Origin of the sequence: Aquabacterium sp., from assembly GCF_036279655.1 — a bacterium.
Taxonomy (GTDB): Bacteria; Pseudomonadota; Gammaproteobacteria; order Burkholderiales; family Burkholderiaceae_C; genus Aquabacterium.
The window spans coordinates 1-56,624 of sequence record NZ_DASUIT010000028.1; the positions used below are offsets into that span (position 1 = coordinate 1).

Below are 56,624 nucleotides of genomic sequence, written 5' to 3' on the forward strand. Positions count from 1 at the left end.
GGTACTTGCCTTTGATGCGGATGCGCAGGGTGTGCTTGTCCAGCGCCTGGGCGCCCGCCAGCGGCCAGCGGCGGAAGTCCAGGAAGGGCTTGTCGCGACTGGTGGGGCTCAGGCCCGCGCGCAGCTTCTTGTCTTCTTCACGGATGAGCTTGCCGTAATCGGCCAGGCCCACCACGTACTCGCCAAACACACCGAACACGGGTGCGGCCGTGCGGGTGGTGGCATGGCGCTTGAGGGCGTAGACGTAATCATCGGCCGTGAGCTCACGCGTGCCGGTGTGTTCGAACTCCCAGGGGGAGCGTTTATCGCCCACCTGCTCGCGCGTGAGGCCGTGATACAGATAGCGCCCCTGGGCGTCCTTGGCAAAGGCCGGGTGCGGCGCAAACAGGATGCCGGGCTTGATGCGGATGTCGTAGATGCTCTCGGCGATCTGGTCGGCCGGGGCCGATTCGCTCAGGGTCTGGCCATCCTTGCCCACATAGCGCGGCGCGACCACGGACACCGCCGCCTTGGGCACCAGGGTGTAGGGCCGCTTGAGGTAGTGGTAGCCGAACAGCGGCTCGTAGATCTGGTAGGTGTAGGGCGTCTCGTTGCTGCTGTAGGACGAGGTCGGGTCCAGGTAACGAGGCGAGCGCTCGTTGAAGGCCGTGTACAGGGTGTTGGACTCGGCGGCACCGTCCGGGTAGGGACTGTTGTTGCAGCCGGCCAGCAGGAACAGCGCCAGCGTGGCCAGCAGGAGGGAGACAAACTCGATCGGGTGGCGATGCATGGCGCTTATTGTGCGGTCACCACATCAGGAAAACGTCGCGTCCTTGCACCACCACGGTCACTTTGCGGCCCACCGGCAGGCACAGCTTGGTGGGCACGTGGCCATAGGGCAGGCCGGTCAGGATGGGGGTGGCGGTCAGACTGCGCAGGTGGGCAATGGCGGTCTTGAGGGTGTAGCCCCGGTCCAGTGGCGATTTGCGGTAGCCCGTGAAGGCCCCCAGCACGATGGCCTTTTGCTGATCGAGGATGCCGGCCTGATGCAACTGGATCAGGGTGCGCTCGATGCGGTAGGGGTGCTCGTTGACGTCTTCCAGAAAGAGCACGCCGTTCTTGATCTTGGGGAAATGCGGCGTGCCCAACAAGGCCTGCAGCACCGACAGATTACCGCCCCACAGGCGCCCGGAGGTCTCCAGCCCGTCAAAGCCCGCCTCGGTGCGAAATCCGATGGCTTCGAGCTCGCCAGTCATGGCCTCGACAAAGCCCTCCTGGGTGACGTCGTCGCCACCATCAGGGATGTCGTCACGGCCAAAATCATCACAGGCCATGGGGCCGGCCCAGAAACCCGCCGTTGTGCCCTCTTCCACCTTCTGGGGCCCGGCAGCGTTGTGCGCCAAGGCCGCCAGTTGCAGCGCCGTGACATCGCTGTAGCCCACCCAGGCGGTGCCCCGCTCGACGCTGCGCGCGATCAGGGACCAATCGATGCGATCCAGCAGGCGGCTCAGGCCATAACCGCCGCGCGTGGCCAGGGCCACATCGGGCGCTGCCTCGGCCACGCGGTGGATGGCGGCCAGGCGGGTGTCGTCGTCACCGGCAAAACGCTGGTGCTTGAGCAGGGCCGACGCATCGACCTGGGCCTCAAAGCCCAGCGCCTTGAGGCGCTTGACCGCGCGGCGCACAGGCGCGGCGGTCGTCACGATCCCGGCGGGACCAAACACGATCAGGGAACCAGACACATCAACCTCACTCGCTGCTGCACAACAGTGGCAGTGCCGCAAGTCTACGGGTTCTGTGGCGGCCCTTAGATCAGAACGTTCCTCGTCAACGTGTCTGGGGGGATTTGACGACACATGAGGTGAGGCGACCGCACTGGCTTCTCACAATAGTCACCATGATCTCTCACACATTCCAGGCGTCTCGCCGACTCTGCGCCGCACTGCTTCTGGCCTTGCCGCTGGTTTGGATGGCACCTGCCCACGCCGCCACGGCCGAGTCCGATGCCGAGGCCTGGGTGGCCCGGATCAAATCAGGGGGCCTGCTGAGCTTGTCGGATGAGGCGCTGATCGCTGCCTTCAGCCAGCTCCACCCCCAGGCCATCCCTGCCTATCTGCAACTGGGCGTTCAACCCTTCAACGAGTACGAGATGTGGATGCGCCGCGAAGAGCGCCTGGCCGACGGCTGGACCCGCAAGCCTTTTCTCAACCACATCAAGTACCGCCACCAGCCGCGTCAGATCTACGTCAAGTGGCTCAAGGACAGCCCCAAGGCCGGTCAGGAGATCATCTACGACGAAACCCGCCGCAAAGACGCCATGCTGGGTCACGCGGGCGGCCTGTTCAACATCACTTCGGTCTGGACCGCGCTGGATGGCGCCCTGGCGCGCGGCAACTCCAACCATTCGATCCGTGATCTGGGCGTGCAGTTCATCGTGGACACCATCGTCCGCGAGAACAGCCAGCGCGCGGCGGCAGGCCTGCCCACGGCACCGGCACGCATCGAGGTCGCCAATTTCCAGGGCGAGCGTTGCGTGGCACTGACCTGGATGGCGGCACCAGGCCTGGGCAAAGGCTACGCCCACCGCGTGAAGGTGCTGGTGGACCTGCGCCAACCCCTGGTCCGCCAGATCGAGGCCTGGGATGCGGCCGGCGAGATGCTCGAGCGCATCGCGCTGGAGCGGATCGTGCCGGCGCGTTTCGATGAAGACACCTTCAACCCCAAGAACCCAGCCTACGACTTCTAGGCGCAGTGCTACAGGCTGCTGCGCTGCACCTTGGCCAGGGTCTTGACCTGGAAGCTGCCATCCTTGTCGAACAGCCAGGTCTCGTAGATGCCGTTGCGCTGGAGCTCGTCGCGCAGCTCGGCGGGCACGGTGTTCAGGCGCGCGCGCTCCACGGTTTCCAGGGCCCGGCGCAGCATTTCGGGCTGCTGATCGTTCGTGCGGGCCACGTCGATCTGCCAGCGGCTGTCCTCGCCCAGCTTGATGTTGAGCACCACCACAGCACGCAGCAGAGGCTGGGGTTGACGGTCATGAATGAGGTGGGGTGAGCCTGCGTAGACCGCCTGGGCGAACTCGCGTCGGAACTCGTCCAGGCTGGCCGAACGGGCGGCCGACGTCAGGGTTAGCAGAACACCTGCCACGCAGGTGAAACAAACTGTGCGAGCGTTCATGAGAGCCTCCAGACAGGGTGGACCGTCCTGTCCAGCTATCCACAAAAACGGGTGGCGTGGCACAGGCCGATCCACACGCCGCGTGTCAAAGCGCACGCTGGGAGCGGATATATCGAGGGCCTCACGGAGGTGCTGCGCTGCACAAGAGCGGAATCGCTCCGCCGCACAGGCTGGTGCCCAGACCCTGGATCTCGGCGGCTTGTCACAGTTGCTTGCAAAGGACAACCCGCCGTCGACAATCCCGGATCCACCCGACAATCACGCCCGCGGCGCTGGCCGCCTGATCTTGTTTCCGGAGTTGTACATGAGCGAGTTCACCCCCGTCACCGCACTGGTGGGCGGGACCTTGATTGGCCTGGCTGCCGTCGTGCTGCTGGGTGGCATCGGCCGCCTGGCTGGCATCAGCAACATCACCCATGCCCTGCTGGACCGCCAGCGCACCCGCCAGGCTGACGAATGGGTCTGGCGCGTGGTCTTCCTGATCGGCATGATCGGCTCGACCACGGCCTACTTCGCCCTCACCGGGCAGACGGCCAACCCGCGCCAGCTCGATTCACCCCTGTGGATGATCATCGGTGGCCTGCTGGTGGGCTATGGCACCTCCATGGGCAATGGCTGTACCAGCGGGCACGGCGTGTGCGGCCTGGGTCGCCTGTCCTGGCGTTCGCTGGCCGCCACGTTGGTCTTCATGGCCACGGGTGCCGCCACCGTCTTCGTGGTGCGCCACGTCGTGCAACTCTGAAGGCGCCGCCATGACACGTTTGCTGATCAGTCTGATCGCCGGTGCCCTGTTCGGCCTGGGCCTGGCCGTGGCCCAGATGACCAACCCGCTCAAGGTGCTGAGCTTCCTGGATGTGGCGGGCGACTGGGATCCCAGCCTGGCCTTCGTGATGGGCGCCGCAGTGAGCATCACCCTGGTGGCCTTTCGGTGGCTGCTCCGACGCCCCGCCCCTTGGTGCGGCGACCGCTTCCACCTGCCCACCCTGGTCCACCTGGATCGCCGCCTGCTGATGGGCGCCACCCTGTTCGGCATCGGCTGGGGCCTGACGGGCTACTGCCCGGGACCGGCCTTGGCCACCGTGCTGTCGGGCAACCAGGAGGCCTGGCTCTTTGTGCCGGCCATGCTGGTCGGCGGTGTCCTGCACCGCTGGACCGACAAACGCTGAGCCTGTGGCTCAGGCCTTGGGCTTCGGCTTGGCCTTGGGCTTCTTGCGCGCCGGGGTGCGAGACAGGCTCCCGGCCCGCTTGTGCATCAGGCGATGGCGGATCTCGTCGGAGTCCATCCACACATCCGCACCCTTGAGGATCTTGTCAATCTCGGCCTCGGACAGGAAGGGCGTGCACAGCCGGCTCATGACCTTTTCAAACCAGGCGCTCACGGCCACCACTTGGGCCTGATGCTCGTTGCCCTTGCCCGAGAAGATGCCCGAGTAGACGTGGAACATGAGTTGGCAGTTGTCGTGCACGATCAGCTCGTCGCCCGCCAGAAAGATCAGCGCCGCCATCGAATAGGCCCGCGCCTCCAGGATGGTCACCACCCGGGCGCTGGACGCCATGATGTTGTTGACAATCTGCAAGCCGGTGTTGAAGTCACCACCCGGCGAGTTCAGATGCAGGTAGACCAGGTCGGTTTCAGACGCCGTGCGCAGCGTGTAGAACAGCTCGGTGTAGTACTGCGGCTCCTGGATCTCGCCGCACAGGTAGTAGGCCACCTGGCGCACCGGCAACTGCTGCTCGTAGCGGACCAGCCCCCGGAAAGGGACGATCTCCGTGATCTGCTCTTCGTCGGGCTCGCGACCCGCAACGGAACGCTGCATAAGCTCTCCTGGTCAGTCTGACTCCGATGATGCCACGGCGCCTGCCATGCGCTCGCACAGACGCAAGAGCGCAACAAGGCCTCCCGAGTACGGACAGATCCCCCAGAATCAAGGTCATGCCCTCCGCACCCGCCCCACTGCGCGACCTCGCTGCCCCTCCCGGTCTGTGGACACGTCGCGCCTGGCTGGGTGGGGCGCTGGCAGTGGCGTCGGGGGGTGCGCTGGCGCAGCCTGTAAAGCCCGCATCGGTGTCCGCGTCCACTGCCACCCGGGTCCCCGTGCTGGCCTACCACCGCTTCGGCCCCACGGTGGCCGACAGCATGACCGTGCGCACCCGCACCTTGGCCGAGCACCTGCACGTCATCCAGGATCTGGGCTGTACCGTCATCCCGCTGGCGGACCTGGTGGCCTGGCGCCTGGGGCAGTTGCCCAGCCTGCCGCCCCGGCCCGTGGTGGTGACCGTGGACGACGGACATCGTTCTGTGATCGAGGCCATGGCCCCCATGCTGCGCGACCCGCGCTGGCCCGTCACCCTGTTCATCTACCCTTCGGCCATCTCCAACGCGCGCTATGCCATGCGCTGGGAGGATCTGCGCGAGTTGCAGGACACCGGCCACTGCACCATCGAATCCCACACCTACTGGCACCCCCACCTGGTGCGGGAGCGGCGCCAGCGCACGCCGGAGGACTTTGACCGCTTCGCTCGCCACCAGCTCTCCCGCGCCAAGACCGTGCTGCAAGAGCGCATGGGCCGGCCTGTGACCCACCTGGCCTGGCCCTTCGGCATGAGCGATGCCGGGCTGCAGGCCCTGGCCGCGCAAACCGGCCACGCCGCTGCCTTCGGCCTGGGCAACCGACCGGCATCACTCACTGACCCTGTGTTCGATCTGCCCCGATACCTGATGGTCGATGCCCTGGGCGGACGACAGATGGCTCGCTTGCTCCAGCAAGCCCATTCCGAGGAGACCCGATCATGACCCCCGCCTGGATGCGCCGCTTGGCCGCGCTCTGGCTGCTGTGCACCGCCTGCCTGTGCTGGGCCGAAGACATTGTCATCACCGGCACGGTACTGGATGACCGCACTCAGCAAGGCATCGCACTGGCCCATGTGACGCACGCCGACACGGTGCGCCGTGCCGATGACGAAGGCCGCTTCAGCGTGACCATCCCTGATGGCACGCCGCTGCCCTATGTGGTCTCGCTGCGCGCACCAGGCTACCAGCGCCAGCGCATCAGCCTGAGCACCCGACCCGTGCACCCATTGAGCATCCCCCTCAAGGCCATCCAGCCCAAGGCCCTGTACTTGTCGGCCTATGGCATCGGCAGCGGCCAGTTGCGCGGTGATGCCCTGCGCCTGATCGAGCAGACCGAGCTCAATGCCCTGGTCATTGACGTCAAGGGCGATGCCGGCGTCACGCCCTACCGCAGCGCCGTGCTGCAGGCCGCCGGCATCCCGCAGACCATGGTGACCGTGGCCGACATGCCCGCCATGATCCGCGAGTTGCGCGCACGCGGCCTGTACCTGATCGCCCGTGTCGTCGTCTTCAAGGACCAGCGTCTGGCCACACTCAATCCGGACTGGGCCGTGCGCAAGACCAACGGGGCCGCCTGGGTGGACGGCGAAGGACTGTCCTGGATCGACCCCTCCAACCCTCAGACCTGGACGCTGGCCCTGGCCATGGCCCAGGAGGCGGCCGAGCTGGGTTTTGACGAGATCCAGTTCGACTACGTGCGCTTTCCCGATGCCACGGGGCTGCGCTTCTCGCAACCCAACACGGCCAGCATGCGCACCCACGCCATCGCCGGCTTCCTGGATGCGGCGCGTCAGCGTCTGGCGCCCTACAACGTCTTCGTGTCGGCCGACATCTTTGGCTATGTCTGCTGGAACACCAACGACACCAGCATCGGCCAGCAACTGGAAATGCTGAGCGACCGCATCGACTACCTGTCGCCCATGCTCTACCCCTCGGGCTTCACCTGGGGCATCCCGGGCTACCCGCGCGCCACCGAATCGGCCTTCGAGATCGTGGATCTGTCGCTGCGCCACGCCCTGCAGCGCTCGGGGATGGATGGGGTGCGCTTTCGGCCCTGGTTGCAGGCGTTTCGGGACTATGCCTTTGACCACCGCGTGTTCGGCGCTGACGAGATCCGCACCCAGATCAACGCCGCCGAGAAGAACAGCAGCAACGGCTGGATGCTGTGGAACGCCCGCAACCGCTACGGCCCCGAAGGCTTGAAACCCCGCCACGCGGCACCACCTGCCAAGCCATGATGCCAAGGTGCGCGCACGGGTGGGTCTGGACACTGCTGATGCTGGTGAGCCTGGCCTTGCGGGCGCAGCCGGTGGCACCTGATCCTGCCACGCTGGATTGGTCGCCCCTGGATGCGGCCGTGCGTGCGCAGATCGAGGCCGAGGCCCTGCCAGGCGCGGTGATCGTGATGGGTGATGCACAGCACATCTGGCTGCGCCGCGCCTATGGGCAGCGCGCCCGCACCCCCGTGCCCGAGGCCATGACGCCGGACACCCTCTTCGACCTGGCCTCGCTGACCAAGGTGGTGGCCACCACCACCGCCGTGATGCAATTGGTGGAGCGTGGGCGCCTGGAACTGGACGCCCCGGTGGCCCGCTACTGGCCTGCCTTTGGCGCCCAGGGCAAGGGCCAGATCACGGTGGCCCATCTGCTGGCGCACACCTCGGGCCTGCGTGCCTCGCTGGAATCGAGCCGTCCCTGGTCGGGTACGCGGGCCGGCCTGGCCCTGGTGGCCAGCGAGCGCCCGCGCACGCCGCCGGGCAGCCGAATGGTCTACAGCGACATCAACTTCATCGTGCTGGGCGAGCTGGTACAGCGCGTCTCCGGGCAGGCCCTGCCGGCCTATGCGGCCCGGCACATCTTTGGCCCGCTGGGCATGCGCGATACCCGCTTCCTGCCCCCGGCATCATGGCGGCCACGCATCGCGCCCACCGAGCCCTTCGGCGGCACCCAACCGCTGCGCGGCGAGGTGCACGACCCCAGCGCACGCCGGCTGGGCGGCTGGGCGGGCCATGCCGGCCTGTTTGGCACCGCCGATGACCTGGCGCGTTATGCCCAATCGCTGCTGGGCGGCCAGGGCGTGAAGCCGGTGCTGCGGCCCAGCACGGTGCGCGAGCTGATGCAGCCCCACTCCCCCCTGGATCAGGCGCCCTGGCGCGGCCTGGGCTGGCAACTGGAGGCCCCCCTCACGCCGGATCGCGATGCCCTGCCCGGCGTGGGCCTCATCGGCCACACGGGCTACACCGGCACCGGCCTGTGGATCGATCTGGTTCAAAAGCGCTTTGTGGTGATCCTGAGCCACCGCGTGCACCCGGACGGTCGGGGCAACGCCCAGCCCTTGCGGCGCCAGGTGCTGGCCCTGCTGTCCAGCATCGCCCCGCCACTGAGCCGGGCCCGGCTCGATGCCGTCGATCCGCGCTGGGCCAGCCTGCAGCGCCCGCCCGTGCGGCCCGAGGATGCGCCCCTGGTCAGCACCGGCATCGATGTCTTGCGCGATCAGAACTACGCCGCACTGCAGGGCCAGCGTGTGGGCCTGATCACCAACCTCACGGCCGTGGATGGACGCGGCTGGCGCACGCTCGACCGCCTGCGCCACGCCCCGGGCGTGCACTTGATCAAGGTGTTTTCACCCGAGCATGGCCTGTTTCGGGAGCTCGAAGGCCGCATCCCCTCGGGCACAGAGCCATTGTCGGGCCTGCCCCTGCTGAGCCTGTATGGCCAGGTGCGTCAGCCCACACCGGAGATGCTGCGGGGGCTGGATGTGCTCGTCTTCGACATCCAGGATGCGGGGGCGCGCTATTTCACCTACATCTCGACCCTGGGGCTGGCCATGGAAGCCGCGGCCAAGGCAGGCCTAAGCTTTGTGGTACTGGACCGCCCCAACCCCGTGGGCGCCGATCAGGTCAAGGGGCCGGTGCTGGACGCCGACCGGCTGTCCTTCACGGGCTACACGCGCCTGCCCGTGCAGCACGGCATGACGGTGGGCGAACTGGCGGGCTTGTTCAAGGACGAACTGCGCACCCGCCAGCCACTGGACGTGCAACTCACCGTGGTGCCCATGCGAGGCTACCAGCGCGCGATGCGCTTTGACCAGACCCGGCTGGACTGGATCCCGCCATCACCCAATCTGCGTACTTTGAGCGCCGCCCTGCTCTACCCCGGCACGGCCTGGGTGGAGGGCAGCAATGTGAGCGTGGGCCGGGGCACGCCGCGCCCCTTTGCCTGGATCGGTGCGCCCTGGATCGATGGGCCCCGGCTGGCCGAGATGCTGAACCGTCGCGCCCTGCCGGGTGTGAGCATCACCCCGGTGAGCTTCACCCCCGATGCGGCCACCTACCAGGGGCAGGTGTGTCAGGGGGTGGAGATCCGGATCACGCAGAGGGATGTGCTGGATGCGCCGGCCCTGGGGCTGGCGCTGGTGCAGGCGCTGCAGCAGTTGTGGCCGGAGACCTTCAAGCTGGAGCGGACGCGGGACATGATCGGATCAGCGCAGACGCTGCAGGCTATCCGGGATGGGCGGTCGGCTCAGGAGATCGAGGCGGGGTGGCAAAAGGTGTTGCAGGAGTTTGAAGGACAGCGGCGGGGGTATTTGTTGTATGGGAGGTAAGGGGGAGGATAAAAAGTGAAGCGCCGCCAAGTAGCCAAAATGGGCGCGTCGGTGAATCGGGACTTCTTCGTGGTAGAACTCTCCGTCGTCAACCGCTCCTCGTCAGCGCGCTGGTTTTTCGGGGGAATGACCACCACCATCGCCCCCACCAAAGAGTGCCAACCGCCGCCATGGCCGTCATCGTCTTCCTGCTTGTGGCCCTTGCCTCTGCCCTCGTGTGGCACCGGCAATGTGCCCGCCGCACGCTCGCAGTGGTCGGTGCCACCGTCACGACGGTGCTGGCCTTTCAGGCCCTGGCCTACCTGCACCTCGGCCATGTCGATCCCTTCTTCGTGATCGCCATGGCCGTATCGTCGGTGCCTGCGGCGCTGATCTCTTTGGCTGTCGGGCTGCTCATGCGCAAGCCCGGTGCCGCACACTCAGACCCATGAGCCCATCCACCCCGCCCACCGTCATCTGCGACCAACATGGCCCTGCGGTGGCCGCTGTGGTCTGCCAGCACTTGGTTGGCGCCCATGGCAAGCCTCTGGGCTTTGTCGAAAACAGCGCTGACCCTGACGATCTGCAAGGCTGGTGCGCCGCCTGTGAAGACGCCTTTGTGGCCGAAGGCGGCTTGACCGCGTCGTTTCGCCTGTTCAACGATTTCAAGGTCGTGTGCGCGAACTGTTATGCCGGGATCAAGGCAAGGCACAGCGTCGACGGCTGAGCCGGACAGTCAAACGCGGACTCCTATGGCTGGTGTGCTGATCAAAGTGACGAGCATCATCACGTGATGAATTGTTCACTTTGTTGGACATTTTAAAATAATTTGTCTAACATAATGAACAAATGAACACCACCAACAGCACCATTGTCCTTGAGCGGCAACTGCTCTTGCAACTCGGCGAGCGGCTCAAACGCCTCCGCAAGGCGAAAGGGCTGTCGGCCGTTGAGATGGCCAAGCGCGTCGGTATCTCACGAACGACGCTGAGCGCTGTCGAGGCCGGTGATCCTGGACCGTCCATCGGCACCTATCTGCGCGTCATGTCGGTATTGGGCGTGAGTGGCGAGTTGGCTTTGTTGGCTGGCGACGCGATGCAGGCCGGCCCCCCGGGCACCGCTGCTGCTCAATCGCGCCGTGCGCGGCCCACGGTTCAAGTTCTGGTGTCAACCAACGACTCTCGTCACCAGGCTCAGGACCTGCAAAGCATGGCTCTGCACGAAGAGGCGGTTCGCCTGGTCCGCTCAGATCCCGCCTTGCTGCAGCAAGCCCAAGCCACACTTGAGCGCTGGCTGGGCTCCGGCCACTCACGCTCCAGTGGCCTGTGGATTGAATGGCAGGACATCCTGCGCCAAGGCCAGTGGCGCAAGATTTTGGGCAGAACCCGCCGTGCACAAGAGCTACGCCAAGCATCCCCTCTGGTCACGGTGCTGCCAGAAGAGACCCGCCAGCGCGTGCTGAGCGAGATCAGCGGCCTCAAGAAGGGCCTCGTGCTGGGGGATGCCGAACCGTCGGAAACATCATCATGAACCGCGAAGATCTTGAGCACATCATCCGCGCCAGTGGTGATGTGACAGACCAATACGAATTCATCATCATCGGAAGCCAGTCCATCCTGGGCCCAGTCCCCAATCCTGAGGACATTTTCAAGATGTCGGCCGAGGCAGACATCTACCCGCTCCAGTCCCCTGAGTTGGCAGAAAAGATCGATGGAGCCATCGGGGAAGGCTCACAATTTCATGAGTCCTATGGCTACTACGCGCAGGGTGTCGGCCCAGAGACGGCCACCCTTCCATCAGGCTGGATGCACCGCGTACAGAACGCCAACACAAACGATCGAGTTGGCTACTGTCTGGACGTGCTGGACCTCTTCATGTCAAAGGTTGCAGCAGGTCGAGACAAGGACCGTGACTTCTGCATGGCATTGATCCAGCACGAGTACGTTGAACCCAAACAGGCTTTGGCTCTCGTGTCCCAGATGCCGCTGGACGATGCCGAAAAACGGCGGCTGACCGCACGTATTCGCCGTTGGGCATCGATCAGCCTGTGAGCACCCCTCAAGGCGCCGGAATGAGCGTCGTGGTGTTGACGTAATTGCCCTGCCCGCCAAACGCCAGGCCCCAGACCTTGGTCTTGCCAAACAACTTGGCCAGCACGCTGCCTTCCGCAAAGGTGGCCGAACCGATCGCGAAGCCACCTTCCACCGACGAATCAATGACGTTCACCGTGTGCACGGTGCCAGCGGGCGTCTCGACATACTGGTCTGTCACCTTCTTACCGACATTGATCTTGAGGGTGATGTCGTCGCCGCTCAGGCTGTAGCCGCCGTCATAGGCGATCTGTGCGCGCATCTTGCGGATCAGCCCGGTGGTGGGAGGCTCAAACTGGATGTCGACCACGCCGCCGGGGTAGCCCGCAGCCACCTTGGAGGCCGACTGCAGTTCATTGTTGTCCAGCAGCCAGAGCATGTAGAGCGTGGGACCATCCAGGGGGAAGGCCTTCTTGCCCGGGGGCGTAGGCAACATGATGGCGGCCTCTGCGATCTTGAAAGCCCCCGTGGATTGCCCGGCCACCGTGCCGCTGTCGCAACTGGCCAGCTCCACCAGGCCATACACGGTCCGGGGCAGCGCGTACTTGGCCGGCACCATCTGGCGGGCGACCTTGGCATCCACCTTGGCCACGATAGCAAAGTTGCGGCAGTTCGTGCCCGTGCTCTCGAACAGCAAGGTGCCCTCCTCTGCGGCCATCGCCCCCAACTGAAACAGGGCCATCGTGGCCAGGACAACAGTGCGCTTCACGTCAAATCTCCTGTGTGCATGGAAAGCCCCCGCGGTGGATGCGGCGGGAAAGTGCAGCGAGTCTAGGGTTGGCGCCATCCGCTCCCATCCCGCAGATACCCTTGGCGTACCATCGTCTCACCGCCACCCGCGCCCACACACGCCCACATGACCCGCCCCGCCCACCTCCAGGACATCGTGCAAGGCCTGGTCAGCGCACGCCAGAGCGGCATCCCCTGGCCGATACCGCCCCAGCAACTGGCGCTCAGCCTGGACGAGGCCTATGTCGTCCAGGCGGGCGTGGCCGAGCGCCTGGGCTGGTTCCCCGATGGACCCCGGGCCTGGAAGGTCGGCGGCACATCCGAGATCACGGCCGCGCCTTTGCCCCAGGTCTTGAGCAGCCCCGCCACCTGGGACGCCGCCCCCCAGGGCGAGGTGCTGGTGGAAGCCGAACTGGCCTTCCGCCTGGCGCGCACGCCGGATCGGGCCGAGGATGTGCTGGCCTGCCTGGGTTCGGTCTGCGTGTCGGTCGAAGTGATCGGCACGCGCCTGGCCCAGGGCCTGGACGCCCCGGCCCATTGGAAACTGGCCGATCAGGGCGTGCACGCGGGCCTGATCATCGGCCCTGAAAGCCATGCCGCTGCTTGCGCGGGCTTCACCCTGGACGACTGGCGCCAGCAAGCTTGCCAGATGAGCGTAAATGGTCAGGTGGTCCGGCAGGTGCGGGGCAGTCACCCGGGTGTCAGCCCGCTCACGACCCTGCCCTGGCTGGTCGACCACGCCGCGCGACATGCTGGGGGGCTGCGCGCGGGTGATCTGATCACCACGGGCGCCTGGACGGTCCTGCCCGCGCACCCGGGTGAGCTTGTCGAAGTGATGTTCGAAGGCCTGGGCGCCGTCAGCGTGCGCTTCTAGAACACCCCCAACGCCAGCCCGGTGGCCATGGCCTCACCCAGGGCGCGGCAACGTTCCAGATCATCGTCCCCGATGTGCTTGGGGGCCAGGATGGCTTCCGTGGTCTGCGCATGCGTGCAGACGATCAGGGGCTCGGCCACGGCCTTGAGACGCCAGCCCGTGGCAATGCGCTCGATCTGTCGGGCGGCGTTGTGCCCATCGCTGCCCGCGCAGATCAGGCTGGCATAGGGGCGGCCGTTGACGTGATCGAGCACGGCGTAGTAGCTGCGGTCAAAAAAGTCCTTGAACTGCCCGCTGATGGCTGCCAGGTTCTCCGGCGTGGCCAGGATCAGGCCATCGGCGGCCAGCACGTCCTCGGGCCCGGCCTGCGCGGCGTGCAGCAGCCTGACCTGGACACTCCCTTCACGGACGGCCCCGGCGTAGGCAGCTTCGACCATCTGGCGCGTGCCGCCGGTCATGGAGTGGTAGACGATCAACAATGATTTGGATGCGCTCATGCGATCAGCATAGAACCAGTTCATGTGCGGGCCACGCCCGTCGGGCGTAAACTGGCCCGATCCCATCTCACGGATAGGAGGTCGTCATGGCACAACCCCGCACACCATCGGGTCAGGTCGTCAGCATCCTGCCTATGGGGCCGCGCCTTCAAGAGGCACGCACCACGGCCTTGCTCAAATCCGAGCAACTGGAAGTGGTCCGTGTCGTTCTGCTGGCCGGGCAGGACATGCGCGAACACCGCAGCCCCGGCGAAGTCACCGTCCACTGCCTGGAAGGGCGCATCGAGTTCAAGACCTCGGAAGGCATGCACCTGATGGGCGCCGGTGACTTCATCCATCTGCGGCGCATGGAGCCCCATGCCCTGCGGGCGGTCGAAGATGCATCGGCCCTGGTCACCATGGCCCTCTTGCCTCACGCCTGACACTACGCAGGGGCCTTGCGTGTAGCCCTCATCGCTTGAGCTTGTAGCCTGTCTTGAAGATCCAGGCCACGATGGCCATCGAGACCAGCAGGAACACCAGGGTCATGCCCAGGCTGACCTCCAGGCCCACATCGCCCTGGCCATGGAAGCACCAGCGAAACCCGCTGATCAGGTAGACCACCGGGTTGAACAGCGCCACCGTCTGCCAGAAGTCCGGCAGCATCTTGATGGAGTAGAAGCTACCCCCCAGGAAGGTCAGGGGTGTGACGATCAGCAGAGGCACCACCTGCAGCTTCTCGAAGCTGTCGGCCCACAGGCCGATGATGAAGCCCACCAGGCTGAAGGTTACCGAGGTCAGCACCAGAAACAGCAACATCCACACCGGGTGGTCGATGCGCAAGGGCACGAACAGCCCGGCCGTGGCCAGGATGATCAGCCCCAGCACGATGGACTTGGTCGCCGCCGCCCCCACATAGGCCACCACGATCTCGAACGACGACACGGGCGCAGACAGCAACTCGTAGATCGTGCCCGTGAACTTGGGAAAGTAGATGCCAAAGGACGCATTGGAGATGCTCTGCGTCAACAGCGACAGCATGATCAGGCCGGGCACGATGAAGGCGCCATAGCTCACGCCTTCCACGTCCTGCATGCGCGAGCCGATGGCCGCCCCGAACACCACAAAGTACAGCGAGGTCGAGATCACCGGCGACACGATGCTCTGCATGAGGGTGCGCAGGGTGCGGGCCATCTCGAAGCGGTAGATGGCGCGGATGGCATGGAGGTTCATGAACCGTCCTTCAGGAGATTGACGAAGATGTCTTCCAGAGAGCTTTGCGTGGTCTGGATGTCGGTGAAGCGGATGCCCGCCTCGTGCAGGGCCTGAAGCAAGGTGGTCACGTCCACGCGCTCGTCCATCGAGTCGTAGGTGTAGGTCAGCTCGTGGCCCTGCTCGGACAGACTCAGGGCGTAGGCCTGCAAGGCAGTCGGGATCTGCGCCAGGGGGGGATCGAGCTGCAGCGTCAGGCGCTTGGTGCCCAGCTTGCGCATGAGCTCGCGCTTGTCCTCCACCAGCAGGATCTCACCCTTGTTGATGACCCCGATGCGGTCGGCCATCTCCTGAGCTTCTTCGATGTAATGGGTGGTCAGGATGATGGTCACCCCCGACTGCTGGAGCTTGCGCACCAGGGCCCACATGTCACGGCGCAGATTGACATCCACACCCGCGGTGGGTTCATCGAGAAAGAGGATGCGGGGCTCGTGCGACAGGGCCTTGGCGATCATCATGCGGCGCTTCATGCCGCCCGACAGGGTGATGATCTTGTTGTCCTTCTTGTCCCACAGTGACAGATCCTTGAGGATCTGCTCGATCAGCGCCGGGTTGGGGGCCTTGCCAAAGAGGCCGCGGCTGAAGCTCACCGTGTTCCACACCGTCTCGAAGGCGTCGGTGGTCAGCTCCTGGGGCACCAGCCCGATGAGCGAGCGCGTGGCACGGTAATCCTTGACCGTGTCAAAACCGCCGACCTGCACCTGGCCTTGCGTGGCATTGACGATGCCGCAGATGATGCTGATCAGCGTGGTCTTGCCCGCGCCATTGGGGCCCAGCAAGGCCAGGATCTCTCCCTGCTGGATGTTCAGGTTGACCTGTTTGAGGGCCTGAAAGCCGGACTCGTAGGTCTTGGACAGGTCGGTGACGGTGATGATGGGTGGCATAGGCAGCACGATACACGCAAGCCGTGACGCCGATCACCCACCCCTCACCATCCCCTCACCGTCCGTTCAGGATCCAGGCCTATGGAACCTCACGCCGCGATGGTTTGCGCCACGGGAGCGTTGTCGAACAGGATGTTGTTCTCCAGATGGATGTGCTCCATCAGATCCTCGCGGAAGGCCTGAAGACCCAGGTACAGCGCCCGCCAGGTGTTGCAGGCACCACGGGGCAAGGTGATGTCATGGGTCAGCGCGGCCAGCCGGTCCAGGGCCTGCCCATGCTGCTCATGCTCCATGCGCAGGACCGTGATGGGTCCGCCTGCCGACTGCGCGGCGTCCGCGTCAGCCAGCAAGGGGAACAGCACGTCCTCCTCCTTCTGCATGTGGCTCTCCAGCTCCTGCTGCATGTCGCTGAGGTGATCGGCCAGGCCCAGCGGGCATTCAGGGCGGTCGCCATGGACCGACTCAACCTTGCGCGACAGGCGGATCAGCTCGGGCAGTTGCTGGCGGTGCCGCTCGTGGAACTGCTTGAGGATGTGGTCGATCAGCTCGGCGGCCGGCGCCACGCGCCAGTCCCGGCCGGATGGTTGCGCGCTGGCCTGCAAGGCCTGCAGCCGCTCGGCAATGACCGCCGCATCCAGGCCCTTGACCTGGGCCGCATCGCGCAGGCTGTGCTTGCCGCCACAGCAGAAGTCGAGCTGATACTCGTGAAAGACCTGTGTGGCACCGGCAATGTCACGCGCCAGTTGGCCCAGGGATTGATCGATCAGATTCATGGAGTGCTCCGTGTTGATGGGGTTCCCCCTTCTCTACGCCAGATCCGTGCCTGATCTCAGTCCTTTATGAATCAATGACTTGCCTTAATCATGGTATAAATAACCATCCTCAATTCAAGGTGCTTTCAACCAAACAAGGTCAAAATGACCATGATGGAAAACCTCTTGTTGACCGACCTGGTGGCCGAGTTGCCTCAGGCCGTTCGGCTGCAGCGTCTGGTCAGCAGTTTGCGCACGCAGTTCCGCTGTGGCGCAGTCGCCCTGCTGCAATTGGAGGAAGACCACCTGCGCCCCCTGGCGGTGGACGGGCTGGTGCGCGATGCCCTGGGCAGGCGCTTTGCGGTGGGGCAGCACCCCCGCCTGGCCGCCATCCTGGCCCGACGTGGCGTCACCTGTTTCCACCACGACAGCAACCTGCCCGACCCCTATGACGGCCTGATCGACGAGCACGCGGGCGAGCCCCTGCCCGTGCACGACTGCATGGGCACCAGCCTGCACATCGAAGGCCAGCTCTGGGGTGTCCTGACGCTGGATGCGCTGCAAGTGGGCACCTTCGACACGGCGGCCCAGACGGCGCTGCGCCAGCTCACCGCCGTGATCGAGGCGGCCATCCGCACCACCCGCCTGGAGGCCGAGATCCGCGCCCTGCGCCTGACCCGGGGTGACATCCCCAGCCACGGCACCACGCGCAGCGACGGCGAGATCCTGGGCCAGAGCGAGGCCATCAGCCAGTTGCTGCATGAGTTGTCCGTGGTGGCGGATTCGGAGTTGCCCGTGCTGCTGCTGGGCGAGACCGGCGTGGGCAAGGAGCTCTTTGCGCATCGATTGCATCGCCTGTCTCGCCGCAGCGGCCAGGCCCTGGTCCATGTCAACTGCGCCGCCCTGCCCGAGTCGCTGGCCGAGAGCGAGCTGTTCGGGCATGCCAAGGGGGCTTTCTCGGGCGCCATCAGCGACCGCCCCGGGCGCATCGAGGCCGCCGAGGGCGGCACCTTGTTCCTGGACGAGGTGGGTGAGCTGCCCCTGTCGGTGCAAGCCAAGTTGCTGCGCACCCTGCAGAACGGCGAGATCCAGCGCCTGGGCGCCGACCGGCCCCGCCGCGTGAATGTGCGCGTGATCGCGGCCACCAACCGCAGCCTGCATGACCTGGTGCGTGACGGCGCCTTCCGCGCCGACCTCTATCACCGCTTGTCGGTCTACCCCATCCCGATCCCGCCACTGCGGGATCGGGGCAACGATGTGCTGCTGCTGGCGGGCCGTTTCCTGGAGCTCAACCGCGCCCGCCTGGGCCTGCGCAGTCTGCGCCTGTCACCAGATGCGCAAGTCGCCCTGCGTCACTACCGCTGGCCTGGCAATGTGCGTGAGCTGGAGCACGTCATCAGCCGCGCGGCCCTCAAGGCCATGAGCCGTGGGGTGGACCGCACGGACATCGTCACACTGGAGACGGATCTGCTGGACCTGGATGCGCATGAGCTACCCACGCCGCCACGCAAAGAGGCCGCTCCGGAGCGCACGCCTGTGCCCCCCACGACCGACATGGCCATCCCCTTGCGCGAAGCGGTGGCGTCCTTGCAGCGCCAGCTCATCGAGCAGGCCCTGAGCCGGCACGACGGCAACTGGGCCCGCTGCGCTCGCGATCTGGGGCTGGACACCAGCAATCTGCACAAGCTGGCACAGCGCCTGGGGCTCAAGCCGACCCGAGCCACCTCACCACGTCAGCCTCAGGCCTGAGCACCCAGGCCGATTTCCCTCAGGCGCGGCAAGCAGGCTTGCAGGGCCGCCTCACCGGCCGCCATGGCCTCCTCGGCGCGGTGGAAGTCCAGCAGGCCCAGGTGGGCCAGCCGAGGCGCCACCACCACCTCGGGTGGATCACCGGCCATGCGGCTGCGCGTGATGCGTGTCTGCATGATGTTGATGCTGGCGGCCACCACATCCAGCATGGACGGCAAGCCAGGCTCGACATCCTCATTGCCAGGCAGCCAGGCATCGAGGTTGTTCTGGATGCGCTGCAGCCAGTCACCCCGCTCGCCGACCTCATCTCTCACAGGCTCGTTCTTGCGCAGATGGCGGCCCAGGATGTCGGAATTCAGATCGACCGCGATCACGATGTCCGCCCCCATGGCCCGTGCCAGCGATACCGGCACAGGATTGACCAGCCCCCCATCGACCAGCAGACGCCCCTCATGCCTTGCCGGCGTGAACACCCCCGGCAAGGCAATGGAAGCCCGCACGGCATCGGCCACCGAGCCACTGCGCAACCAGACCTCGGCACCGGAGTGCAGACCCGTGGCCACCGCAGCAAAGGGCATGTCGAGTGTCTCGATGGGCCGGTCGGCAAAGTGGCGTTTGAAGAAATCCATCAGCCGCTCGCCCTTGAGCATGCCCCCCGACAGGTTGAAGTCCATGAAGGACACCACCTCCGTCAAGCCGAGATGACAGACCCAGTGCTCGAACCGGTCGAGCTCTCCCACCGCATAGGCTGCCCCCACCAGGGCGCCCATGGACGAGCCACACACCAGATCGGGCTGAATGCCCGCCTGCGCCAGAGCGCGCAACACACCGATGTGGGCCCAGCCACGCGCAGATCCGCTGCCCAGGGCCAGGCCGACAACAGGTTGGCGTGCTTCAGTCATCATGATTTGACAGTTCTACCATGGCGTGACGCGCAGATTGGCCGACGCGATGGCCGCCATCAGCGCATCGCATGGCACCCCCCCGGATGCCCTTGCCCACCCGATCCATGAAACGTGCCCCCCAGCACCAGACCGATCGAAGGCACCAGGGCAAACATCGGCTTGCTCAGGGCGCCCAGACACCCGCCGGGATCTGACGCAGGACAGAGGGCTTGGACGTGTTCATGGCGATCTGTGTTGACGAATCCCCACTTTAAGCCAGCGGGCGCGATCTGGCCGTCAGGCAACGATAAGATGAAAGCCATGGTGCTGTCTTCCCTCCTCGGCGCATGGCGCAACCGCCGATCCCTGCGCATGGCGCTGTGGGCGCTGGCCGCCCTGCCGGTCTTGCTGCTGCTCTACACGCTGGCCCTGATCCCCTTCACTCCGGGCATCAGCGACATCCGCAAGGCCAAGCTGGAGCAGCCCGCTCAGGTGCTGTCCAGCGACGGCAAGAAGCTGACCGAGTTCAAGCGCTCCAATCGCCAGTGGGTCAAGCTGTCGGACATCTCCCCTCATGTCAAGGCGGCCCTGATCGCCACGGAAGACCATCGCTTCTACGAGCACTTCGGCCTGGACTGGCGTCGCACCGCCTCGGCCGCGCTGCGCACCTTCTCCGGTGACCGCCAGGGCGGATCGACCATCACCCAGCAACTCGCCCGCAATCTCTACCCTGATGAGATCGGTCGTGCGGCCACGCTCAACCGCAAGCTCAAGGAAGCCATCACGGCCCTGAAGATCGAGGCGCTCTACACCAAGGACGAGATCCTGGAGACCTACCTCAACACGGTGCCCTTCCTCTACAACGCCTATGGCATCGAGATGGCGGCGCGCACCTACTTCGACAAATCCGCCGACAAGCTGGACGTGCTGGAGAGCGCCACGCTGATCGGCATGCTCAAGGGCAACAGCTACTACAACCCGGTGCTCTACCCCGAGCGTTCCGTGCAGCGGCGCAACACGGTGCTCTCTCAGATGGTCAAGCGCGGGCAGCTGACACCGGCCCGCTTCGAGTTGCTCAAGAAAAAGCCCTTGCGGATCGACTTCGAGCGCCAGACCGAGCAGACCGGACCGGCACCGCACTTCGCACAGCAGTTGCGCAAATGGCTGATCGACTGGGCGGACAACAACGACTACGACATCTACTCCGATGGTCTGGTCGTGACCACCACCATCGACGCCCGCCTGCAGGCCATGGCCAACGACGCCGTGGCCCGCCAGGGGCGCCAACTGCAGGCCGTGGCCAACGAGGTCTGGGGGGCGCGCACGGGATGGGAGGGGAGCCCGGCCCTGGTACAGGCCTTTGTGCGCGGCACACCCGACTACGACGCGGCGGTGGCATCGGGCCTGAGTGCCGAGCAGGCTCTGGACAAGCTGCAAGCCGACGCCGCCTTCATGCGCAAGCTGCGCGAGGACAAAACGCGCATCCAGGCGGGCTTCATGGCCCTGGACCCACGCAACGGCCACATCAAGGCCTGGGTCGGCAGCCGCGACTTTGCCCTCGACCCGCTGGACCATGTCCAGCAGGCACGCCGACAACCGGGCTCCACCTTCAAGCCTTTCGTCTACGGCGCGGCCTTTCTCGATGGTGCCGAGCCCAGCGACACCTTCGTGGACGAGGCCGTGGAGATCGAGTTGAGCGGCGGCGAGATCTGGCGGCCCACAGACACCACGCCCCCGAGCGGGCGCGAGATGAGCCTGCGCGATGGTCTGATCTACTCCAAGAACACGATCACCGCCCAGTTGATGCAGGACGTGGGCCCGGCCAAGGTGGCCCGGCTGGCCCGCGCCATGGGGGTCAAGGACAGCCCGCTGGATCTGGTGCCTTCGCTGGCCCTGGGCACCAGCCCCGTGACCCTCAAGGAGATGGTCACCGCCTACGGCAGCATCGCCAATGGCGGGGGCTATGTCGAGCCCATGCTGGTCACCCGCATCCAGGACCGCCATGGGGTGGTGCTGGCCGAGTTCTCGCCGGCCCCGTCAGAAATGGCGCTGCCGCAGGAGACGGCTTACGCCCTGGTGGACGTCCTGCGCGGCGTGGTGGACCGCGGCACGGCCACCAGCATCCGCACCCGATACGGCATCCGCGCCGATGTGGCGGGCAAGACCGGCACCACGCAGGACAACACCGACGGCTGGTTCATCCTGATGCACCCTGAACTGGTTGCAGGTGCCTGGGTGGGCTTCAACGACAACCGGGTGACCCTGCGCAGTGACTACTGGGGCCAGGGCGCGCGCAGCGCCCTGCCCATCGTGGGCGACGTCTTCCAGCAAACCCTGAGGGCCAAGGTGATCGATGGCCGGGCCCGGTTCACCCCGCCCAAGGACAGGAGCATGCTGGGCCCCCTGGTGGGACGCGTGCATGACTGGTTCCAGGGCCTGTTCGAACCCGCGCCGGCCCCCGCCAGTGCGCCTCAGAAACGCCGTGCGCCCCGCCCGGCCTCGGCGCCCTCGGACGCCGCATCCGCCGCGGACAGCGCTTCGCAGGCATCGGCCCCGGCGTCTGGCGCAGCCTCACCACAGGCGCAGGACATCGTCGAGCCCCCCGCCTCGCCTGCGTCCGCGGCCACACCGACGCCAGCACCTGCGACCGAGCCCCGGCCACCCATCATCGGCATCAGCGCGCCCGTGGGCGGCTGAGGATCCCTGCAGGGCATCAACGCAGCCGCCGCCCCAACTGACGCACGAGCTCCAGCCAGCCCAGGCAAGCCAGCAGCATGGCGGCCGCCACGCCCCAGCCCTCCAGCGGGGGCACGGCCAGTTTCATGACATCGCGCAGCCACGGGATGCCCAGCACCGACGCCTGCAGGGTCAGCATCGCCAAGGTCATCCGCCACAACCAGGGATTGGGGTCGATCACGCCCATCAGCGCGGTGCGGGACGCATCTCGATTGGCCAGGATCAGCAACATGACGCTCAACATCAAGGCACTGAACACCACGCTGCGCCCGGACGCCACCGCCCAGCCATTTACCACGAGCCAGTGCTGGCCAGCCAGCAACACACCCGCGATGCCCAGCCCCTGAAGCACCGAATACAGCAGCGAGCTGAGCGCAAAGGGTGACTGGTCCACTGGCCTGGGAGGGCGGGCCATCAGATCGGCACTCTCGGGCTCGGCCTCGAACACGATCGAGCAGGTCGGATCGATCAATAGCTGCAGCAACACGATGTGCACGGGCAAGAGCAGCAAGGGCCAATGCAGCAGGGTGGGCATCAAGGTCAGCGCGATGATGGGAATGTGCACCGCAAAGACAAAGCGCGTGGCCTTGCGGATGTTGTCGTCGATGCGCCGCCCCTGACGGATGGCCGCCACGATGCGGGCAAAACTGTCGTCCAGCAAGACCAGGGCCGCGGCCTCACGGGCCACATCGGTGCCCCGCTCCCCCATGGCAACGCCCACATCCGCCGCCTTGAGGGCTGGGGCATCGTTGACCCCATCACCGGTCATGGCCACCACCTCCCCGGCCGCCCGCAGCAGTCGCACCAGACGCAATTTGTGCTCCGGCTTGAGCCGCGCGCAGATGTCGACATGCCGCAGGCGTTGCTGCAGGGCGGCATCGTCCAGTCCCTCCAGTTCAGTCCCGGTGATGACCTCGGGTCGCTCGGACAAGCCCACCTGCCGGGCGATCGCACGCGCCGTGGCCGGGTGATCGCCCGTCATCATGATCACCCGCACGCCCGCACGTCGGCACTCGGCCAGCGCGGCCGGCACCTCGTCGCGCGGTGGATCCGCCAGCGCCACCATGCCCAGAAACTCGAAGTCAAAATCATGCTGGCTGGGTGGCCAGGGAGGGGTGTCATCCGGGGTCGGCGCCGCACCGGTCCAGCGCCCACACGCCACGCCCAGCACCCGCAAGCCGCGCTCCGCCATGCGCTCCACCTGCTGGCGAATGGACGCTCGCTGGGCCTCGTCCAGGTGGCACAGGTCCGCCACAGCCTCCGGTGCCCCCTTGGTGGCCAGCAGGTGCTGCGTGGGGTCACTGTCGGCAAACACCCGCGTCATGGCCAGGATCTCGCCTGAGAGCGCGTACTCGAACTCCGGCTCGCGGCCATCATGGACATGCTCCGTGCCATCGAGCCATTGGTGACCAAAACGCTGGATGGCCTTTTCCATGGGGTCGAAGGGATCGCCCGGAGTGGCCAGCATCGCGAACTCGGTCAGGCGATGGAAGTCCTCGGGCAACTCGCGCGCGCCTTCGGGCTGAAAGTGGGCATCGGCAATGGCCAGCTCGGCCACCTCCATGCGGTTCACCGTCAGCGTGCCGGTCTTGTCGACCGCCAGCACAGTGATGGTCCCCAGTGCCTCGACCGCCGTGACACGCCGTGTCAGCACCTGCTGGCGGGACATGCGCCAGGCCCCCAGGGCCAGGAACACCGAGACAATGACCGGGATTTCCTCGGGCAGGATGCCCATGGCCAGGGCAATGCCCGACAGCAGACTCTCCAGCACGGGCCGATCGTTCCACCACCAACTCAGCAGGACCTGCGCCAAGGCCAGCACCAGGGCACTCAGCCCCAGCCGGCGCACCAAGGTGCGTGAACTTTGCTGCAAGGCCGACGTGGGCTCGGCCGTGGCGGCCAGATCGGCGCCAATGCGTCCCACGGCAGTCCTGGCCGCCGTGGCCCGTACCTCGGCCACCGCCACGCCCCGGGTGACCACCGTGCTGGCAAACAGCGCAGAGCTGGCGTCCCCTCCGTGCACGTCCATCGGTGCGGCGGACACTTCATGCCCCGCAGGCCAGGCCACCTTGGCCACAGGCACGGCTTCGCCCGTCAGCAAAGACTCGTCCACCTCCAACTGCCCATCGATCACGATGGCATCGGCTGCGATGCGATCGCCCTCATGCAGAACCAGCAGGTCGCCACGCACCACCTCGCGCCCGGCGATGCGCTGCTCCTGCCCATCGCGCAAGACCAGCGCACGCGGTGCCGACAGATCGCGCAGGGACTCCAGGGCGCGCTGGGTCTTGCGCTCTTGCATCAGGGTGATGCCGATCACCACGAAGACGAAACTGAGCAGAAAGATGGCCTCGGCCCGATCCCCCAGGACCAGGTAGATGCCTCCTGCGGCCAGCAACATCAGGAACATGGGCTCGGTGATCACCTCGCGCACGATCCGCCACATGGATTTGGGCGCGCTGCCGGGCAGCATGTTGGCGCCCTCCACCTGCAAGCGACGCGCGGCCTCGGCCGCGCTCAAACCCTGAGGCCGATTCGCATCCACAGACGGGCTGACTTCGGTGGGCGGCATGGTGCATTGGGCGGTCGTTGGAGGGGCTCGGTCTTTTTATCATGAACCCTCTGATGCCATGTCCCTGTGGGCTATAACAATGCCATGAGCCCTTCCCTTGTCGCCCCTGAGGCCGGTCTGACACGGCTGACCGACCTGCTGCGCCATGGCGGCCCCATGGCGGTGATCACTGGCGCGGGCCTGAGTACGGCCAGCGGCATCCCGGCTTACCGTGACCAGCATGGCCAGTGGCAGCACAGCCGCCCGATCCAGCACCAGGAGTTTCTGCGCTCCGAGACGGTCCAGCGCCGCTACTGGGCTCGCAGCTTCGTCGGCTGGCCCACCATCGGACGCGCCGAGCCCAATGCCGGACATCACGCACTGGCTCGGCTGGAGCGGGCCGGCCGAGTCCACACCGTGATCACCCAGAACGTCGACGGCCTGCACCAGCGCGCCGGCAGCCAGCGGGTGATCGAACTGCATGGCCGCATCGGGCAGGTGGTCTGCCTGTCCTGCCGCCAGACCTACCCGCGGCATGAGGTGCAGGACTGGCTGACACGAATCAACCCCGACGTCGACCCCGCCATGGCGGCCATGGCCCGCACAGCCCCCGATGGTGACGCCCACCTGGAGGACGCTGCCCATGCTGGCTTTCGCGTCCCGGCGTGTCCGGCCTGTCGGGGCCCGCTCAAACCCGATGTGGTCTTCTTTGGTGACAACGTGCCGCGCGACCGGGTGGCCGAAGCCACTCGGGTGATGGACGACGCCTCGGCGCTGCTGGTGGTCGGCTCGACCCTGATGGTCTATTCGGGCTTTCGGTTCGCGTCGCAGGCGCACCGCCTGGGCAAACCGATCATCGCCATCAACCGTGGCGTGACCCGCGCCGATGACTTGCTCACCGCCAAGATCGACGACGATTGCAGCACCGTGCTGACACGGCTGCTGGATGCGCTATGACAGCACCGCTCCCAGCGCGGCACACACCAACAGCAGGCCCATCACCCCGACCTTGAATCGGAACAAGGCCACGATGGCACCCACCGTGATGAGCGCCGACACGGGATCAAAGGGCCCGGCAAAGCCGCGGGGCCACAGCACGTGATAGCCGAAGAACAGCGCCAGGTTCAGGATCACGCCCACCACCGCCGCCGTGATGGCGCTCAAGGGGGCCGTGAAGCCGAGCTTGCCGTGGGTGGACTCCACCACTGGGCCACCCGCCAGGATGAACACGAACGATGGCAGGAAGGTGAAAAAGGTCACCACAGAGGCTGCCACGGCCCCACCGAGCAGGGGGGCATCTGCCCCCATGACCTGCTGAAGCCAGCCCCCCACAAAGCCCACGAAGGCCACCACCATGATGAGCGGCCCCGGTGTGGTTTCTCCCAGGGCCAGGCCATCGATCATCTGCGCGCCACTGAGCCACTGATGATGTTCCACCGCGCCTTGATAGACATAGGGCAGCACGGCGTAAGCGCCGCCAAAGGTCAGCAGCGCGGCCTTGGTGAAGAACCAGCCCATCTGCGTCAAAGTGCCCTGGACCCCATGCGTGGCCATCAAGAGCCCCATCACCCCCGCCCACAGCGCCAGGCCGATGCCCAGCCATCTCAGCAGATGGGCCTTTGAAAACAGCGCGTGTGGCGGTGTGGGTGTGTCATCGTCGATCAGCGCAGGGCCATAGGCCGCCTGAGCGGCGCCATGGCCTCCGCCCAGGGCAAACACCTGCGGCGCCCATCGTGCACCCAGATGACCGATCAGGGCTGCCGCCACCACAATGGCGGGAAACGGAACCTGGAGGGCAAAGATGGCCACAAAGGCCGCTGCGGCGATGCCCCACATCCAGCCATTCTTGAGGGCGCGTGTGCCGATGCGATGGGCCGCGTGCAGGACCAGGGCCGTCACTGCGGGCTTGATGCCATAGAAGACGCCCGCCACCAGGGGCACCTGCCCGAAGCGCATGTAGATCCAGGACAGGCCGATCAGGATGAACAGGGAGGGCAGCACGAACAAGGCCCCGGCCACGATGCCACCCCAACTGCGGTGCATCAGCCAGCCGATGTAGGTGGCCAACTGCTGCGCCTCCGGCCCCGGCAGGACCATGCAGTAGTTGAGTGCGTGCAGGAAGCGCTTCTCGCTGATCCAGCGCCGCCGCTCCACCAGCTCGGTGTGCATGATGGCGATCTGCCCCGCCGGGCCCCCGAAGCTGATGAAGCCCAGCTTGAGCCAGAACCAGAAGGCCTGGGCCAGGCTGACGGGGGCTGGTGCAGTGTGAGGAAGGGGTGGAGACATGGTCAGTTCGACGCGTTCAGCGATCGGGCTTTCCTGACATTGTCTTCGATGGCATCGTGCTCTTGCTCGAAACGCATGTCGGCATTCGCCTATCACCATATGCGCAGATCAGTCATCCATCTCCACAAACCTTCGTTGTCGACCGATAGGGCGGGCGATATCGTTTCAAGCCATAGAACCCACACACCGCAGCCGTCAGGAAGTGATCGCCCTGGTCAAGTCTACCGAGGTATCGATCGCCTCGCTCTGAACACCTTCTGGGAGTACCTATGCCATCCAAGGATCCCCACCGCAGCATCTCGGTGCTCTCCCGCCGATTCACGGCGGCACCGGTACGCGTTCTCATCATCCCGGGCCTCCATGACAGCGGCCCGACCCATTGGCAGACTTGGCTGCAATCGCAGTACCAGGGCGCCGTGCGGGTCAAGCAGCAACGCTGGCAAGACCCCGATCTCGATGCCTGGGCGGCGCGGATCGAGCAGGTCGTGAGCAAGGCCTCTTCGGACACCCTCTGGATTGCCGTGGCCCACAGCTTCGGCTGCCTGGCGCTGACCCGCCACCTGGCCACCCGCGCGCCCATGAGCGCCGGCGGCATTCGATCTGCGCTGCTGGTGGCGCCCGCAGACCCCGGCAAGTTCGGTCTGACCCACCGCATCCCCCAGCAAGGCCTGGGCATACCGACCTGTGTGGTTGGCAGCGACACGGACCCTTGGATGCCGGCGGACCGCGCTCGCGCATGGGCCCAGCAATGGGGATCGCGCTTCCACAACCTGGGCGATGCTGGTCACATCAATGTGGAGTCAGGCCACGGCCCCTGGCCCTGGGCCCGCTACAAGACCGACCAGATGATCCGTGACCAGCAGCGCGAACGCCGCCTGGAGCGCGCCCATCCGCTGGAACTGCATTACGCCGTCTGAACCCGTCATTCCACTTCAAGCACCCGAAAGGATCACACCATGCCAAGCCTGCGCCTGACGCCTCAGCCGAACCGCTGAGGATGCATCCTTGCACCTTCCATGGAGGGCAAACAAGGATATCGATGGCTGCTTCACTCACGCGACAATGGCGCATTCCAAGCCGTCCATCTGTCGCTGAGTTCATGCCTGCCCCCGCCAGCCCACACCTCGGTTCAGCCAGTCAGAGCTATGCCCTGGCCGTACTGGAGTACGTTGAACGCCTGGGCATGGATCCGGTCGAGATCTTCGGCCGGGAGAAGGTCGATCAGGCCCGGCGGCAAGACACGGCCTCGCGCCTGGGCATCGTGCAATGGCAAGGCATGCTGCAGCAAGCGTGCCGACACCTGAATGACCCGGCTTTTCCGATCAAGCTGGCAGCCACCATCCAAGCTCGGCATCTGGGCATGCTGGGTTTTTTGCTGATGTCATGCGACACCTTGGGATCGGCCGCCCTGACGCTGCAACGCTATGAGCAATTGCTCGACAGCGTCAACGCCGCCGAGTTCGACATCCAGGGCGAGCGGTGCACCCTGACCTGGCGTCCCTTGATCGACAACCCGCCTCCCGAGTTCATCATGCTGTCGATGTCACTGTGGGCCCACCAGGCGCGGTGGCTGGTCGAGCGGCCCGACCTGGTCTGCGACATCGATTTCACCTTTGCCGCACCGGCTGAAGCGGACGTGGTGGCCACCTACCAGTCGGTGTTTGGTGGCAAGGTGCGCTTCGGGCAGAGCCTCAATCAGATGGTCATCCCGCTGGACTATCTGAGCTTGCCGGTGGCGCAGCGCGATGCCCATGTGCATGCCTCGCTGAAACAGCAGGCCGAGGCCGATCTGCAGCGCCTGCTGGGCCAGGAACATGGCTTTGTGTCGCATCTGGAGGCCATCGTGGCCGATCAGCTCCAGCGCGGATCCGCCACGCTGCAGCAGGTGGCCTCGGCCCTGGACATGGCCCCGCGCACCTTGCAAAGCCGTCTGGAAGCCCATGGCCTGGGCTTCAGGGAGTTGCTCGATCGGGTGCGCCACCGCCAGGCGGAGCGGCACCTGCGCAACCCGGACCTGACCCTGGCCGAGGTCGCTGCCCTGCTGGGCTTCTCGGACCAGAGCGCCTTTCAGCACGCCTTCAAGCGCTGGACAGGCGCCTCACCGGGCGACTACCGGCGGCGCCTGGCCTGATCACTTGCAGTTGCTGGGGGCCGGCAGATCGTTGAGGCGATCTTGCAGATAAGCGAAGGCCTTGCCAAAACCGGTCACAGCCAGCAGCAAATGGTCATTGAAGGTGCGCGTGTACTGCACCTTCACCCCCTGCTTGCAGTACTGGGCCGTCAAGGCATCCACATCGGCCACGGGCATGAGCTCGTCGATGGTGCCCTGGTAGATGTAGGTGGGGGCACCCGGCGTGCGCTGTCCCAGTCGATTGCGGATGATCACATCCTTCACGGCGGGCACGTCCAGCAGTTGTGGCACGGTCGTCAGGCTGCTCATCTTCTTGTAGGCAAAGGCGACCAGGGGATCGGGAGCGCCTGTCAGGAACTGACCCAGACACATCTCTCGCGCCTTGGCCAAGGCCTCCTTGCCCTTGTCGTTGGTCAGCGCATCGGCATCGACCTGTGGGTAGGCGCGTGCCAGCCCCGACACGGCGCCGATGTACACCCCCGCGAACAGCTTGCCATCCACCTTGCGGGCCACATTGCCCAGGTCGACGGGCACACCGCCTGCCGCCACGCCCTTGATGTTGAGCTCTGGCGCATAGCTGCGGTAGAGCTCATTGGCCCAGGTGGCCGCCAGCGCACCACCGGAGTAGCCGGTGATGACCACCGGGGTGGCGGCCCCGTCGAGGCCTGCAGGGCTGAAATTCTCGGCAGCGCGAATGCCGTCAAGCACCCCCTGCCCCGACAGGCGTCCCACGGTCCACAGGGACTCCAGGCCCTCATAGTCGGGCAGCACCACGACCATGCCCTTCTTGAGCGCCGACTGGATCAGGGCCTGCTCCAGGGCCGTGCCCTTGACCATCTCATACGAGGGTGCACAGCGCAACGTCAAGGCGTCGTACGCCACGTTGTAGGCCATCAGTCTGCGCTCGGTGGCTGGCGCGTTCACGGGCACCAGCACAGTCCCGACCATGGCCACGGCGCGCCCCTCATGGTCCGTTGAGCGATACATCAACTGCCATGCCTGACCTTTGACCGGGAAGAGGTAGTAGGCCTTGGCGCTGATCTCGCGCTGGCGGAACACCGTGCCAGGCGACATCCCGCTCAGATCGGTGGCACTGGGCGGCACATAGAAGGCATCGTCCATGGGCTCCGGAATCGGCGCCACCAGAGGAGCAAACACCTGTGGTGCGGCATGGGCCGCACCGAGCAAGGTCAGAGACAGGGCCAGCCACGCAGCCGAGCGAACGGCCCGGGCACTCAGCGCGGGAAACAGTGGGTTCTTCATCGTTGTTCCTATCGATTGATCATCGACCCCATGGCCGATGCCCGATGTTCGAACCCCCAACCCGCGCCGTCTTGGTCGCTCACGCCGATTCTGTGTGTGGACACGCAGAACCAGGGTTAGACCGGAGGATCAGATCAAGGCCCCCGGATCCGTGGCCACGAACTCGGGACGCGCGCCATTGCCGGCGCCAGACACCACGGTAAAGCGGCGCACGCGGCGCGGTTTGAGGAACACCGTGCCACCGGCCTGCAGCAAGCCGCTGTCTCGCAGGGCTGCGTACTCGCCGCGCGGCAGTTCGACATCCACCTCGCCCTGCCCATCGTTGCGACGGAATTCCAGGCGGGTATTGGGGCCCACCGTCAGGGTGTGCACCAGGGTCACCGGCAGGCTGCCTTCTTCGGCATGGGCCAGCACCTGGATCTCATGCGGGCGCACATAGCTGACATCCTTGTCACTGCCGGTGCTGTTGGCAGACGCCACCGCGCCCGGCGCATGGTCACGGCCATGGAACAGATTCACATCCCCCAGGAACTGCAGCACGAACGGCGTGGCCGGGTGGTCATAGACCTCGTCGGGCGTGCCCTCCTGCTCGATGCGGCCCTGGTTCATCACCACGATGCGATCGGCCACCTCCATGGCCTCTTCCTGGTCGTGGGTCACGAACACGCTGGTCACATGGATCTCATCGTGCAGGCGACGCAACCAGCGGCGCAGTTCCTTGCGGACCTGGGCATCCAGGGCTCCGAAAGGCTCATCGAGCAGCAGCACCTTGGGCTCGACCGCCAGGGCACGTGCCAGGGCAATGCGCTGACGCTGACCGCCGGAGAGCTGGTGTGGATAGCGATCGGCAATCCAGTCCAGTTGCACCAGCTTGAGCAACTCCATGACCTTCTCGCGGATCCTGGCCTCGCTGGGGCGCGTGGCCTTGGGGCGCACACGCAGACCAAAGGCCACGTTCTCGAAAATCGTCATGTGACCGAACAGCGCGTAGTGCTGGAAGACGAAACCCACATTGCGGTCACGCACCGACACATGGGTGGCATCTTCACCATGGAAGAGCACCGAACCCGCATCGGGCGTTTCCAGACCGGCGATGATGCGCAGCAAGGAGGTCTTGCCCGAGCCCGAGGGCCCCAGCAGGGCCACCAGCTCGCCCGAGGGGATGTCCAGGTTGAGCTGGTCACACACCGTGACCGAGCCAAATCGTTTGACCAGGTTCTTGACTTCAATACTCATGACGCGGCTCCGGCATCCTTGGCCTGGGCGAGTTGCTGCTGCACCCGGCGTTCGACAATGAATTTCAGCACCAGGGTGACCAGCGCCAGGCTGGCCAGCAAGGATGCCACGGCGAAGGACGCGGCAAACTGGTACTCGTTATAAAGAATCTCGATGTGCAGGGGCAAAGTGTTGGTCTGCCCACGGATGTGGCCCGACACCACCGACACGGCGCCAAACTCCCCCATGGCGCGGGCGTTACACAGGATGACCCCGTACAACAAGGCCCACTTCACATTCGGCAAGGTGACCTTCCAGAACGATTGCCAGCCCGAAGCGCCCAGCACACGGGCGGCTTCTTCCTGCTCCTGCCCTTGAGCCTGCATCAGCGGGATCAGCTCGCGTGCCACAAAGGGAAAGGTCACGAAGATGGTCGCCAGCACGATGCCCGGCACGGCAAAGATGACCTTGAGATCGTGGTCACGCAGCCATTCGCCCCACCAGCCTTGCAGGCCGAAGACCAGCACGTAGATCAGGCCGGCGATCACGGGCGAGACCGAAAACGGCAGATCGATCAGGGTCAGCAGCACGCTCTTGCCGCGAAAATCGAACTTGGCAATCGCCCAGGCCGCCGCGATCCCGAAGACCAGGTTCAGCGGCACGGCGATGACGGCCGCTGTCAGCGTCAGCCAGATGGCCGATACCGCATCGGGTTCGGTGACCGCAGCCAGATAGACATCCCAGCCCTTCTTGAAGGCCTCGACAAACACCGAGACCAGGGGAACAAACAGGAACAGGGACAGAAACACCAGTGCGACCGAGATCAGCGACCAGCGCACCCACGCAGGCTCGGTCGTGGCCCGGGTGTGGTTGGGGGGAGCCATGGAACTCATGTGATGTCGACCTCTTACTTGCCTTGGCGTTTGCGGGTCCAGGCCTGCAGACCATTGATGGCCAGCAGCAGGACAAAGGACATGACCAGCATCACCACGGCGATGGCGGTGGCCCCCGCGTAGTCATACTGCTCCAGCTTGGTGATGATCAGCAAGGGCGTGATCTCGGAGATCATCGGCATGTTGCCCGCGATGAAGATGATGGAGCCGTACTCGCCCAGGGCACGGGCAAAGGCCAGGGCAAAGCCCGTGAGCAGCGCCGGTGTCAGGATGGGCAGGATCACCCGGGTGAAGGTCTGCCAGCGGGTGGCACCCAGCGTGGCCGAAGCCTCCTCCAGCTCCGAGGCCAGGTCCTCCAGGATGGGCTGCACCGTGCGCACCACGAAGGGCAGCCCGATGAAGGTCATGGCCACGAACACCCCGACCGGGGTGAAGGCCACCTTGAGCCCCAGAGGCTCCAGGTACTGGCCGATCCAGCCGTTGCTGGCATACAGGCCGGTCAGCGTGATGCCGGCCACGGCCGTGGGCAGCGCAAACGGCAGGTCGACCAGGGCATCCACCAGACGACGCCCAAAGAAGTCGTAGCGCACCAGCACCCAGGCCACCAGCAGGCCAAAAAAGGCGTTGAGCAAGGCCGCCAGCAAGGAGGCGCCAAAGGTGAGCTTGTAGGAGGCCACCACGCGCGGCGACGTGACCACCTCCACAAACTCGACCCAGGACAGCTCCGTGGTGCGCAAAAAGGTGGCTGACAGCGGGATCAGCACGATCAGGCTGAGGTAGAGCAAGGTCAGCCCGAGCGCCAGGTCGAAACCCGGCAGCACGGTATGCCGCTTGAGCAGGGTGCGAGAAAAGATCATGTCAGGAACTGCAAGAGCGCATCGGTGTTTACTTGCGACCAGCGGCCAGGATCTGGTCGTAGGTGCCGCCATCGCTGAAGTGCTCCTTCTGCGCCTGCGTCCAGCCACCGAAGACATCGCCCACGGTGAAGGTGTTCACCTTGGGGAAATCCTTGGCAAACTGGGCCCGCACCTTGGTCGAGCGCGGACGCAGGTGGTGCCTGGCCGCCACGGCCTGCCCCTCGTCGGACCAGAGGTACTTCAGGTAGGCCTCGGCCTGCTTGCGCGAGCCCTTCTTGTCGACCACCTTGTCCACCACACTGACGGGGTTCTCCGCCAGCACGGTCAGGCTGGGGTAGATGACCTCGTAGTCGCCGCCGAACTCGCCCTTGATCAAGGGCACTTCGCTTTCAAAGGTGGCCAGCGCATCACCGATGTTGCGCTGCGCAAAGGTCGTGGTCGCGGCACGGCCACCACCATCAAACACCGGCACATTGGCAAAGATGCCGCGCACCAGCGCCCTGGCGTTGCTGACATCCTTGCCCTTCTTGAGGGCCGAGCCATACGCGGCCAGATAGGTGTAGCGACCATTGCCCGAGGTCTTGGGATTGGGGATCACCACCGACACCCCGGGGCGCGCCAGATCGACCCAGTCCTTGATGTTCTTGGGATTGCCCTTGCGCACCAGGATGACCGTGACCGACGTCGTGGGGGCGCTGTTGTTGGGCAGGCGCTTAGCCCAGTCCTGCGGAATGAGCTTACCCTTGTTGAACAGGATGTCGATGTCATTGGCCTGGTTCATGGTGATGACATCGGCCTCCAGTCCTTCGGCCACGCTGTTGGCCTGCTTGCTGGAGCCGCCATGCGACTGGTTCACCGTCACGCGCTCGCCAGTGGCCTTTTTCCAATGCGCGGAAAACACCTGGTTGTAGTCCTTGTAGAACTCCCGGGTCACGTCATAGCTCACGTTGAGCAAGGTGACATCGGCGTGTGCCAGCGTGGACAGGGCACTCAAGGCGGCCACCACCACAGCCCGGCGACCCAGCAACTTGTTCGTTGAAAAACGCATGACGAAACCTTTCCTGATGCAATGAGCGAATGCTAGAGATCCCATCCCCAATGAAGAAGTGATCAATCCGCAGCTGCTTATGCGAAAAACGACATAGAAAACAAAAAAGGCGACCCTGGCACATGTGCGCCCGGGCCGCCGAAGATGCCTGTCAGTTCATACCGACCGCAGGCACCACCCCAATCACTTCTTCACGTAGATCTGGTCGAACACACCGCCATCGGCAAAGTGAGTCTTCTGGGTCTTGCCCCAGCCCCCAAACACGTCGTCAATATCAAACAGCTTCACCTTCGGATACTGTTTGGCGTACTTGGCGGCCACCTGAGGGTGGGTCGGGCGGTAGTAGTTCTGGGCAGCGATGTCCTGCCCTTCCGGCGAGTAGAGGTAGTCCAGATAGGCCTGGGCCACGGCACGGGTGCCACGCTTGTCGACCACCTTGTCCACGATGGTCACCGGGGGTTCGGCCAGGATGCTCAGCGAAGGCGCCACGATGTCGAACTTGTCCGGACCCAGCTCCTTGAGGGCCAGCAGGGCTTCGTTTTCCCAAGCCAGCAGCACGTCGCCGATGCCACGCTCCACGAAGGTCGTGGTCGATCCACGGGCACCCGAGTCCAGCACAGGCACGTTGGCAAACAGCTTGCCGACGAACTCCCGAGCCTTCACCTCCGACCCCGTCTTCTTGAGCTCATAGCCCCAGGCGGCCAGATAGTTCCAGCGCGCGCCACCCGAGGTCTTGGGGTTGGGGGTGATCACCTGAATGCCGGGCTTGATCAGGTCACTCCAGTCCTTGACACCCTTGGGATTGCCCTTGCGCACCAGGAAGACGATGGTCGACGTGTAGGGTGAGCTGTTGTTGGCCAGACGCTTTTGCCAGTTGGCGGACAGCAGCCCGGACTTGGCCGAGATCTCGTCGATGTCATAGGCCAGCGCCAGGGTCACCACATCGGCCTCCAGGCCATCGATCACCGAGCGGGCCTGCTTGCCCGAACCGCCGTGCGAGGTCTTGATGACCACGTCATCGCCCGTCTTGGCCTTCCAGTGCTTGGCAAAGGCCTTGTTGTATTCCTGATAGAGCTCTCGGGTCGGGTCGTAGGACACGTTCAGGAGCGTCACTTCCTTGGCCTGTGCCGCGATGGGCGCCAGGGACGACCAGGCAGCCAGCGCCGACACGGCCAGGACAGAAAGGGAGCGACGGGTAGAAGAAACGACAGCTTGCATGATGATGTGATCCGTTTTCGTTAGAGGATTCGAGCGGCAATGAAGTCATCGTAGAAAAAGTGCCTTCCACACGGAACGAATCAAAATGCCCTTGCTTATGCGGCAGACAACTAAGAGAGCGCCTGCATGCTGCACATCGGCGTGGCGTACAGTGCTGCCATGCTGGAGCTGATCGTCAAAACCGTACTGATCGTGGTGTTCGTCGTCGTGGCGGTGCTGATGTGGCGCGCCTGGCAGGACCGCAAGGCCAGCCCGCAGTGGCCCACGGTCGAAGGCGTGATCACCCGCGCCGAGTTGCGCCGTGAATACGACGACCCCATGGGCGAAATCAGCCACAACGGCTGGTTGCTCGATGTGCAATACGAGTACAGCGTCCAGGGCGAACGCCACAAAGGCACACGCGTGCGGGCCCTGCCCGAGCGCTTTTATTCAGAAGAGGCCGCCCGCGCAGCCCTGGCGCCCTATCCGGTCGGGCAGAGAGTCCAGGTCCATCACGACCCCGCCCGACCTGGCTCCAGTGTGCTGGTGCCCGGCTGAGCGGGCGCTCCCAGGCGCGCCAGCAGCGCCGACCAGGCCTGTGCCGATGCCCGCCCATGCTCGATCATCCAGGTCTGAGCCTCTTCCTCCGGGCTCAAGGGTTCCTGGTGGGCCTCCTGCGAGGCGAGCACGCCCGCATCGGCCTCCGAGGCATCTTGCCCACGCGCCAGGCGGGCCGCAATACGCGCGCGCAACTCGTCTGGCGCGGCCTGGCAATGCAGGATCACAAAAGGCACGCCCAGGCGCTGCGCCAAGGCGTGAAACGGGTCTCGCTGGGACTGCTGCAGGAAGGTGGCATCCACCACCGCCACATACCCGGACCTCACCACCGCTTCGGCCACCCTAGCCAGATGCTCATAGGTCAGTCGGGTGGATGCAGGGGCATACCGATCGGCCTGCGCCAGACGCCGGCGCTCGACATCGGAGCGCACACGCACGGCGTCAATGCGCTCCAGCACCTCCTGACTGACGGTGGTTTTGCCACTGCCCGACAGGCCATGGGTGATGAGCAACCCTCGGGTGGGCGGCGGGCCGATGATCTCGTCCACCAGGGCCAGGTAAAGCGCCGCCTTGTCCTGCTGACCACCGGTGAGCCAGGCCACCTTCACGCGCACCATGGCGCGATACGCCATGTAGTAGCGCAGCAATGGCAAGCCAGCGTAGTCGCCCGTGGCCTCCAGATAGCGATTCAGCACACGGCGCGCCAGCCGCTGCGCTTGCCGTGCACGCAGATCCATCAGCAAAAAGGCCAGATCATCGAGCACATCGATGCGACGCATGTCGGCGTTGAACTCCAGCGCATCGAACAGGGTCACCCGGCCGTCAAAGACGCAGATGTTCTCCAGGTGCAGATCCCCGTGGACATCCCTCACCGCCCCTTCGCGCTCGCGCTGGCGCATCAAGGGCCGCAGCACCGCCTCTTGCTGCACCAGCCACAGGGCATAGCGCGCCAGCGTGCCGCCCTCCGCCTTCGCGCCCGCCTGGCCCTGCAGTTGCAGCAGGTTCTCGGCCACGACATGCCGGACCTCGCGCGAACCGTCGTGGTGCCGGTGCGAGACGGGCTCGGCACGGCCATGGAAGTCCACGATGGTGTCGGTCAGTTCATCGGCCAGGCGATCATCCAGCCGCCCCGCCTGCAAGAGCTCGTCGAGCCGGCTCCCCGCCTCGAAACGCAGCATGCAGACGGCGTAGTCCAGCACGTCCGGCCCGGGTGACACCGCCTGCTCGTCAGGCACCCACGTCAGGCTCGGCGCATCGGCCGGGCCGCGCAAGGCGATCAAACCCTCGTACAAGGTGGGCGCGGTACGCCGGTTGAGTCGCAACTCGTCCAGACAGTCCTGCAGGCGCGTGGACAGCTCGGTGAAGTTCAGAAAGCCCAGATCAACGGGCTTGCGAACCTTGTAAGCATGCGTCGGCGTGAGCCACACCCAGGAGATGTGGGTTTCCAGGCAGCGCACCGGCCCGCCATCGCGCGCTTGCAAGGCCTGGGTAACGGCTGAGACATTCACATGCGCTTGGCTCATGCGGGGGCTCCCATGGGGCCCCACCTTCCAACGCTTTGCGACCAGTGAGCCCTCAGCCAATCATTCTGAGGCCAAACGCGAGCGCCACAGCGCCAGAGACTCGGAAATGGCCCACACCAGCGCGCCACCGAGCACCAGCAGACGCCACCCCCAGCGACGTTGACGATATGGACGCATCGCACACTCCTTCGTGAACACCATCGGCCCACGGTAGTGCCCCACCATGACAGACGCATGACACACCCCACAGGCGTCGCACCCCTGTCATATCGCGGCATTAGCCTGATCCGTTTTGACCATCCTCCCCCCTCTGTGCGCACCTATCGTCTGCCCGAACTGGAAGATCTGCCACGACTGATCACCGAAGGCGGACCGCATCTGAGCGCACGCACGGCCTGTCAGATCGAGGTGGGCGCCCATCGTTTCGACGTGCCGGTGATCACCCTGGGCAACCCGGCCCCCGATGTGCCCGCCGTGGGTTTCTTCGGCGGCATCCATGGCCTGGAGCGCATCGGTGCCGAAGTGGTGATGTCCTACCTGCACAGCCTGGTGCAGCGCCTGAAGTGGGATCGGCTGCTGCACACACAGCTGGAAGGATTGCGCATGGTCTTCATGCCCCTGGTCAACCCGGGCGGCTTGTGGCTGGGCACCCGAGCCAACCCACAGGGGGTCGACCTGATGCGCAATGCCCCGGTGGACGCCGTCGAGCCCGTGCCCTTCCTGGTGGGCGGACAGCGCTGGAGTGCTGCGCTGCCCTGGTACCGAGGCCCCCTGGGCGCCCCCATGCAACTGGAGAGCGCAGCCCTGTGCCAGGTGGTCGAACAGGAATTGCTGGGCCGCCCCTTCAGCCTGGCCCTGGATTGCCACTCGGGCTTTGGCGTGCAGGACCGGATCTGGTTTCCGCTGGCGCACACGCGCGCGCCGATGCCCCATCTGAGCGAGGTCTTTGCCCTGCACACCATCTTCGAGCAGACCCATGCCCACCACCGCTATGTGTTTGAGCCCCAGAGCCTGCAATACCTGGCCCATGGCGATCTGTGGGACCACCTCTACCTGCAGGCGCAACAGCAGCACCCCGAGCAGGTGTTCCTGCCCCTGACGCTGGAGATGGGGTCGTGGTTGTGGGTCAAGAAGAACCCACGCCAGCTCTTCAGCCGCCACGGCATCTTCAACCCCCTGATCGAACACCGTCAGCAGCGCGTGCTGCGTCGCCACGCGGGCTTGCTGGACTTCATGGCGCGGGCCAGCAGCAGCCACGCTCTGTGGCGCCCCGCCGAGCAGACGCGCCTGGCGCAACACGCCCAGGCGCTGAACCACTGGTACGGCCGCGAGCTCAGTCGCCCCGCATCAGAGAATCCAGCGTGAGCTCATACGCCGGGCCGAACTGATCCAGGAAATAGCGCACTTCGGGCAGCATGTGCTCATTCAGCTTGCCCCGGATCTGCTGCTCGGCCTGCTCGAACTCGCGGTTGCCATAGCGCAACTCCGCCTTGCACTTGAGCCAGGCTGCCAGGCGATCGGCGGCCTTGACCAGCTCAGCCTCATCCTGGGGCCACAGGCGATGGTCCATCGCCTCGCGCAGGCTGCCTTGCAGGGCCTCGGGCAGCAAAGCCACCATCTCGCGGCTGACCTCGTCCTCCAGGTGCGCAGTGGCCTGCCGCATGGCGGGCGAGTACTTCACTGGCGTGGGCAGATCCCCCGTGATGGCCTCCGTGGCGTCATGAAACAGCGCTCGCGTCACCACGGCGTTGGGATCAATGGCACCGCCAAACACATCGCGCCGGATCAAGGCCAGCGCATGGGCCAGCACGGCCACCTCCCAGCTGTGCTGGGCCACGTCCTCCTCGACCGCATTGCGCATCAGGCCCCAGCGCTTGATGAAGCGCAGACGCGAGAGGTGGGCATAAAAGGGGCTGTGGGATGAGGTCATGGCACGGCAGCAGAGGCAAGCTCTTCAAGAAATCGCGAGCCGTGAGCATAGCCTCATCTGTGCGGCCCCCGGCGTCAATGCGCCATGTGTGCGGGGTGTGCTGCGGCACCGCCAGACCACATCAGCGTGGGATCCAGCATGCCGAAGATCATGGCGACATGGGCGATGACCAGGAAGGCCGCCACACAGGCGGCATGCCACCACAGGCGCTTGTCATGGGCCCAGTTGGCACCGACGATGCGGAGATCCAGCAAGGCCATGCCCAGCAAGGGCAGCACCCCCGCCAGATAGGCGCCCACGGCCAGCACGTCCGCAGGACCACGCCACTGACCGGAAACCGTCAGGGGGATGGCCGCTGTGCTCATCAGATACACAAACACCCCCAGAAAATAGACACCTCCGGCGATGCTGGCACCCCGGTTGAGGGCCACCAGCGGCCCTTGAGTCGAGCGATGAAAGAGCACAAAGAGTTCAGTGATGGCAACGGTTTCGGCCAGAACCACCGGCACCGCCATGAAGATCAGCAGGTTCCAGGGCTGGTTGTCTGCCAGAAGCTGCATGTAATGGGTCATGTTCATTTGTCATCCAATCGTTGAAGTGGGCCGGGCACGGGCAGGGGTCTGCCGAGACCGAACGGTCATGAGAAACCACGGAGCCCGAGGGCCCCAGCGAACTCAGCACTTCAGACGATGGGAGGGGGGGTGTCTGGCGGCACGGTGCGCCCGAGCCGTTGGGAGGCATGGGAGCGCACATGTCGATCAGGGCGTGAGGATGGGCCCGCATCAGGGGACCAGGTGGGCCCGGGCGCACATGCGCAATGGCCATGGCCACTCTGACAGTGCACGGTGTCGCTCGCACAGGGGCTGTGCTCGTGAGCCCCAGCCTCGGCAGGCTGGGCATGATGCGACACAGGGGTGGTGGCGATGTGCCCCGTTGTCATGACTGCAGACGTGGCTGATCCAGCCCATACCAGGGTCAGCAGCAGGAGCAGCAGCAAGCTGATCAAGACAGGCAGTCGCGGGGTGGAGTCCATGCTGGAGATACCTCGTGCGATCAGCATAAGCACGCTGCATCGCTGGCGCTCTGGCTTGCATCAAGGATCTGTTCGTTGATCAGTGCTTGGCGCGAGATCCACCGTCCTGATCTGCCGCATTGGCAAGCCGGGAAGGATGCAGTAAGGTGAACATGCCCTGAAACCTCATGCCCATGAAACCCTACCTTCACCTTGCGCTCACCGTGTTTGCGCTGTACACCGGCAGCCCTGCTCTGGCCGCATCCCCTGTACATGACCATGCGCAGGGCGCGACCGAGCTCACCTTGCAGCTCAATGCGGGCAAGAAGTGGCAGACCGATGCCCCATTGCGCGCGGGCATGCTGGCGATCCGCCAGTCGATGGCGGACTCACTGCACGCGATCCACGAGAACAAGCTGTCGGCCAGGTCTTACGACCGGCTGGCCAAGCAGGTGCGGGCGTCGGTCGCTCAGATCGTCGCCACCTGCAAGCTGCCACCCGCCGCCGACGCCCAGTTGCACATCGTCATCGCCGACCTGCTGGCTGGCGCTGACCAAATGGCCGGCCAAGTCAAGGGCACCCCACGCATGGACGGGGCCGTCAAGGTGATCGGCGCCCTCAAGGCCTACGGCCAGCATTTCGATCACCCAGGCTTTCAGCCCATCGAACACTGACACCACAGGGCAAGCGACACAGCCCCACCAGTGGTCGGCTCAAGGTACTGCAGACCTCGACCCATTTGACGAAACTTGCGTGCAATTCAATGAAACCGCAGCACCTCAAACTGCTGTCGGATGGGCGCGACCTGTAACGACACCTCATCACCCTCTCGTTGACCCAGCAGGGCCTTAAGAGGTGTTGTTCCTTGTCGTCGGAATCAACCAGACAGACCAGTGCGCCGAGCTGGACACCCTTGCTGGCGTCGTAGGGGCGCGGGCGGAACTGGCTCCAATGGGCGATCGCCTGACGGATGGCTTCGGCGCGACGAGCCTGCAGTGACAGCAGTTGGCCATGGTTCAAGGGCTGAGGATTCGCATCGAAAGATCAGATCGCTGCACCAAGCACGATCGTGCAAAAGGTCAAGCGACTTGATCAAAGGTATCCTCACGTCAAATTCGGGAGGGCTGGTCCATGGCGGAAGGCTGAATGGACCATGTGCCCTCATGAATTCATCGGGCCACCACATCCAGGCGCGGCACCACCTCATCGTCGTCGTCATCATCGGGCAACAGCTCAAAGGCCTTGAAGACCGCGCGCTCGACGCGCTTGGCCAGGTCATCGTCGCTGAAGACCCCGGGGTACGTCCTGCGCAGCTTGCCGCTGACCTTCATATTGGTCACCAGGGATCGGATGATCGTCGCATAGTCCTCGTCGCGGCCCTCAATGAGGTCCTTGAGGCTGTCGCGCGCGGTGTCGTAGCGCAGCAAGTACACAGCCTCGTCTTTGAGGCCGTGCAGGATCGAGTGCCGGATGACGTCGACCAGGTACTCAGACTGGAGGGTGAGGTCGGCATAGCGCCAGGTGGCCAGGCCCTGGTTCCAGTCGACGACGTGCAGGTTGGACTCGACGCCATCTTCGTATTGCACGGTCGCGCCGAACTTGCATACCGGATTCATCCTGGCCATCAGCGGCCGCGACAGGTGCTCCAAGGCGGTGTCATAGGCGGCGCGCCGCATGGCGCTCTCGCTGATCACCGCCGAGACCGGCAGGATCACCGGCGCTGGCAGGAAGCCGTCGCGCCGAAGGATGTCGTTGATCAGGAAGCGCGAAAGCCGGCCATTGCCGTCACCCAAGGGGTGAATGTAGACAAAACCAAAGGACAGGGCCGCCGCGCGCAGCAGCGGGCTTTGCCCACGGGTGCGCTGCTCGAACGCACGCAGCCCCTCCATCATCTCGGCCACCATGCCATGGTGGGGCGCCAGATAGTCGATCATGGGCTCGAAGAGTGAGTTGGTGTGCCCAACAAAAACCGGGGACCGGCGAATGCCCAGCCTGGCGCCCACCATCTTGTCGCCCATGATGGCCCGCTGAATCTCCAGCATTCCCTCTTCCGTGAGGGCGGACTCGATCTTGCCGCAGTGCGTGCTCATGGCGCGCGCCAGGCGGCGGATGCGGTCCTCTTCCTTGCCCTCGGACTCGATGGCAAAGCTGGCCTTGCTCTCCTTGATCGTCAGCCAGTTGACAGCGCGCTCGATCGTCTCAAGCCCGAACTGATCGACCATCGTATCGATCTCAGCGCGCAGTGGCGCCGGATCAGCCGGGCCCTGCTTCCCAAAGTCAACCATCGGGCAAAAGGCCCGGATGCCCGGCAGGTTGTTGTTGATGCGCCAGCGGCGCACCTTGTCCGGCACCGTGGCGGTGAGGTACTGGGACCCATCGAGCAAGGCGACGTAGTTCCCGCCGGCGTCGCCCACCCCATCGAGGATGGAGTCGGTGAGCCACTCATAGAGGAAGCCGCAGCGGCGCGCGTATGCACCCGTGGGCTCTTCCAGAGCCCATTTGGCGATGGGTTCGGGGCCGGTGACCTCGAAGAGGCGGTTGAGAAAATCCAGCTCGACGCCCTCATACTTGAGCGCAAACGTCAGGTGCGCGCTCAGCGTCGCATCCGGCTGGTAGTGTGCCGGGTACGTCTCAACCGTGAAGCCATTGGATGCCGAGCTGGAGCGTACCGAGCCGATGACGCTGAGGACCCGTAAGGGCTGCACCGGAGCCACGTCGTACGCCTCCGACAGCCACTTATATCCGGCGTACCCATCTCCATTTTGCATACGGCGACCTTAAAACAATTATTGATGCCATTGTCCACATCAAAACGTTTACGGTCAACGACGCGCGTCGACGACCGTTGACCCAGGTCGACGCCAACATGCCATGGCACACCCGCACAAGCCCAAAAGAAAAACCCCCTACAAGCACAAAGCTCATAGGGGGCATTCTGTTCTTGGCGGAGACGGAGGGATTCGAACCCTCGATGCGCTTTTAAGGCACATACTCCCTTAGCAGGGGAGCACCTTCGGCCACTCGGTCACGTCTCCAGCACAGCGAGCATTCTAGCCTACAAAACGCAGACCCATTGCCGCAAACGCATCAAAAACAACGCTCTGATCAGGCCTTGACCTCGTCCAGGCCAAAGGCCTTGTGCAACGCGCGCACCGCCAGTTCCAGGTACTTCTCGTCGATGACCACCGACGTCTTGATTTCGCTGGTGGTGATCATCTGGATGTTGATGCCCTCGTCCGACAAGGTCTTGAACATCGTGCTGGCGATGCCAACATGGCTGCGCATGCCAATGCCCACGATGCTGACCTTGCAGATCTTGGTGTCACCCACCACTTCACGCGCGCCCAGGCCGGGCAGCACTTGCGACTGCAGCAACTCCATCGTGCGGGCATGATCGCCACGGGGCACGGTGAAGGAGAAGTCGGTCTTGCCGTCGTGCGAGACGTTCTGGATGATCACGTCGACATCGATGTTGGCGTCCGCGACCTTGCCCAGGATCTGGTAGGCAATGCCCGGGGTGTCGGGCACGCCGACGACGGTGATCTTGGCTTCGTCGCGCGTGAACGCGATGCCGGAAACAACGGCTTGTTCCATTTTTTCGTCTTCCTCAAAACTGATCAGGGTGCCCGACTTGGCTTCTACGTCGAGGGGGATGTCCCAGGGCGTGAAGCTCGACAGCACGCGCAGGGGCACACGGTATTTGCCGGCGAACTCCACCGAGCGGATCTGCAACACCTTGGAGCCCAGGCTGGCCATCTCCAGCATCTCTTCAAAGCTGATGCTGTGCATGCGGCGGGCTTCAGGCACCACGCGGGGGTCGGTGGTGTAGACGCCGTCCACATCGGTGTAGATCAGGCACTCGGCCGCCTTCAGGGCCGCCGCCACGGCCACGGCCGAGGTGTCGGAGCCGCCACGGCCCAGGGTGGTGACGTTGCCGTTGGGGTCCACCCCCTGGAAACCGGTGATCACCACCACCTTGCCAGCGTCCAGATCGGCGCGCACGCGGGCATCGTCGATGCTCTCGATGCGGGCCTTGGTGAAGGCCGAATTCGTCTTGATGGGAACCTGCCAGCCAGCGTAGCTCACCGACTCCAGGCCTTCGGCCTGCAGTGCGATGGCCAGCAGACCCGACGACACCTGCTCGCCCGTGGCGGCAATCATGTCGAGTTCGCGTGCGCTGGGGCTCTCGGAGAGCTCTTTGGCCAGGCCCAGCAGGCGGTTGGTCTCGCCGCTCATGGCCGACGGAACGACCACAAGTTGATGACCCGCCCGCACCCACTTGGCCACGCGCTTGGCCACGTTGCGGATGCGCTCGGTCGAGCCCATCGACGTGCCGCCGTATTTGTGAACAATCAGTGCCATGTCAGACGTTGCTAATAGCGTTGCTTTGAAACCGCGTGCTCCAGCCGGGCACACAGCGTGTCCGACCCACTCGGTCAAACCTTAGATTTTAACCGTGCCCGGCCCCAAATGCGCTCAGGAAATGCGCGTAGTCACTTCGAAATGGGGTCAGGCACCCAAGTGAGGGTGACCTGAGGCTCGCCGGACGCCGCCCAAACCCGCGCATCCACCCCCAGCCCTGGCACGAACACCAACTGCCCTTGCGCCCACAGCAAGGGCCCATCGCGCATCCACGCGGGCACCGCCAGAGCCTGAAACTGCTTCTTGAGCATGCGCGCGGGGCGCTTCGGCGCCAACTGAAACTGCTCGCCCCCGGTTCGGGGTCTCAACTCACACGAGCGCAGACGCGACAGCGCCACGCCCCCTGACGCGACGCGGGTCACCTGCAGATGTCCCCACCCAGCGGGCAGGGCCACGCGACCGGCGCGCGCCACACTCAGCAGGTGCACCCCGGCCGACATCGGTTCCGGCGCCAGCACATGCCCACCGGGCAGCCAGCTCAGACCGCCCCGGTAAAGCCGCAAAGCGCCGCCCTGAGCCGGCAGGGGCCAGCACCCACGGGCACAGGACGACAGCTCATCGTGCAGACGGTGCACCCACGTGGCGGGCAGCGCCCCGACCCCGTGCAGCGCAAACCAGGCCCGCAGAGTCTCGCGCCTGGGCCCGGGCGACAACTGCAACCAGGCCGGCACATCCAGATCCTGCCGCCCTGCCCGGCGCACGATCAGCCCGGGCAACACGCCCGCCAGCCAATCGTCCAGACAGGCCAGCACATCCGACTGGTGCTGCGCCGCCTGCGCCAGAGAGATCTCGGCGTGGTCGAACGCCTGCGTCAGCGCTGGCCAGACCTGCGCACGCAGGCGATTGCGATCAAAACGGACATCCGCATTGCTGTCATCCTCCACATACGGCAGGCCATGGGCCGCCACATAGGCCTGGATGGCCTCCCGCGGCTGGTGCAGCCAGGGGCGACACCACTGCAGGCCATCACGCCAGGCCTCACGGGGCATGGCCGACAAGCCCGCCACCCCCGCGCCACGCAGTGCCTGCAGCACAAAGGTCTCGGCCTGATCCCGTCGGTGATGGGCCAGCAGCACCTGCTGACAGCCACTCTCGCGCGCCATGTCGGCCAGGGCCAGGTAGCGCGCCTGACGCGCCAGGGCCTCGACGCTCTCCCCGGCACGAGGCTGCAGCTTCAGGTGACGATGCCTGAGTGTCACGGGCAAGCCCTGCGCAGCCCAGGCCGCACATTGCTCGCGCGCATGGTCCAGCCAGGCATCGGCCTGTGCGCTCAGGCCATGGTGCACATGCAGGGCCACCACGTGGATGGCGCCTCCGGGGCCGCCGAGCTGAGCGGCCATGCGGGCTGTCGCATGGAGCAAGGCCGTCGAGTCACGCCCTGCGCTGTAGGCCACGGCCACCGCCACCACCGGGGCGTCGGCCGCTGCGCCTGGATCAGTGCTCGGTGGTGTCGTTGAAGCGACCATAGCCCTGCAGTCGCTCGTAGCGCTGTTGCAGCAGGTCCTTCACCTTCAGGTCACTGAGCTGGCGCATCGCGTCATTGAGCGCGCGCTTGAGGTTGGCGCAGGCCTGCTTGTGATCGCGGTGCGCGCCACCCACGGGCTCGGAGATGATCTTGTCGACCAGCCCCAGGGCCTTGAGGCGGTGCGCGGTGATGCCCAGGGCCTCGGCCGCGTCCGACGCCTTGTCGGAGGTCTTCCAGAGGATGGAGGCGCAGCCTTCGGGCGAGATGACCGAGTACACCGAATACTGCAGCATCAGCACCTGATCGGCCACACTGATGGCCAGCGCACCACCCGAGCCCCCCTCACCAATGATGGTGGTGATGATGGGCACTTCCAGGCGGGCCATCTCGAAGATGTTGCGGCCGATGGCTTCGGACTGGTTGCGCTCTTCGGCCCCGATGCCCGGGTAGGCACCCGGCGTGTCGACGAAAGTGAAGACCGGCAGGCCGAACTTCTCAGCCGTCTTCATCAGGCGCAGGGCCTTGCGATAACCCTCGGGACGCGACATGCCGAAATTGCGTGCCGCGCGCTCCTTGGTGTCGCGACCCTTCTGGTGGCCCAGCACCATGCAGGCCTGGCCATTGAAGCGGGCCAGACCCCCGACGATGGACAGGTCATCCGAGAAATGGCGGTCACCGTGCATCTCCTGGAAGTCGGTGAACAGCTCGTTGACGTAGTCCAGCGTGTAGGGGCGCTGCGGATGGCGGGCGATCTGGGTGACCTGCCAGGGCGACAGGTTGGCGTAGATGTCCTTGGTGAGCTGTGTGCTCTTCTTGCTCAGGCGGTCGATCTCTTCGGAGATGTCCACGGCAGATTCGCTCTGCACATAGCGCAACTCTTCGATCTTGGTTTCCAGCTCGGCGATGGGTTGCTCGAACTCCAGGAAATGTCGTTTGCTCATGGCACGTCTTTCTCTCTCGAACCTCAGTATTCCACGGGCACAGGATCCAGGCTGCGCCACAGGTACCAAGTGCCGACGGTCCGGTACGGTGCCCAGGCGTCAGCGATTTCGCGAGCTTCGGCGCGGGACACCGGCTCGCCACTGAAATAGTTGATGCTGATGGCCTTGATCAAGCCCAGGTCATCCAGGGGCAGCACATTGGCCCGCATCAGGTGAAAGATCAGGAACATCTCTGCCGTCCAGCGGCCAATGCCGCGAATGCAGATCAATTCCTCAATGATGGCCTCATCGTCCATCTGCGTCCACTGGTCGACATGCAGTCGGCCATCGGCAAAGTGACGGGCCAGATCGATCAGGTACTCGACCTTGCGGGCCGACAGACCGGCCGTGCGCAGGGTGTCGGCAGGCAGATCCACCACCCGCTGTACCGGCAGCACCACGCGGATGTCGTCACGGGGCTGCTCCAGCAGGGTCAGCAGCTTGTCCCAGACCGTCTGCGCCGCCTTGACCGAGATCTGCTGCCCCACGATGGAGCGCGCCAGGGTCGTGAAAGCGTCGCGGCGACTGTGCAGCCGCGCCTGACCGAAGTCGGCGATGAGCTTGCGCATCACGCGGTCGCGCTTGCTCAGGTGCTTGCAGGCGTCATCCCAGAACGCCGGGGTCACCAGGGCGACCGCAGGTTCTGCGCCGGCAACAGGCGCACTGGAGCGAGGGGCGCTGCTCATCAGGCTTTGACCCAGGTCGTGCCCTGAGCGGAATCCTTGAGCTCGATCCCCATCGCTGTCAACTCAGCGCGGATGCGATCGGCCTCGGCAAAATTGCGAGCCTTCTTGGCGTCCGCGCGAGCCTGGATCAGGGCCTCGATCGCCGCCGCGTCGATCACATCATCACCGGCGCCACCCTGCAGGTAATCACGGGGCGGCTGCTGCAACAGACCCAGCGTGCCCGCCAGGGCCTTGAGCAACCGGGCAGTGGGCACGGCGCGGTCACGGTTGACTTCAGCGGCCAGATCGAACAGCACGGACACGGCGATGGGCGTGTTGATGTCCTCGTCCATGGCCGCCTTGAAGCGGGCCGCCTGGGGGTGGGCCCAATCGATGTCGAACGGCGCGTCGGGCAGGCTCACGCCATCGAGCGCCGTGTAGAGGCGGCGCAGGCCATTGCGCGCGTCGTCCAGGCCGGCATCGCTGTAATTGAAGGGGCTGCGGTAGTGCACCCGCAGCATGAAGAAGCGGATGGTCTCACCGTCGTAGCTCTTGAGCACATCACGGATGGTGAAGAAGTTGCCCAGCGACTTGGACATCTTCTCGTTGTCCACGTTCAGGAAGCCGTTGTGCATCCAGACATTCGCCAGGGGCTTGCCACTGGCGCCCTCGCTCTGGGCGATCTCGTTCTCGTGGTGGGGGAACTGCAGATCCAGCCCGCCACCGTGGATGTCGAACTGCTCGCCCAGCAGCGCGCAGCTCATGGCCGAGCACTCGATGTGCCAGCCGGGCCGCCCCGCACCGAAGGGCGAGTCGTACTTGGCGTCCTGAGGCTCTTCAGGCTTGGCCGCTTTCCAGAGCACGAAATCCAGCGGATCTTGCTTGCCGTCGTCCACGGCCACGCGCTCACCCGCACGCAACTGGTCCAGCGACTTGCCCGACAGCTTGCCGTAGCCCGGGAACTTGCGCACCGAGTAGTTCACGTCGCCATGGGCGGTCCGATAGGCCAGTCCCTTGGCTTCCAGTTGACCGATCAGGTTCAGCATCTGCCCGACGTACTCCGTCGCACGCGGCTCGTGCGTGGGCGGCTCGATGCCCAGAGCAGCGATGTCGGCATGCATCGCCTGCGTCATCTCATCGGTGAGCTGACGGATGGTGATGCCCCGCTCCACCGCACGGCGGATGATCTTGTCATCGATGTCGGTGATGTTGCGCACATACGTGACCTGCAGGCCCGAGGCCCTGAGCCAGCGCTGGACCACGTCGAAGGACATCATCATGCGGGCGTGACCCACATGACAGTAATCGTAGATCGTCATGCCGCACACGTACATGCGGACATGGCCCGGATCGATGGGAGAGAAGGTCTCCAGTTGCCGGGACAGGCTGTTGAAAATGCGCAAGCTCATGGAAAGCCGGAAAAACCAAAAACCGCCTGTGTGCGATCAGTTCTGCAGGGACACAAGCGGTTGCAAATGAGGCCAGCCAAGGGACGATCCGATCAGGCCGTGATCCGTTTCACGGAACTCCGGCAGACGCGATCGCTCAGCTACAATCGACCGAGTATAGCCGCGAGCGTTGGCGCCGCGTGTGCCTTGTCAGGGTGTTCATCAACGACAAGAGCATGCGCGCGCTGGTATTCTGTGCGGTGTTTCACCGATCCACAAACCTGAGACTGACAAGACCCATGCGAGTTGTTGCGCCCCTGTTTGGAGCCCGCCTGACGGCACTGGCTGCCCAATGCGTTGCCATCGCGATGCTGAGCTTTTCCAGCCAGATCGTTCGCGCGGACGAAGTAGCCGACGTCCAGAAGCTGCTCGCTTCGGGCAAGAACGTCGAAGCCCTCCAGAAGGCTGATCAGTTCCTGGCTGGCAAGCCGCGTGACCCGATGATGCGCTTCCTGCGCGGCATCAGCCTGTCTCAGGCCGGTCGTACCGCCGAAGCCATCACGGCCTTCCAGAAGCTCACTGAAGACTACCCCGAGCTGCCCGAACCCTTCAACAACCTGGCCGTGCTCTACGCCCAGCAGGGTCAGTACGACAAGTCGCGCACGGCCCTTGAAATGGCCATCCGCACCAACCCCAGCTACGCCACCGCCTACGAGAACCTGGGCGATGTCTACGCCAAGCTGGCCAGCCAGGCCTACTCCAAGGCCCTGCAGATCGACACCCGCTCGGCCGTGGCTCCCAAGCTGGCCATGATCCGCGATCTGTTCCCCAAGGACCGTGGCTCTGCTGCCGTCGCTGCACTGACCAACGGTGCCGCCACCCCCACCACCAAGCCGGCGCCTGTGGCTGTGCCCGTGCCGGCCCCCGCGCCTGCACCAGCACCCGCTCCGGCCCCCACACCCGCCCCGGCCCCCAAGCCTGTGGTGACGCCGCCTGCGCCCGCACCGGCACCCGCCCCTGCACCGGTTGAAGCCAAGGCCGAAGCGCAAGAGCGTGACATCGAATCGGCTGTTCGTGGCTGGGCCACTGCCTGGGCCCGCAAGGACATGGACGCCTACTACGCAGCCTATGCCCGTGATTTCGATGGCGACAAGGGCTCCCGCAAGGCATGGGAGCAAGAGCGCCGCGATCGCATCACCAGCAAGCGCAGCATCTCCGTCAAGATTTCGGATCTGAAGATCAAGGTCTCCGGCAACAAGGCCACCGCCAGCTTCCGCCAGGACTACAAGGCTGATACCTTGAGCGTGTCCAGCGGCAAGCGCCTGGAGTTGGTCCGCGCCGGCAATGCATGGGTGATCGTGAAGGAAACTTCTGGCTCGTGATGAAACGTTCGCGCAACCGCCGGCCTTTTGAGATGTCGGCCGGGCGGGTCGCGGCGCTTGCGCTTGGCGTGAGCGCCCCCCTCGCCCTCTGGGCACTCTCGTCTTTCATGTCGGCCGATTCGGCTGTGGCCAATGTGGGTCGCAGCTCGTCGGTCGAGGATTCGCTGTCGGCCGGTCACGCCACGCCCATGCCCGCCGGCTGGCGCCGTGTGACCGATGCGCCGACAGGCCCTTCCCCGGAAGGTCGCCTGCTGGAGGTCTACCGCCTCATCGGCCAGGGCGAAACACGTCTGGCCCTGGACAAGGCCCAGGCCCTGGTCAACGACGTGCCCAACTTCCACCTGGCGCAACTGGCCTACGGCGACTTGCTGATGGCCCAGACATCCCCTCTCAGCCAGATGGGCGCAGCCCCACCGCAGCTGACGGGCAAGGCCGGTGATCGCCTGCGCCAACTGCGAGAAGAAGCCCAGCGGCGCATTGCCGCTCTGCAGGAGCGCCCGCCTGAGGGTGCCGTTCCCGCCCAGTTCATCGACCTGCCGGCCAGCACCAAGCACGCCATTGCGGTGGATACCAGCCGCTCACGCCTGTATGTCTTCGAAAACGGCCCCAAAGGGCTGCAACTGGTCGCCGACCACTACGCCTCGATCGGCAAGCTGGGCGCAGAAAAGAACGTGCAGGGTGACCAGCGCACCCCGATCGGCGTGTACTACATCACCAGTCGCCTGGACGCCGACAAGCTGACCGACTTCTACGGTGTGGGTGCCCTGCCCCTGAACTATCCCAACGAGTACGACCGCCGCCTGGGTCGCACCGGCAACGGCATCTGGCTGCATGGCGTACCGCCCGACAGCTATGCCCGCAGTCCGCAAAGCACCGACGGCTGCGTGGCCCTGGCCAACCCTGAACTCAAGACCATCATGGATCGGGTACAACCCCGCTCCACCCCGGTGGTCATCGCCCGCTCACTCGACTGGATCACCCCCGATGCCCTGGAAGCCGAGCGTCGCGCGCTGCGCAACCTGCTCGAAGGCTGGCGCGTGGCACGTGGCAGCGGCGACATCAACCGCCTGATGTCCTTCTACTCCCCGCAGTTTGCCAACGGCGGACGTGACCTCAACCAGTGGCGCCAGACCCTGGAGCGTGAAACCGCCAGCCAGCGCGGCAGACAGGTTCAAATCAAGGACCTGGCCATCCTGGGGTGGAAGGACCGCAGCGACATCCTCGTGGTCACCTTTGGTGAACTCAACCAGGGTGAACGCACAGGGGCCGTCAAGCGCCAGTACTGGACCAAGGAAGATGGTCTGTGGAAAATATTCTTTGAAGGAGTGATCGGATGACCCATTGGCTGACTCGCATGACCGCGACCGTTGTGGGCGGCTCGGCAGCCCTGTTCATGACTGTGGGGGTGCATGCACAGAACGTGCGTCTGAGCACCTCGCAAGGCGACATCGTGCTGCAACTCGATGCCGCCAAGGCACCCAAGACGGTCGAGAACTTCATCCAGTACGTCAAGGCCGAGCACTACAACGGCACCATCTTCCATCGCGTGATCGACGGCTTCATGATCCAGGGCGGCGGCATGACCCCCGACATGAAGGAAAAGCCCACCCGTGCGCCGATCCCGCTGGAGAGCCGCAACGGTCTGAACAATCTGCGCGGCACCGTCGCCATGGCCCGCACCATGAACCCCAACTCGGCCACCGCCCAGTTCTTCATCAACGTGAAGGACAACGGCTTCCTGGATGCCGAGCAATCCCGCGACGGCAACGGTTACGCCGTGTTCGGCAAGGTCATCCAGGGCATGGACGTGGTCGACAAGATCCGCAAGGTCCCCACCGGCCAGAAGGGCATGCACGGCGATGTGCCCCTGACACCGGTCATCATCAAACAAGCCACGCTGGAGAAATAAACCATGGCCAAGAATGTTGAACTGCACACCACCGCAGGTGTGATCACCCTGGAACTGGACGATGCCAAGGCACCCGTCACGGTGGAGAACTTCCTGAAGTACGTGCGCGCCGGCCACTATGACGGCACCATCTTCCACCGCGTGATCAAGGGTTTCATGGTCCAGGGCGGCGGCTTCGAGCCCGGCATGAAGCAAAAGCCCACGCAAGGCGAGATCCAGAACGAGGCCAACAACGGCCTGAAGAACGACAAGTACACCATCGCCATGGCACGTACCAGCGCTCCGCACTCGGCCAGCGCCCAGTTCTTCATCAATGCCACCCACAACGATTTCCTGAACTTCAAGTCGGAAACGCCCAGTGGCTGGGGCTATGCCGTGTTCGGCAAGGTCACAGCCGGCACCGAAGTGGTCGACCAGATCGAAAAGGTCAAGACCGGTCGCAAGGGCTTCCATGATGACGTGCCCAATGACGACGTCGTCATCACCAAGGCCGTCGAGGTCTGATTGAGCGGGCAGACACCCTGCCCTGCGCCGGTGGACTCCGCCAGCCCCCCAGACACACCGCCCTCGTGGCGGTGTGATCGTTTGCAGGCCCCCGCATCATGGCGGTGCATCGATTTCATCTCGGACCTGCACCTCGATGCCGCGCACCCACGCACGCACGCAGCGCTACAGGACTATCTGGCGCACACGCCTGCCAGTGCCCTGTTCATCCTGGGTGATCTGTTCGAAGCCTGGGTGGGCGATGACATGCGCCACCTGCCCTTCGAGACCGCCTGCACCCGTGCTCTGGACCAGGCAGGTCAGCGCCTGTGGCTGGGCCTGATGGTGGGCAACCGCGACTTCCTGCTGGGGCCGGACATGCTCACGGCCTGCCACGCCCATGCGCTCGGCGACCCGCTGTTGCTGGAAGCCTTTGGGCAGACCCACCTGCTCACGCACGGCGATGCCTGGTGCCTGGACGACAGGGACTACCTGTCCTTCAGGCAACAGGTGCGCTCACCCGCCTGGCAAGCCGCCTTCTTGGCGCAGCCACTGAGCTCGCGCCTGCAGACGGCACGTGGCCTGCGCGAGGCCAGCGAAGCCCGCAAAAGTGAGCAGCCGCCCATGGCCTGGGCCGATGTGGATGCCGAACACGCCGCACAGTGGATGCAGGCCACGGGTGCCCGCAGCCTGATCCATGGCCACACGCACCGCCCGGCCTCGCAGCCGTTTGGCCTGCCCGATGCCCAGCGTCATGTCCTGTCCGACTGGGATCTGGACCATGCGAGCCCTCGCGCCGAGGTGCTGCGGCTCGATCACACCGGTGTGCAGCGCCTGACGCTGGCGCAGGCCATGGCGCCCCTGGACGCCTGAGCCCCATGGCCCGCCGCCCCTGGGGAGCGCGCCTGAGCGCCTTCTGGCCCGCCTCATGGCTGCCGGACACCCTCGTCCTGAAGCACCGCGCGATCCCGGACGCCTTGTGGCAGCACACCTTGCAGAACTACCCGTTTCTGACCTGGCGAAGCGCATCCGCACAGCAGCGCTTGCGCGAGCTCAGCACCTTGTTCCTGGCCCGCAAAGAGTTCACCCCGGCCGGTGGACTGCGACTCACGGACGACATGGCTGTGGCGATCGCCGCGCAGGCCTGCCTGCCCATCCTGCCCTGGGGACTGCGTGCCTATGAGCGCTTCGTGAGTGTCGTGGTGCACCCTGATCAGGTGGTGGCGCGCCGCACTGTCACGGACGAGGCCGGCGTGGTCCACCACTACGACGAGGTCCTCGCCGGAGAATCCATGCCCGACGGACCGGTGATGCTGTCCTGGCACGACGTCCAGCAGGCCCAAGACATGACACAGGGCTACAACGTGGTCATCCACGAATTTGCCCATGCGCTGGACATGCTCAACGGGCAGGCGGACGGCACCCCGCCCCTGCCACCCCATCTGTCTGCCCGGCAATGGCAAGACACCTTGTGGCAGGCCTTTGATCGACACCGTGATGCACTGGCGCATGGCGACACCCCCTGGCTGGACCCTTACGCCGCACAAGACGGTCTGACCGAGTTCTTCCCCGTGGTGACGGAGGCCTTCTTTGTGGCGCCGACCCGCCTGCAGGCTGAGCACCCGGACGTCTATGCGCTGCTGTGCAGCTACTTCGACGAAACACCTGCGGCTTACGACGTTCCGCGGGATGAACTGCCTCCCCCCTGAATTGGGTATGGCTCGCTAGCGTACAAACCCTTAATATGTAACAGCGGTTACCTCAAGGGAGGTACGCCAATGAAAGCAGCACCATGATCGCCCGCAGTCTGATCGCCATGTCCATCGCCCTCGCATCCGTGGGTGCCCAAGCCGCCACCACGGTGTTTGAAGACAACTTCGACGCCAACGCCCTGAGCATCAGCAACCCCACGCCCATCGGCTGGACGGTGAGCAACGGCTCCGTGGACGTGATCGGCCAGCCCGCGTTCTACGATTTGGAACCCGGCAATGGCCGCTACATCGATCTGGACGGCAGCAGCAGCAATGCTGGTGAGCTGACCAAGAGCCTGGCCTTCAACGCGGGTTGGCTCTATACCGCCACCTTCTCTCTGGCGGGCAGCAACCGCAGCTCCACCGAAATCGTGGACGTGACCTTCGGCACCACCACGGCCACCTACACGCTGCTGGCCACCGATCCCTTTGCCACGTACTCGCTGACGTTCGCACCGGCCGCTTCCGGCGTGTTCAATCTGACCTTCGCCAACCGCGGTGGCGACAACATCGGCGCCCTGCTGGACAACGTCAAGGTCACGGCTGTGCCCGAACCCGGCAGCTTGGCCCTGGTGCTGGCCGGCCTGGGCGTGGTGGGCTTCGCCGCTCGCCGCCGCTTCTGATCTCTGACACCTCGGATCGGCCACTACGGCCGATCTGACCCCGAAAAAAAGGCAGACCGCGCGGTCTGCCTTTTTGCTGTCTGGGCGAAGATGGGGGCCGAAGCCCCCTTGTTCACTCCGCCGTGGCCGGCTCGGCCTTGGGCTTGTCGATCTTGCTGCTGCGCGCCTGAATGTCGAGCTTGACCTCGTCCTCGCCCTTGGCATTGGCGACCACATCCACCGTCAGGCGTCCGCCATCGACCAGATCGCCGAACAGCAACTCGTCGGCCAGTGCACGACGGATCGTGTCCTGGATCAGGCGCTGCATCGGGCGGGCACCCATGAGCGGATCGAAACCACGCTTGGCCAGGTAGCGACGCAGGCTGTCGGTGAAGGTGACATCCACCTTCTTCTCGGCCAGTTGACCTTCGAGTTGCAGCAGGAACTTGTCGACCACACGGAGGATGATCTCTTCGTCCAGCGGCTTGAAGCCCACAATGGCATCCAGGCGGTTGCGGAACTCTGGCGTGAACATGCGCTTGATGTCGGCCATCTCGTCACCCAGCTCACGCGGGTTCGTGAACCCGATGCTCGATTTTTGCAACGTCTCGGCGCCCGCATTGGTCGTCATGATGATCATGACGTTGCGGAAGTCGGCCTTGCGCCCGTTGTTGTCCGTCAGCGTGCCGTGGTCCATGACCTGCAGCAGGATGTTGAACACATCGGGGTGTGCTTTCTCGATCTCGTCGAGCAGCAGCACGCAATGCGGCTTCTTGGTGACGGCCTCGGTCAGCAGGCCGCCCTGATCGAACCCGACATAGCCCGGAGGTGCGCCGATCAGGCGGCTGACCGCATGGCGCTCCATGTACTCGGACATGTCGAAGCGGATCAGGTCGATCCCCAGCACATAGGCCAGTTGCTTGGCGACTTCGGTCTTGCCCACACCGGTGGGGCCGCTGAACAGGAAGGCCCCGATGGGCTTGTCCGGCTTGCCCAGACCCGAGCGTGCCATCTTGATGGCCGATGACAGGGCGTCGATGGCGTTGTCCTGACCAAACACCACACTCTTGAGATCGCGGT

The 56,624-nt window shown here is 65.0% G+C and carries 54 protein-coding genes, 1 tRNA gene and 1 pseudogene (1 of these 56 running past the window's edge); 27 read left to right on the top strand and 29 right to left on the bottom strand.

Going from position 1 to position 56,624, the window contains the following annotated elements:
* A pseudogene (locus VFW84_RS03070) lies at positions 1–769 on the bottom strand (peptide ABC transporter substrate-binding protein); the annotation flags it as partial.
* Between the two features lie 16 nt (positions 770–785).
* Entirely contained in the window at positions 786–1,721 is a 936-nt protein-coding gene (locus VFW84_RS03075) for an LD-carboxypeptidase (RefSeq protein WP_329678964.1), read from the bottom strand.
* A gap of 227 nt (positions 1,722–1,948) precedes the next feature.
* Here VFW84_RS03075 and VFW84_RS03080 point away from each other — a divergent pair, with 227 nt between their 5' ends.
* The gene (locus VFW84_RS03080; protein WP_329678965.1) at positions 1,949–2,725 is read left to right on the top strand and encodes a DUF1571 domain-containing protein; all 777 of its coding nucleotides are present in this window, start codon (positions 1,949–1,951) and stop codon (positions 2,723–2,725) included.
* Between the two features lie 8 nt (positions 2,726–2,733).
* Here the strand turns inward: VFW84_RS03080 and VFW84_RS03085 are convergent, their stop codons facing one another.
* Positions 2,734–3,153 carry a hypothetical protein gene (locus VFW84_RS03085; protein ID WP_329678966.1) on the bottom strand — a complete coding sequence of 140 codons (420 nt, stop codon included), beginning with the start codon at positions 3,151–3,153 and terminating at the stop codon, positions 2,734–2,736.
* 304 nt (positions 3,154–3,457) lie between these two features.
* Between VFW84_RS03085 and VFW84_RS03090 the strand changes: the two genes are divergently transcribed.
* Positions 3,458–3,895 (top strand): YeeE/YedE family protein, encoded by a 438-nt coding sequence (locus VFW84_RS03090; RefSeq protein ID WP_329678967.1) that lies wholly within the window; start codon positions 3,458–3,460, stop codon positions 3,893–3,895.
* Positions 3,896–3,905: 10 nt separating this feature from the next.
* Complete coding sequence (locus tag VFW84_RS03095) at positions 3,906–4,319, top strand: YeeE/YedE family protein (RefSeq protein WP_329678968.1); 414 nt, start codon at positions 3,906–3,908, stop codon at positions 4,317–4,319.
* Positions 4,320–4,328: 9 nt separating this feature from the next.
* Here the strand turns inward: VFW84_RS03095 and VFW84_RS03100 are convergent, their stop codons facing one another.
* Positions 4,329–4,970: a Clp protease ClpP gene (locus VFW84_RS03100; RefSeq protein ID WP_329678969.1), complete on the bottom strand. Its 642-nt coding sequence runs from the start codon at positions 4,968–4,970 to the stop codon at positions 4,329–4,331.
* A gap of 116 nt (positions 4,971–5,086) precedes the next feature.
* Between VFW84_RS03100 and VFW84_RS03105 the strand changes: the two genes are divergently transcribed.
* The 7 genes from VFW84_RS03105 (at position 5,087) to VFW84_RS03135 (ending at position 11,638) form a co-directional block, all read left to right on the top strand.
* Positions 5,087–5,947 carry a polysaccharide deacetylase family protein gene (locus VFW84_RS03105; RefSeq protein WP_329678970.1) on the top strand — a complete coding sequence of 287 codons (861 nt, stop codon included), beginning with the start codon at positions 5,087–5,089 and terminating at the stop codon, positions 5,945–5,947.
* A complete protein-coding gene (locus VFW84_RS03110; RefSeq protein ID WP_329678971.1) occupies positions 5,944–7,242 on the top strand; it encodes a putative glycoside hydrolase in 1,299 nt (432 codons plus the stop codon). Before VFW84_RS03105 ends, VFW84_RS03110 begins: the two co-directional genes overlap by 4 nt.
* 38 nt (positions 7,243–7,280) lie before the next feature.
* Positions 7,281–9,608 carry an exo-beta-N-acetylmuramidase NamZ domain-containing protein gene (locus tag VFW84_RS03115; protein ID WP_329678972.1) on the top strand — a complete coding sequence of 776 codons (2,328 nt, stop codon included), beginning with the start codon at positions 7,281–7,283 and terminating at the stop codon, positions 9,606–9,608.
* A 170-nt stretch (positions 9,609–9,778) separates the two neighbouring features.
* Positions 9,779–10,039: a hypothetical protein gene (locus VFW84_RS03120; protein ID WP_329678973.1), complete on the top strand. Its 261-nt coding sequence runs from the start codon at positions 9,779–9,781 to the stop codon at positions 10,037–10,039.
* Complete coding sequence (locus VFW84_RS03125) at positions 10,036–10,314, top strand: hypothetical protein (RefSeq protein ID WP_329678974.1); 279 nt, start codon at positions 10,036–10,038, stop codon at positions 10,312–10,314. Before VFW84_RS03120 ends, VFW84_RS03125 begins: the two co-directional genes overlap by 4 nt.
* Before the next feature lie 122 nt (positions 10,315–10,436).
* Positions 10,437–11,117 (top strand): helix-turn-helix transcriptional regulator, encoded by a 681-nt coding sequence (locus VFW84_RS03130; RefSeq protein ID WP_329678975.1) that lies wholly within the window; start codon positions 10,437–10,439, stop codon positions 11,115–11,117.
* Positions 11,114–11,638: a DUF6036 family nucleotidyltransferase gene (locus VFW84_RS03135; RefSeq protein WP_329678976.1), complete on the top strand. Its 525-nt coding sequence runs from the start codon at positions 11,114–11,116 to the stop codon at positions 11,636–11,638. The genes VFW84_RS03130 and VFW84_RS03135 overlap by 4 nt, the downstream gene beginning before the upstream one ends.
* Before the next feature lie 7 nt (positions 11,639–11,645).
* Here VFW84_RS03135 and VFW84_RS03140 read toward each other — a convergent pair whose 3' ends face one another.
* Positions 11,646–12,386 carry a hypothetical protein gene (locus VFW84_RS03140; RefSeq protein ID WP_329678977.1) on the bottom strand — a complete coding sequence of 247 codons (741 nt, stop codon included), beginning with the start codon at positions 12,384–12,386 and terminating at the stop codon, positions 11,646–11,648.
* Between the two features lie 147 nt (positions 12,387–12,533).
* Between VFW84_RS03140 and VFW84_RS03145 the strand changes: the two genes are divergently transcribed.
* Complete coding sequence (locus VFW84_RS03145; RefSeq protein WP_329678978.1) at positions 12,534–13,280, top strand: 2-keto-4-pentenoate hydratase; 747 nt, start codon at positions 12,534–12,536, stop codon at positions 13,278–13,280.
* On the opposite strand, the gene VFW84_RS03150 is transcribed toward VFW84_RS03145, so the two are convergent.
* On the bottom strand, positions 13,277–13,777 hold the full coding sequence (locus VFW84_RS03150) for a flavodoxin family protein (protein WP_329678979.1): 501 nt from the start codon (positions 13,775–13,777) through the stop codon (positions 13,277–13,279). The genes VFW84_RS03145 and VFW84_RS03150 overlap by 4 nt on opposite strands.
* A gap of 86 nt (positions 13,778–13,863) precedes the next feature.
* Between VFW84_RS03150 and VFW84_RS03155 the strand changes: the two genes are divergently transcribed.
* Complete coding sequence (locus VFW84_RS03155; RefSeq protein WP_329678980.1) at positions 13,864–14,199, top strand: cupin domain-containing protein; 336 nt, start codon at positions 13,864–13,866, stop codon at positions 14,197–14,199.
* A gap of 28 nt (positions 14,200–14,227) precedes the next feature.
* Here the strand turns inward: VFW84_RS03155 and VFW84_RS03160 are convergent, their stop codons facing one another.
* The 3 genes from VFW84_RS03160 to ytfE all read right to left on the bottom strand — a co-directional run bounded on the left by VFW84_RS03160 (position 14,228) and on the right by ytfE (position 16,685).
* Positions 14,228–14,989, bottom strand: coding sequence for an ABC transporter permease (locus VFW84_RS03160; protein ID WP_329678981.1), 762 nt, complete (start codon positions 14,987–14,989; stop codon positions 14,228–14,230).
* Positions 14,986–15,912, bottom strand: coding sequence for an ABC transporter ATP-binding protein (locus VFW84_RS03165; protein WP_329678982.1), 927 nt, complete (start codon positions 15,910–15,912; stop codon positions 14,986–14,988). The genes VFW84_RS03160 and VFW84_RS03165 overlap by 4 nt, the downstream gene beginning before the upstream one ends.
* An 89-nt stretch (positions 15,913–16,001) precedes the next feature.
* Complete coding sequence (ytfE, locus tag VFW84_RS03170; RefSeq protein ID WP_329678983.1) at positions 16,002–16,685, bottom strand: iron-sulfur cluster repair protein YtfE; 684 nt, start codon at positions 16,683–16,685, stop codon at positions 16,002–16,004.
* A gap of 150 nt (positions 16,686–16,835) precedes the next feature.
* Between ytfE and norR the strand changes: the two genes are divergently transcribed.
* On the top strand, positions 16,836–18,413 hold the full coding sequence (gene norR / locus VFW84_RS03175) for a nitric oxide reductase transcriptional regulator NorR (RefSeq protein ID WP_329678984.1): 1,578 nt from the start codon (positions 16,836–16,838) through the stop codon (positions 18,411–18,413).
* Here the strand turns inward: norR and rssA are convergent.
* Entirely contained in the window at positions 18,404–19,318 is a 915-nt protein-coding gene (gene rssA / locus VFW84_RS03180) for a patatin-like phospholipase RssA (protein WP_329678985.1), read from the bottom strand. The two genes, norR and rssA, sit on opposite strands and share 10 nt — an antisense overlap.
* Positions 19,319–19,618: 300 nt before the next feature.
* Between rssA and VFW84_RS03185 the strand changes: the two genes are divergently transcribed.
* Positions 19,619–21,994, top strand: coding sequence for a penicillin-binding protein 1A (locus VFW84_RS03185; RefSeq protein WP_414638878.1), 2,376 nt, complete (start codon positions 19,619–19,621; stop codon positions 21,992–21,994).
* A 16-nt stretch (positions 21,995–22,010) separates the two neighbouring features.
* Here the strand turns inward: VFW84_RS03185 and VFW84_RS03190 are convergent, their stop codons facing one another.
* The gene (locus tag VFW84_RS03190; protein ID WP_329678986.1) at positions 22,011–24,605 is read right to left on the bottom strand and encodes a cation-translocating P-type ATPase; all 2,595 of its coding nucleotides are present in this window, start codon (positions 24,603–24,605) and stop codon (positions 22,011–22,013) included.
* 84 nt (positions 24,606–24,689) lie between these two features.
* Between VFW84_RS03190 and VFW84_RS03195 the strand changes: the two genes are divergently transcribed.
* Positions 24,690–25,541 carry an NAD-dependent protein deacetylase gene (locus VFW84_RS03195; protein ID WP_329678987.1) on the top strand — a complete coding sequence of 284 codons (852 nt, stop codon included), beginning with the start codon at positions 24,690–24,692 and terminating at the stop codon, positions 25,539–25,541.
* Here VFW84_RS03195 and chrA read toward each other — a convergent pair.
* Positions 25,536–26,870, bottom strand: coding sequence for a chromate efflux transporter (gene chrA, locus VFW84_RS03200; protein WP_329678988.1), 1,335 nt, complete (start codon positions 26,868–26,870; stop codon positions 25,536–25,538). The two genes, VFW84_RS03195 and chrA, sit on opposite strands and share 6 nt — an antisense overlap.
* Before the next feature lie 269 nt (positions 26,871–27,139).
* Here chrA and VFW84_RS03205 point away from each other — a divergent pair, with 269 nt between their 5' ends.
* A complete protein-coding gene (locus VFW84_RS03205; RefSeq protein WP_329678989.1) occupies positions 27,140–27,787 on the top strand; it encodes an alpha/beta hydrolase in 648 nt (215 codons plus the stop codon).
* 182 nt (positions 27,788–27,969) lie between these two features.
* Positions 27,970–29,001 (top strand): AraC family transcriptional regulator, encoded by a 1,032-nt coding sequence (locus tag VFW84_RS03210; protein WP_329678990.1) that lies wholly within the window; start codon positions 27,970–27,972, stop codon positions 28,999–29,001.
* Here VFW84_RS03210 and VFW84_RS03215 read toward each other — a convergent pair whose 3' ends face one another.
* From VFW84_RS03215 to VFW84_RS03240, 6 genes are all read right to left on the bottom strand, one after another.
* A complete protein-coding gene (locus VFW84_RS03215; RefSeq protein ID WP_329678991.1) occupies positions 29,002–30,264 on the bottom strand; it encodes a lipase family protein in 1,263 nt (420 codons plus the stop codon).
* A 129-nt stretch (positions 30,265–30,393) separates the two neighbouring features.
* The gene (locus tag VFW84_RS03220; RefSeq protein ID WP_329678992.1) at positions 30,394–31,500 is read right to left on the bottom strand and encodes a sulfate ABC transporter ATP-binding protein; all 1,107 of its coding nucleotides are present in this window, start codon (positions 31,498–31,500) and stop codon (positions 30,394–30,396) included.
* Entirely contained in the window at positions 31,497–32,372 is an 876-nt protein-coding gene (cysW, locus tag VFW84_RS03225) for a sulfate ABC transporter permease subunit CysW (RefSeq protein ID WP_329678993.1), read from the bottom strand. The genes VFW84_RS03220 and cysW overlap by 4 nt, the downstream gene beginning before the upstream one ends.
* Before the next feature lie 14 nt (positions 32,373–32,386).
* Entirely contained in the window at positions 32,387–33,229 is an 843-nt protein-coding gene (gene cysT, locus VFW84_RS03230; RefSeq protein WP_329678994.1) for a sulfate ABC transporter permease subunit CysT, read from the bottom strand.
* Between the two features lie 28 nt (positions 33,230–33,257).
* Positions 33,258–34,277 (bottom strand): sulfate ABC transporter substrate-binding protein, encoded by a 1,020-nt coding sequence (locus tag VFW84_RS03235; protein ID WP_329678995.1) that lies wholly within the window; start codon positions 34,275–34,277, stop codon positions 33,258–33,260.
* Between the two features lie 183 nt (positions 34,278–34,460).
* Positions 34,461–35,495: a sulfate ABC transporter substrate-binding protein gene (locus VFW84_RS03240; protein ID WP_329678996.1), complete on the bottom strand. Its 1,035-nt coding sequence runs from the start codon at positions 35,493–35,495 to the stop codon at positions 34,461–34,463.
* Between the two features lie 126 nt (positions 35,496–35,621).
* Between VFW84_RS03240 and VFW84_RS03245 the strand changes: the two genes are divergently transcribed.
* Positions 35,622–36,032: a DUF3592 domain-containing protein gene (locus VFW84_RS03245; RefSeq protein ID WP_329678997.1), complete on the top strand. Its 411-nt coding sequence runs from the start codon at positions 35,622–35,624 to the stop codon at positions 36,030–36,032.
* Here VFW84_RS03245 and VFW84_RS03250 read toward each other — a convergent pair.
* Entirely contained in the window at positions 35,987–37,555 is a 1,569-nt protein-coding gene (locus VFW84_RS03250; protein WP_329678998.1) for an AAA family ATPase, read from the bottom strand. The genes VFW84_RS03245 and VFW84_RS03250 overlap by 46 nt on opposite strands.
* Before the next feature lie 312 nt (positions 37,556–37,867).
* Here VFW84_RS03250 and VFW84_RS03255 point away from each other — a divergent pair, with 312 nt between their 5' ends.
* Positions 37,868–38,920, top strand: a complete 1,053-nt coding sequence (locus tag VFW84_RS03255; protein WP_329678999.1) for a M14 family zinc carboxypeptidase — start codon at positions 37,868–37,870, stop codon at positions 38,918–38,920.
* On the opposite strand, the gene yfbR is transcribed toward VFW84_RS03255, so the two are convergent.
* Together yfbR and VFW84_RS03265 are read right to left on the bottom strand one after the other, a co-directional pair.
* Positions 38,889–39,485, bottom strand: a complete 597-nt coding sequence (gene yfbR / locus VFW84_RS03260; protein WP_329679000.1) for a 5'-deoxynucleotidase — start codon at positions 39,483–39,485, stop codon at positions 38,889–38,891. The genes VFW84_RS03255 and yfbR overlap by 32 nt on opposite strands.
* A 74-nt stretch (positions 39,486–39,559) precedes the next feature.
* Positions 39,560–40,063: a DUF6803 family protein gene (locus tag VFW84_RS03265; protein ID WP_329679001.1), complete on the bottom strand. Its 504-nt coding sequence runs from the start codon at positions 40,061–40,063 to the stop codon at positions 39,560–39,562.
* 628 nt (positions 40,064–40,691) lie between these two features.
* Here VFW84_RS03265 and VFW84_RS03270 point away from each other — a divergent pair.
* Positions 40,692–41,171: a hypothetical protein gene (locus VFW84_RS03270; protein WP_329679002.1), complete on the top strand. Its 480-nt coding sequence runs from the start codon at positions 40,692–40,694 to the stop codon at positions 41,169–41,171.
* 495 nt (positions 41,172–41,666) lie between these two features.
* Here the strand turns inward: VFW84_RS03270 and VFW84_RS03280 are convergent, their stop codons facing one another.
* From VFW84_RS03280 to cysS, 7 genes are all read right to left on the bottom strand, one after another.
* Positions 41,667–43,211, bottom strand: a complete 1,545-nt coding sequence (locus VFW84_RS03280) for a Fic family protein (RefSeq protein WP_329679003.1) — start codon at positions 43,209–43,211, stop codon at positions 41,667–41,669.
* A 228-nt stretch (positions 43,212–43,439) separates the two neighbouring features.
* Positions 43,440–43,532 (bottom strand) — tRNA-Ser (locus VFW84_RS03285).
* A 70-nt stretch (positions 43,533–43,602) separates the two neighbouring features.
* A complete protein-coding gene (locus VFW84_RS03290) occupies positions 43,603–44,859 on the bottom strand; it encodes an aspartate kinase (RefSeq protein WP_329679004.1) in 1,257 nt (418 codons plus the stop codon).
* 131 nt (positions 44,860–44,990) lie between these two features.
* A complete protein-coding gene (gene tilS, locus VFW84_RS03295) occupies positions 44,991–46,385 on the bottom strand; it encodes a tRNA lysidine(34) synthetase TilS (protein ID WP_329679005.1) in 1,395 nt (464 codons plus the stop codon).
* Positions 46,354–47,325, bottom strand: coding sequence for an acetyl-CoA carboxylase carboxyltransferase subunit alpha (locus tag VFW84_RS03300; protein WP_329679006.1), 972 nt, complete (start codon positions 47,323–47,325; stop codon positions 46,354–46,356). The genes tilS and VFW84_RS03300 overlap by 32 nt, the downstream gene beginning before the upstream one ends.
* Before the next feature lie 23 nt (positions 47,326–47,348).
* Positions 47,349–48,050 carry a DNA-3-methyladenine glycosylase gene (locus VFW84_RS03305; protein WP_329679007.1) on the bottom strand — a complete coding sequence of 234 codons (702 nt, stop codon included), beginning with the start codon at positions 48,048–48,050 and terminating at the stop codon, positions 47,349–47,351.
* Positions 48,050–49,438 (bottom strand): cysteine--tRNA ligase, encoded by a 1,389-nt coding sequence (gene cysS, locus VFW84_RS03310; RefSeq protein ID WP_329679008.1) that lies wholly within the window; start codon positions 49,436–49,438, stop codon positions 48,050–48,052. Before cysS ends, VFW84_RS03305 begins: the two co-directional genes overlap by 1 nt.
* A gap of 278 nt (positions 49,439–49,716) precedes the next feature.
* On the opposite strand from cysS, the gene VFW84_RS03315 reads away from it, so the two are divergent.
* The 7 genes from VFW84_RS03315 (at position 49,717) to VFW84_RS03345 (ending at position 55,565) form a co-directional block, all read left to right on the top strand.
* Positions 49,717–50,799, top strand: coding sequence for a tetratricopeptide repeat protein (locus VFW84_RS03315; RefSeq protein ID WP_329679009.1), 1,083 nt, complete (start codon positions 49,717–49,719; stop codon positions 50,797–50,799).
* A 68-nt stretch (positions 50,800–50,867) separates the two neighbouring features.
* Entirely contained in the window at positions 50,868–52,136 is a 1,269-nt protein-coding gene (locus VFW84_RS03320; protein WP_329679010.1) for a L,D-transpeptidase family protein, read from the top strand.
* 56 nt (positions 52,137–52,192) lie between these two features.
* Positions 52,193–52,708, top strand: coding sequence for a peptidylprolyl isomerase (locus tag VFW84_RS03325; protein WP_414638879.1), 516 nt, complete (start codon positions 52,193–52,195; stop codon positions 52,706–52,708).
* A 3-nt stretch (positions 52,709–52,711) separates the two neighbouring features.
* A complete protein-coding gene (locus tag VFW84_RS03330; protein ID WP_329679012.1) occupies positions 52,712–53,212 on the top strand; it encodes a peptidylprolyl isomerase in 501 nt (166 codons plus the stop codon).
* An 81-nt stretch (positions 53,213–53,293) separates the two neighbouring features.
* The gene (locus tag VFW84_RS03335) at positions 53,294–54,064 is read left to right on the top strand and encodes a UDP-2,3-diacylglucosamine diphosphatase (RefSeq protein ID WP_329679013.1); all 771 of its coding nucleotides are present in this window, start codon (positions 53,294–53,296) and stop codon (positions 54,062–54,064) included.
* A 5-nt stretch (positions 54,065–54,069) separates the two neighbouring features.
* A complete protein-coding gene (locus tag VFW84_RS03340; protein ID WP_329679014.1) occupies positions 54,070–54,900 on the top strand; it encodes a M90 family metallopeptidase in 831 nt (276 codons plus the stop codon).
* Between the two features lie 83 nt (positions 54,901–54,983).
* Positions 54,984–55,565: a PEP-CTERM sorting domain-containing protein gene (locus VFW84_RS03345; protein ID WP_329679015.1), complete on the top strand. Its 582-nt coding sequence runs from the start codon at positions 54,984–54,986 to the stop codon at positions 55,563–55,565.
* Between the two features lie 112 nt (positions 55,566–55,677).
* Here the strand turns inward: VFW84_RS03345 and VFW84_RS03350 are convergent.
* Positions 55,678–56,624: part of an AAA family ATPase coding region (locus tag VFW84_RS03350; RefSeq protein ID WP_329679016.1), annotated on the bottom strand (this coding region is incomplete at its 5' end). Its footprint extends 364 nt past the window's final position; the window shows 947 of its 1,311 annotated nt.

Bases quoted from the DNA above. Each gene is read 5' to 3' on its own strand.
- VFW84_RS03080 (WP_329678965.1), top strand. From the start codon at position 1,949: ATGGCACCTGCCCACGCCGCCACGGCCGAGTCCGATGCCGAGGCCTGG.
- VFW84_RS03085 (WP_329678966.1), bottom strand. From the start codon at position 3,153: ATGAACGCTCGCACAGTTTGTTTCACCTGCGTGGCAGGTGTTCTGCTA.
- VFW84_RS03090 (WP_329678967.1), top strand. From the start codon at position 3,458: ATGAGCGAGTTCACCCCCGTCACCGCACTGGTGGGCGGGACCTTGATT.
- VFW84_RS03095 (WP_329678968.1), top strand. From the start codon at position 3,906: ATGACACGTTTGCTGATCAGTCTGATCGCCGGTGCCCTGTTCGGCCTG.
- VFW84_RS03100 (WP_329678969.1), bottom strand. From the start codon at position 4,970: ATGCAGCGTTCCGTTGCGGGTCGCGAGCCCGACGAAGAGCAGATCACG.
- VFW84_RS03105 (WP_329678970.1), top strand. From the start codon at position 5,087: ATGCCCTCCGCACCCGCCCCACTGCGCGACCTCGCTGCCCCTCCCGGT.
- VFW84_RS03110 (WP_329678971.1), top strand. From the start codon at position 5,944: ATGACCCCCGCCTGGATGCGCCGCTTGGCCGCGCTCTGGCTGCTGTGC.
- VFW84_RS03115 (WP_329678972.1), top strand. From the start codon at position 7,281: ATGCTGGTGAGCCTGGCCTTGCGGGCGCAGCCGGTGGCACCTGATCCT.
- VFW84_RS03120 (WP_329678973.1), top strand. From the start codon at position 9,779: ATGGCCGTCATCGTCTTCCTGCTTGTGGCCCTTGCCTCTGCCCTCGTG.
- VFW84_RS03125 (WP_329678974.1), top strand. From the start codon at position 10,036: ATGAGCCCATCCACCCCGCCCACCGTCATCTGCGACCAACATGGCCCT.
- VFW84_RS03130 (WP_329678975.1), top strand. From the start codon at position 10,437: ATGAACACCACCAACAGCACCATTGTCCTTGAGCGGCAACTGCTCTTG.
- VFW84_RS03135 (WP_329678976.1), top strand. From the start codon at position 11,114: ATGAACCGCGAAGATCTTGAGCACATCATCCGCGCCAGTGGTGATGTG.
- VFW84_RS03145 (WP_329678978.1), top strand. From the start codon at position 12,534: ATGACCCGCCCCGCCCACCTCCAGGACATCGTGCAAGGCCTGGTCAGC.
- VFW84_RS03150 (WP_329678979.1), bottom strand. From the start codon at position 13,777: ATGAGCGCATCCAAATCATTGTTGATCGTCTACCACTCCATGACCGGC.
- VFW84_RS03155 (WP_329678980.1), top strand. From the start codon at position 13,864: ATGGCACAACCCCGCACACCATCGGGTCAGGTCGTCAGCATCCTGCCT.
- VFW84_RS03160 (WP_329678981.1), bottom strand. From the start codon at position 14,989: ATGAACCTCCATGCCATCCGCGCCATCTACCGCTTCGAGATGGCCCGC.
- VFW84_RS03165 (WP_329678982.1), bottom strand. From the start codon at position 15,912: ATGCCACCCATCATCACCGTCACCGACCTGTCCAAGACCTACGAGTCC.
- ytfE (WP_329678983.1), bottom strand. From the start codon at position 16,685: ATGAATCTGATCGATCAATCCCTGGGCCAACTGGCGCGTGACATTGCC.
- norR (WP_329678984.1), top strand. From the start codon at position 16,836: ATGATGGAAAACCTCTTGTTGACCGACCTGGTGGCCGAGTTGCCTCAG.
- rssA (WP_329678985.1), bottom strand. From the start codon at position 19,318: ATGATGACTGAAGCACGCCAACCTGTTGTCGGCCTGGCCCTGGGCAGC.
- VFW84_RS03185 (WP_414638878.1), top strand. From the start codon at position 19,619: ATGGTGCTGTCTTCCCTCCTCGGCGCATGGCGCAACCGCCGATCCCTG.
- VFW84_RS03190 (WP_329678986.1), bottom strand. From the start codon at position 24,605: ATGCCGCCCACCGAAGTCAGCCCGTCTGTGGATGCGAATCGGCCTCAG.
- VFW84_RS03195 (WP_329678987.1), top strand. From the start codon at position 24,690: ATGAGCCCTTCCCTTGTCGCCCCTGAGGCCGGTCTGACACGGCTGACC.
- chrA (WP_329678988.1), bottom strand. From the start codon at position 26,870: ATGTCTCCACCCCTTCCTCACACTGCACCAGCCCCCGTCAGCCTGGCC.
- VFW84_RS03205 (WP_329678989.1), top strand. From the start codon at position 27,140: ATGCCATCCAAGGATCCCCACCGCAGCATCTCGGTGCTCTCCCGCCGA.
- VFW84_RS03210 (WP_329678990.1), top strand. From the start codon at position 27,970: ATGCCTGCCCCCGCCAGCCCACACCTCGGTTCAGCCAGTCAGAGCTAT.
- VFW84_RS03215 (WP_329678991.1), bottom strand. From the start codon at position 30,264: ATGAAGAACCCACTGTTTCCCGCGCTGAGTGCCCGGGCCGTTCGCTCG.
- VFW84_RS03220 (WP_329678992.1), bottom strand. From the start codon at position 31,500: ATGAGTATTGAAGTCAAGAACCTGGTCAAACGATTTGGCTCGGTCACG.
- cysW (WP_329678993.1), bottom strand. From the start codon at position 32,372: ATGAGTTCCATGGCTCCCCCCAACCACACCCGGGCCACGACCGAGCCT.
- cysT (WP_329678994.1), bottom strand. From the start codon at position 33,229: ATGATCTTTTCTCGCACCCTGCTCAAGCGGCATACCGTGCTGCCGGGT.
- VFW84_RS03235 (WP_329678995.1), bottom strand. From the start codon at position 34,277: ATGCGTTTTTCAACGAACAAGTTGCTGGGTCGCCGGGCTGTGGTGGTG.
- VFW84_RS03240 (WP_329678996.1), bottom strand. From the start codon at position 35,495: ATGCAAGCTGTCGTTTCTTCTACCCGTCGCTCCCTTTCTGTCCTGGCC.
- VFW84_RS03245 (WP_329678997.1), top strand. From the start codon at position 35,622: ATGCTGCACATCGGCGTGGCGTACAGTGCTGCCATGCTGGAGCTGATC.
- VFW84_RS03250 (WP_329678998.1), bottom strand. From the start codon at position 37,555: ATGAGCCAAGCGCATGTGAATGTCTCAGCCGTTACCCAGGCCTTGCAA.
- yfbR (WP_329679000.1), bottom strand. From the start codon at position 39,485: ATGACCTCATCCCACAGCCCCTTTTATGCCCACCTCTCGCGTCTGCGC.
- VFW84_RS03265 (WP_329679001.1), bottom strand. From the start codon at position 40,063: ATGAACATGACCCATTACATGCAGCTTCTGGCAGACAACCAGCCCTGG.
- VFW84_RS03270 (WP_329679002.1), top strand. From the start codon at position 40,692: ATGAAACCCTACCTTCACCTTGCGCTCACCGTGTTTGCGCTGTACACC.
- VFW84_RS03290 (WP_329679004.1), bottom strand. From the start codon at position 44,859: ATGGCACTGATTGTTCACAAATACGGCGGCACGTCGATGGGCTCGACC.
- tilS (WP_329679005.1), bottom strand. From the start codon at position 46,385: ATGGTCGCTTCAACGACACCACCGAGCACTGATCCAGGCGCAGCGGCC.
- VFW84_RS03300 (WP_329679006.1), bottom strand. From the start codon at position 47,325: ATGAGCAAACGACATTTCCTGGAGTTCGAGCAACCCATCGCCGAGCTG.
- VFW84_RS03305 (WP_329679007.1), bottom strand. From the start codon at position 48,050: ATGAGCAGCGCCCCTCGCTCCAGTGCGCCTGTTGCCGGCGCAGAACCT.
- cysS (WP_329679008.1), bottom strand. From the start codon at position 49,438: ATGAGCTTGCGCATTTTCAACAGCCTGTCCCGGCAACTGGAGACCTTC.
- VFW84_RS03315 (WP_329679009.1), top strand. From the start codon at position 49,717: ATGCGAGTTGTTGCGCCCCTGTTTGGAGCCCGCCTGACGGCACTGGCT.
- VFW84_RS03325 (WP_414638879.1), top strand. From the start codon at position 52,193: ATGACTGTGGGGGTGCATGCACAGAACGTGCGTCTGAGCACCTCGCAA.
- VFW84_RS03330 (WP_329679012.1), top strand. From the start codon at position 52,712: ATGGCCAAGAATGTTGAACTGCACACCACCGCAGGTGTGATCACCCTG.
- VFW84_RS03340 (WP_329679014.1), top strand. From the start codon at position 54,070: ATGGCCCGCCGCCCCTGGGGAGCGCGCCTGAGCGCCTTCTGGCCCGCC.
- VFW84_RS03345 (WP_329679015.1), top strand. From the start codon at position 54,984: ATGATCGCCCGCAGTCTGATCGCCATGTCCATCGCCCTCGCATCCGTG.